Source organism: Saccharopolyspora sp. MMCC62 (assembly GCF_057736575.1).
Genome location: NZ_JBYKCM010000002.1, coordinates 230,687 through 285,905 on the forward strand (window position 1 = coordinate 230,687; position 55,219 = coordinate 285,905).

Below are 55,219 nucleotides of genomic sequence, written 5' to 3' on the forward strand. Positions count from 1 at the left end.
CGGGGAACTGCGAGCTGAGCACCTTGCCGTCGTAGGCCGCGGTCGGCGCGAACAGGCCGGTCACCGCGAGCTGCGTCTGCCGCCGCTGCACCTCGTCGGTGACTCCCGGCTGGTCGAACTTGGTGGCGCCCTGGGACAACATCGTCGTGACGTCCATCGGCTGCCACTGGGTGAGCTGGGTGCGCCGCTGCCCGTCCGGGAAGGTCACGGTGAAGCGGGGCGCGTACCCGTTGCCGGTCAGGTAGATCCGGTCGCCCGCGATCCGCAGCGGGTGGTTCACCTGCAGCGCGTACGGCTGCCAGCGGTCCGCGTCGAGGTCCGCACCGGCCTGGTACTGCATCCCGACCCGGTAGCTCGCGACCTGCCCGGTGTGCTGGTAGGTCGCGTCGAAGTCGTCGACCCGCAGGCAGAACGGGCTCAGCTGGGTCCCGTCCACGCTGAGGCCCGCGCGGAACGAGTCGTAGTTGTAGGTGCCGGAGTTGCAGAACTCGGAGCCGTCCGCGGGCACGATCACCTGGCCCTCGTAGCCGAGGATCTTGCCGCCCGCGACCGTCACCAGCAGGCCCACCAGCGCGAAGTGGAACACCAGGTTCCCGGCCTCCCGCAGGTAGCCGCGTTCGGCGCTGATCGAGCGGGTGCCGTCCTCCTCGGTGCGCTCCTCCTTGCGCCAGCCGCGCAGCCTGCGGCGGGCGGCCGCCAGCGCCTCCTCCGGCGAACCGTCCACAGTGGACGAAGCGTGGTGCGGCATCCGGGCCAGGTTCCGCGGGGTGCGCACCGGCCTGCCGCGCAGCTGCTTGTAGTACTCGTAGCAGCGCGGCAGCAGGCAGCCGATCAGCGAGATGAACAGCAGCACGTAGATCGAGGCGAACCAGACCGAGCTGAACACCTCGAACGCGCCCGCCTTGTCCAGCAGCGGCGCCAGGTCCGGGTACTCGGTGAAGTACTTGTCCACCTCGGCCGGGTTCAGCGAGCGCTGCGGGATCAACGCCCCCGGCAGCGCCGCCATCGCCAGCAGGAACAGCAGCACCAGTGCGGTGCGCATCGACGTCAGGCCGCGCCAGGTGTTGCGCAGGAACGCCAGCAGGGTGCGGATCCGGGACATCAGATCGGCGTCTCGAATCCGGCGACGGGTTCGCGCAGCACTGAGATCAGTTCTCCCCACAGCCCGGTGACGAGCAGCACGCCCACCACGACCAGCAGCGCACCACCCGCGATCTGGATGGCGCGGCCCCGGCGCCGCAACCAGTCGGTGCTGCGCACCGCCCACCGCGCGCCCAGCGCCAGCAGCACGAACGGCAGTCCGAGCCCCAGGCAGTAGGCGACGACGAGCAGCACCCCGCGCACCGCGGTGCCCGCGCCCACGTCGGTCCCGACGGCCAGCGACATCACCCCGGTCAACGTCGGGCCCAGGCACGGCGTCCAGCCGAGCCCGAACACGGCGCCGAGCAGCGGCGCACCCCACAACCCGGCGCGGGGCACGCGGTGCAACCGGACATCCCGCTGCAGCGCGGGGATCATGCCGAGGAACACCAGCCCCATCGCGACCGTCACCACGCCGCCGATGCGCTGCAGCAGCAGCTCGTTCTCGACCAGCGCGTCCGACAACCCGAGCAGCAGCAGCGTTCCGGCGCCGAAGACGACGGTGAACCCGGCGACGAACAGCAGCGCCGCACCGGCCACCCGCCAGCGGCCGCGGCGCGCCTGCCGCGCCTCCGCGGAATCCACCGGCGGCGCCTCCGCACCGACCACGCCCGCCAGGTAGGCGAGGTAGCCCGGCACCAGCGGCACCACGCACGGCGACGCGAAGCTGACCGCCCCGGCGAGCACCGCGATCGCGGCCGCGAGCAGCAGCGGTCCGGAGGCGGCGAGCTCGGTCGGGTTCACGGTTCCGAGGGTAGGGATGGCGCTAGCGTGGCTACGCACCACCCCGCATGACGCCGACCACATCGGCGCACTTCCGGCGCCCGCCGCGCCACCGCCGACGGTCGCGCGGGCGCCCGGCCGCGGCCGTTCGGGAGCCGATGGCGGACCCGTCCGCGGGCGGGGCGCCGCTCCCCGGCGCGGAGCGCGACACCGGTACCCGCGGACGGGCGATCAGCGCAAGGAGCGCAGGAAGACCTGCCACCGGCGCGGGGAGAACGACAGCACCCCGTGCCGCGGCGCCTTCGAATCGCGCACCGCCACCACCCCGGGCGCCGTCCCCACCTCCACGCAGTTGCTCTCCTCGCCGCTGTGACTGGACTTACGCCAATGCACCGTCGCGCTCACATTCCCGTTCCATCGCGCTTGCCACGTCCGCGATCAGCGCCGCGGACTCCGCTTCGTCGAGCGCCAGGACCGGCAGCCGGGCGGCGGCGTCGAGGAATGGGGCGGTGTCGGCGGGTGCTTCCAGGAACGCCCCGCGCCGCCGCTGCTCCAGGTGCACCACCGGCCGCTGCCGGGCGAACTCGAGGATCAGCTGGCTGCCGTTGAGCTCCGCGTACGCCCCGGCCGCGAACGGGATCACCCGGACCGAGACGTTCGGCCGACGCCCGATGCGCACCAGGTGGCGCAGCTGGTCGGACATCACCCGGTGCCCGCCGACGGGCCGGTGCACCACCGATTCGTCCAGGAACGCGTGCAGCCGCGCCGGTTCCTCCCTGGTGAGCACGCCCTGCCTGCCGAGGCGCAGCGCGACCCGGGACTCCAGGTCGGCGTCCCGCACGCCGCCCGCGCTGAGCACCGCCCGCGTGTAGTCCGGCGTCTGCAGCAGCCCCGGCACCAGCGCCAGCGCCACATCGGTGATCTTGGTGGCGAGCCGCTCGAAGTCGATCAGGGCGGTGAGCGCGCTGGGCATGCCCGCGTACCCGGCCTCCCACCAGCGGGCCTCGGTGGCCGCGTTCACGAGCTCGAACAGCCGCGCTCGTTCGGCGCCGGCCACGTTCAGGGTGTCCAGCAGCGCGGCGAGTTCGCCTTCGCTGGGCACCCGTTCTCCCGATTCGATTCGGCCCAAGGTCGCTCGCGACCATCCGCATCGGTGCGCGAGATGTTCCAATCGCAATCCGGCCGCTTTGCGGAGTTCGCGGATCTCAGCGCCCAGGCCCCGCGCTCGAACACTGGTCATAGCAGGAACCTATTTCCTCCGCCGAAGCCGTGCCATCGCTCGATTCGGTGAAGCGCATTGCCATTCGAGTGTCGAGGCGGGTCTCATTCTCGCAGCCGAACACCGGAGGAATGGAGTCCACGCGATGCCCGCGCAGCACGGCCTCACCTACGTGTGGCGGCCCGTCCCGGCGGGGCGGCACGCCTTCGCCGTCAGCGCGCTCGACGCCGATCCGCACTGCCCCGTGACCTCGTACTGCGGGGTGGAAGCGGTCGCGACCGAACTGCACGACCGCACCGAGCACGAGTGGGTGCGGCAGGGCACCTGCATGGACTGCTGGCGGGTGCTGACCCGGCGCAGACGCTGAGGAAGGCCGCCGGACGGCGGTGGGCGGACTAGTACCCGCGGACGCCGGTGGAACCCTTCCGGCCCAGCGGCTGCGCCGAACGGGCGCACTTCGCGCCGCCCTTCCGGACCAGCGCGCGGAACCGGCCGCCGCGAATCCGCGAACCGGCCGGAAAGCACGCCGGAATGCGGGCTCGCGGAAACCGTCACGCGGCCGGTTCGGCCGCCACCTTCTGCACTTCCGGCAGCAGTTCGCTCTTCAACATTTCCGTGAGGAAAACCGCCGCCACCCGGTGCTGCCGATCCAGAATGATCGTGGACGGCACGGCGCTGCGCGGATAGTTCTTCAACGACAACAGCGAACGCCCGGACGGATCGAAAATCGACGGATACGTCAAACTCCGGTCGCGGTGGAAATCCGCGGCGGCGGAACGGCTGTCCCGCACGTCGATCCCCAGCACCTGCACGCCCTGCGGCCCCAATTCGTCCTGCACCGCCTGCAGGTCGTCGGCCTCGGCGCGGCACGGGCCGCACCAGGAACCCCACAGGTTCACCACCACGACCTTCCCCTCGTAGTCGGGGAGGCCGATCCGCTTCCCCTCCTCCAGGAGGCTGTCGCCGCTGAGCTTCGTCAGCCGCTGCCGCTCCGCCTCCGGGTAGAAGATGCGGGTCTGCCCGCCCGGCGACACGAAGGTGAACTCGGTGCCCTGCTCCACGGCGTCCTTGCCCGCGGTGGCGCAGCCGCCGAGCAGGCCGAGCACCGCCACCGACAGCGCCGCGCGGGCCAGCAGCCGCCTCATGCTCCGGTCACCCGCGGATCGGTCTCGCCGGCGGGTTCCACGTAGGCCACCCGCACCAGCTGCTCGTCGCGGAACACCAGGCTGGTCAGCGACGCCAGCGAGCACTGCCTGCTGCGCGGGTCGTGCCACATGCGCTTGCCCTCCACGAACCGGCGCAGCGTCCAGATCGGCAGCTGGTGGGACACGCACACCGCCTCGTGGCCCTCGGCCGCGGCGCGGGCGCGCTGAGCGGCGCCCAGCATGCGGTGCGCGATCTGCACGTACGGCTCGCCCCAGGACGGTTCGAACGGGTTGCGCAGCTTCGGCCAGTGCTGCGGGGAGCGCAGCGCGCCGTCGCCGACGGACACCCGCAGGCCCTCGAACCGGTTCGCCGACTCGATCAGCCGGTCGTCGGTGTCCACGTCCAGCCCGAACCCGGCGCCGATGGGGGCGGCGGTCTCCTGCGCGCGCTGCAGCGGAGAGGCCACCACGTGCTGCACGTCCCGGCCGACGAGGAAGTCGGCGACCAGCTTCGCCTGCTCCTGACCGCGGTCGGAGAGCCGGAAGCCGGGGAGCCTGCCGTAGAGGATCCGCTCCGGGTTGTGCACCTCGCCGTGCCGCAGGAAGTGCACGATCGTCTTGGTCATGCCGCGGGCTCCTCGGCTGCCGCGGCGGCGGCCGCGGCGTGCGGGGCGGCGTCCGAGATCCGCTCGAAAGCGGCCTCGTCCATCGCCGAGTTCACGAACCACGATTCGAAGGCGCTCGGCGGCGGGTACACGCCGCGGTCCAGGAAGGCGTTGAAGAACGCCGGGAACCGCCACGCCTGCTGCGCCCGGGCCTGCTCGAAGTTCGCCACCGGCGATTCGGTGAAGAACACGCTGACCAGGTTGCCCGCGAACGACACCCGGTGCGGCACGCCCGCCTCGGTGAGCGCGGACCCGAGCAGGTCGCCGAGGCGCGCCGCGTTCCGGTCCAGCGCGGCGTAGGTCGCGTCGTCGGCGGCCCGGAGGTTCGCCAGCCCGGCGGCGACCGCCACCGGGTTCCCCGCCAGGGTTCCCGCCTGGTAGACGGGACCGGACGGGGCGAGCAGCTCCATCACGTCGGCGCGACCGCCGAACGCGGCGGCGGGCAGGCCGCCGGACATGACCTTGCCGAAGGTGTAGAGGTCGCCCGCGACCCCGTCGAGGCCGAACCAGCCCGCGGCGGACACGCGGAAGCCGGTCATCACCTCGTCCATGATCAGCAGCGCGCCCGCGTTGCGGGTGATCTCGCGCAGCGCGGCGTTGAACCCGGGCTGCGGCGCGACCGCGCCCATGTTGCCCGCGGCGGCCTCGGTGATGACGCAGGCGATCTGGTCGCCGAACTCGGCGAACGCCTCGCGCACCGCGTCGACGTCGTTGTACGGCAGCACCACGGTGTCCGCGGCCTGCGCGCCGGTCACCCCGGGGCTGGTGGGCAGGCCGAGCGTCGCCACGCCCGAACCGGCGTCGGCGAGCAGCGAATCGACGTGCCCGTGGTAGCAACCGGCGAACTTCACGATCTTGCTGCGGCCGGTGAAGCCGCGCGCCAGCCGGACCGCGCTCATCGTCGCCTCGGTGCCGGAGTTCACCAGCCGCACCCGCTCCACCGGCTCGACCCGGCGGATGATCTCGGCGGCCAGGTCGATCTCGCCTGCGCCCGGGGTGCCGAACGACAAGCCGTCCACCGCGGCCGCCCGCACCGCCTCGACGACGTCGGGGTGCGCGTGCCCGTTGATCATCGGGCCCCAGGAGGACACGAGGTCGACGTACTCGTTGCCGTCGGCGTCCCACAGGTAGGCGCCGTCGCCGCGGACCATGAACCGGGGCGTGCCGCCGACGGACCGGAAGGCCCGCACCGGCGAGTTGACGCCGCCCGGAGTCACGGTGAGCGCTCGGTCGAACAGCTCCGCCGACCTGGTCGTGGGGTGCGGACTGGTGCCGCCAGGAGTTTCGGCTGTCACTCCCCCAGTCTGACAGGCCGTGCCCCGTGACCGGGGCCACCCTCGCGGCCCCGGCCGTCCCGCACCTGCCGCGCGGCGAAGCGGGTGGCGGCGCCGGTCGCCCGGGTGATCCCTGCTCAGCGGCTCCGCCGCGGGCGCGGCGCCCGGGACGAGGGCAGGCGGTCAGTCCCGGCGGGCTCGGGAGCGGCGGACCGCCCAGGCGAGCATCAGCTGGCGGACGGCGTCCACGAGCAGGACCGCGGCGAGCGTCGGGGCGACGATGCCGAGCGCCGCCCGGTCACCGAAGATCCTGGTCGAGCGCATCGGCAGCCCGGTCGCCCCGGGCACCTCCACGACCAGCTGCGACCGGTCCCACAGCCACCAGGCGACCACGACCAGGGCGCCGGCGAGCACGAGTTCGACGGCCGCCACCACGGCCCGCCACGGCTGGGCCAGCCCGCCGCGGGGCTCGGGCGCGTCCGCGGCGTTCTCGCTGAGCATCGGCTCGTCGGCCGACCACGGTTCGGGGAGCGTCACGGCGAAAGCGTCTCACGCAGCGGGCCGGGCACGGCACCGGCTCCGGGCCGGTCAGCTCTCCGGCAGCAGCGGGCGGAGCTCGTCGAGCAGCGTGCCCGGGTCCTTCGCCCAGGCCAGCACGACCGCGTCGTCGGATAACCGCAGCGGGATCTCCCCGGTGCCCTTCGGCGGGGTGAAACCGCCGCCGAGCACCCGGGTGCCGAGCGGCGCGCCCACGTCGGTGATCGACGCGATCCGCTGCACCGGCAGGTCTTCGCGGCCGACCGTGAGCACCTCCGGCGTCAACCGGACGGCCAGCGCGCGGCGCCGGGCGTACACCCACAGCACGGTGGCGGCGGCCAGCGCACCGGCCAGCAGCAGCCACACCGGCAGGTTCACCCCGCCGGGGGTGAGCAGCTCGACGAGCAGCCCGGCCAGCGCGAACCCCGGCCCCCACAGCACCGGCCACCAGGTCGACCCGGGCTCGGCGTAGAGCACCGGGCCGCTGTCGGCATCATCCATGCTCGCCGGTCACCCACTCCGTACTGGTCGTCGTCCAACTGCACCAGGCCGCGGCGCCGCCGAGCGCCAGCACGATCAGGTCCGCGGCCGCGAACGAGCGGCTGCCGAGCACCGTCACGCACTGCACCACCAGCAGCACGCAGACCCCGATCCTGGCCCACGGCCTGCGGCCGCGGATCAGCACCCCCGCCAGCGCGTACCCGGCGGCGAACACGACGGCGATGCCGGTGTTGAGCAGCAGCAGGTGCAGCGCGGCGGCATCCGCCCGGTCCGCCGCGGCCGCGCCCGAGTCGACGAGCCGCCGCGCCAGCTCGGCCCGGTCCACCCAGGAGAACGCGGTCTGCACCAGCAGGAACGCGGCCAGCGCCGACCACAACCCGACCGCCGCGCGCACCGAGCCCGGGGGTGCGCTCACCGCGCGGCCCCGGCGGCCTGGAAGTACCGGTTCGACGCGGGCAGGTGCACCAGCACCAGGAAGGCGAGCATCGCCGCCAGCCCGACGGCGCTCTGCGCGAAGCCCGCCGCCACGATGCCCGCCGGGACCGGCACCGGACCGATGCCGGTCAGCGCGGACGAGCCGGTCACCAGCCCGCCCACCGAGTAGAACGCCCAGATCCCGGCGAACACCGTGAGCACGATCCGGGCCCAGCCGCGCCCGGCCCGCAGCTGGAAGCCGAAGGCGATCCACAGCGCGGTCAGCACGAGCATGGCCGGCAGCACCAGCAGGGAGGTGACGAGAGCGATCCCGGCCACCGGCCCGGCCGCCACCTCGGCGAGGAAGTGCCGCGTCAGCAGCGAGTTCACCGCGTACAGCACGGTGACCAGCACCGGCACGAGCACGGCGAGCCAGAACGCGGCCCGCACGGCCCCCGGCCGGTCGGGCGGTGCGGCGGGTTCCGGCGGCGGCCCGAGCGGGTGCGGGACGGCCGGCTGGTGCGCGCCCAGCGGCGGCCGGTCCTGGGAATCGTGCGATGACGTCACCCCGGAACAGTATGAATCGGACGAGATCGCTGTCCACCGGGTCCGCCGAGAACACCGGGTGATGATCAGCCGCCGCTGAAGTGGTCCCTGGTCGATCCGAGGTGCATGCACACCAGCGTCGCCACCAGCGCCACCGCCTGCGCGACTTCCAGGCCGGTCAGCAGCGGCCCGTGCGATCGGGTGCCGACCAGCGACAGCAGCGTCGACACGGCCCACACGAACGCGACGGAGGTGAGCGCCACCCTCGCCCAGCCCCGGCCGCGCCGGAGGAACAGCACGAGCAGCCCCCACACCGCGGCCAGCAGCGCGTAGAGCACGACCATCCCGGTGGCGACGCCGTAGTAGACGCCGGAGATGTCGCCGTCGTTCGGCAGGTACGAGTCGGCCTCGCCCATCGCCTGCACGATCGAGTCGTCGGTGGTGGCCAGCCGCACGCCCAGGATCACGAACGCGATCACCACGTCGGCGAGGCCGAGCAGGCAGGCGGCGGAGACCGCGCGCGGCCTCCCGACCGGCGCGGTGCCCACCCACACCTGCCCCGCGGTGCCGCCGAACGCGACGGGCCGCAGCGGCGGCGCGGTGCACGGTTCGGGCTGCGGCGCGGCACCGGGCGCGGCGGGCCGGGTGCCGGTGATCCGGCCGCCCGAGACCTCGGAGTCGGGCAGCAGGCCACCGGTCGGCGGGTGCTGCTGCGCCGCGAGCTGGTCGCCCTGGTCCTGCCGGTCCGGGTCTTGCGAGGCTGTCACGTCATCGAGCGTAGATCACGCGGAGCGCCCGGCGCCGCGAATGCACCCGGACCGGACGATCCGGGCGCCCGCTCAGCGCAGGAACGGCCCCGGAGGTGGCGGAGCCCACTGCTGCGGCGCCCGCGGCCGCCTGGTCGCCTGGAAGTACCGGTTCGTCTCCGGCAGGTACATCAGCACCAGCGCGACCAGCTCCACCGCGGTCACCAGCACGCCGAACACCACGTCGGTGGTCTCCACCCGCACCTGGGTGATCCGCAGCAGCTCGGCCCGCCCGATGCTGGACATCAGCAGCAGCGTGCCCAGCGTGCCGAAGGCGCCGAACCCGGCGAACACGGTGAGCACCACGCGCGCCCAGTTCTTGCCCTGCGTCATCCGCAGCGACAGGGACACGTACAGCGCCAGCACCGCGAGCAGGTACAGCAGGTTGAACATGATCAGCGCGTTGATCTGCTCGTCGATCTGGGTCTGCGAGAGGTCCGGCAGCGCGGCGCGCAGCTCGGTCGCGAGCGCGCGCCGGTCGCTGAGCCGCACGTACGCCCGGACCAGGCCGAGCACCGCGGCGGCGATCCACAGCCAGCGGGCGATGTTGAGCGGGGTGGGCAGCGGCGGGCGCTCGGTGGCGGCTCCGTCGCCGGGACCGCCGATGCGGTCGGGATGCTGCGGGTGCGTCACCGGATCCCCAAGCTCTCCCGGTACCACTGGGCCGCTTCGGTGGCCCAGTAGGTGAGCACCACGTCGGCACCGGCGCGGCGGATCGAGGTCAGCGTCTCCTGCACGGTCCGCTTGCGGTCCAGCCAGCCGCGGGCGACCGCGGCCTCGATCATCGCGTACTCGCCGGAGACCTGGTAGGCGGCGACCGGCACGTCGGCCAGCCCGGCCACGTCGCGCAGCACGTCCAGGTAGGACATGGCGGGCTTGACCATCACCATGTCGGCGCCCTCGGCGAGGTCCAGGTCCGCTTCGCGGAGCCCTTCGCGGCCGTTCGCCGGGTCCTGCTGGTAGGTGTTGCGGTCCCCGGTGAGCTGCGAGTCCACGGCCTCCCGGAACGGTCCGAAGAACGCGGAGGAGTACTTCGCCGAGTAGGCGAGGATCGAGGTGTCCTCGAAGCCGGTGACGTCGAGCGATTCCCGGATGACGCCGACCTGCCCGTCCATCATGCCGCTGGGGGCGATCACGTGGGCGCCCGCTTCGGCCTGCGCCACGGCCATCTCGCCGTACACCTGCAGGGTGCGGTCGTTGTCGACCTCGCCGTCCTCGTCGAGCACCCCGCAGTGGCCGTGGTCGGTGAACTCGTCCAAGCAGGTGTCGGCCATGATCACGGTCGAGTCGCCGACCTCGGCGGCCAGGTCGCGCAGCCCGGTGTTGAGGATGCCGTCCGGGTCGACGGCGCCGGAGCCGGTGGCGTCGTGCTCGGTCGGCACGCCGAACAGCATCAGCCCGCCGACTCCCGCGGCGACGGCTTCGGTCGCGGCGCGGCGCAGCGAGTCGCGGCTGTGGTGCACGACGCCCGGCATGGAGCTGATCTCGACCGGTTCGGCCAGGCCTTCCCGCACGAACATCGGCAGCACCAGGTGGCGCGGCTCCACGCTCGTCTCGGCGACCAGCCGCCGGACGGCGGGGGTGCGGCGCAGCCTGCGCGGGCGGTGCGACGGGTACATCGGCGAGCTCCCTCGTGGCGAGGAGGGGCGGCCGCGGGCGGCCACCCGCTCGGATTGATCTTCGGGCGGGCACCCGCACCGGGTGTCCGATTCCTCCCCCGCGAGCCTGCCAGGCCGGAAGACGGCGGTGGCCCGGACCCCGTGGTGAACGAGATCCGGGCCACTCGGCTCAGCTGCGGCGCGCGCGCTTCGCCTTCTTCGGCGGCGGCAGCGCACCTTCGGCGCGCAGCCTGGCGGCGTGCTCGGCGAGCGCGTCCACCAGTGCGGGGACCTGCGCCAGTTCCGGCTGCACGTCCACGCGCAGGCCGAACTCCTTGGCGGTCTCGGCCGTGTTCGGGCCGATGCAGGCCACCAGGGTCCGCGCGTGCGGCTTGCCCGCGATGCCGACCAGGTTCCGGACCGTCGACGAGGAGGTGAAGCACACCGCGTCGAACCCGCCGGTCTTGATCATCTCGCGGGTCTCGGCCGGCGGCGGCGCGGCCCGGACCGTGCGGTAGGCCGTGACGTCGTCGATCTCCCAGCCGCGCTCGCGCAGCCCGGCCGCCAGCGTCTCGGTGGCGATGTCCGCCCGCGGCAGCAGCACCCGGTCGACCGGGTCCAGGATGTCGTCGTGCGGCGGGAAGTCCTGCAGCAGGCCCTCGCTGGACTGGTCGCCCGAGGGCAGCAGCTCCGGCGTGATGCCGAACGAGCGCACCTTCTCCGCGGTGGACTCGCCCACGCAGGCGATCTTCACACCGGAGAACGCGCGGGCGTCCAGCCCGAACTCGCGGAACTTCTCCCACACCGCGCGCACCGCGTTCGTGGAGGTGAACACCACCCACTGGTAGCGGCCGTCGACGAGGCCCTTCACCGCGCGCTCCATCTGCGCGGGGCTGCGCGGCGGCTCCACCGAGATCGTCGGCACCTCGTGCGAGACGGCGCCGTGCGACCAGAGCCGCTCGCTCATCGAACCGGCCTGCTCCTTGGTGCGCGGCACCAGGATCTTCCAGCCGTACAGGGCCCGGGACTCCCACCAGGACAGGCCGGAGCGGTCGCCCGCGACCGAACCGATCGTCACGACCAGCTGGCCCTGCAGCTCACCGGCGTCCGCGGGCAGCGAGGCCAGCGTCGTGTCGATGGTGCGCTGCGAGACCGTGGTGCCGGAGGAGGTCACCGCCACCGGGGTCTGCGCGGTCAGGCCGTGCTCCATCAGCGCGGACGCGGCCTCGGCCAGGTGGCTGCCCGTGGTGTGCAGCACCAGCGCGCCGGGGGCGGCGGCCAGCGCCGCCCAGTCCACCTCGCCGCGCACGTCGACCTCGGTGTGCCCGGCGCCCAGCGCGACACCCGCGTAAGCGGGGACCGCGCTGCCCGGGGACACGCCGGGGACCACGTCGAAGGCCGCGTCGGTCTTGGCGACCTCGCGGACCTCCCGGACCACGGCGTCCACGGTCATCGGGTCACCGGCGACCAGCCGGACCACCGAGCGGCCGGTGGCGGCCTCGTTCGCCAAGTCCTGCGCTACCTCGGCGGGTTCCCCCACGGCCGGGCGCGACTCGGCGCCGTCGGCCGCGAGTGCCAGCACGTCGGCGGGCACGTCGGGGTCGGTCACCACCAGCGACGCGGTGGTGAGCAAGTACCGGGCCCGAACGGTGAGCAGTCCCGCATCCCCTGGGCCGGAGCCCACGAATGCGACCCGTCCTGGGCTCTTGCGTGTCATCAGCGCACTCTCCATCAACTACTACCGGGACCGCTGAGCAAAGCGTCCCTGGCATCGAGCAGCTCGGCGGCCAAGGCCAAGCCCAACTGCTCGGCGGCGGTCGTCTCACCAGTGGCGGAGGCGCGCACCAGGCGGTTCGCCTCGGTCGCCATGACCCCGCGGACGGACAGCCGTTGCGCCACGCGCCCGTCCTCGTCGAGGTCCTCCACCACTTCGGCCAGCGCGCCGATCGGCGCACTGCAGCCTGCCTCCAGCGCAGCCAACATGGCGCGCTCGGCGGCCACCGCGGCGCGGCTGGCCTGATCGTCCAGAACGGACTGGAGCAGGTGCTCGGTGTCCACGTCGTCGACGCGGCATTCCACAGCCAGCGCGCCCTGAGCGGGCGCGGGCAGCATCTGGAGTGGATCGAGCGATTCCGTGATCACCGCGAGCCGGCCGACTCTGGCCAGCCCGGCGCGGGCGAGCACGACGGCGTCCAGCTCACCGTCGGTCACCTTGCGCAGGCGGGTGTCCACGTTGCCGCGGATACCGCGCACCTCCAGGCCGAGGCCGAGGGCCTCCAGCTGGCTGGCGCGGCGCGGCGAACCGGTTCCCACGAGGGAGCCCGGGGGCAGTTCACCGAGCGTCAGACCGTCCCGCGCCACCAGCGCGTCCCGCGGGTCCTCGCGGACCGGGACTGCGGCCAGCGACAGCCGGGGGTCTTGTTCGGTCGGCAGATCTTTGTAGGAGTGCACGGCGACGTCGACCTCACCGTTGGCGAGGGCCTCGCGCAGCGCGGAGGTGAACACGCCCACGCCGATCTCGGCGATCGGCGCCATCGAGCGGTCGCCGGGGGTGCTCACCTCGACGAGCTGGGTCGGGTAGCCCGCGGCCTCCAGCTGCTCGGCGACCATCCCGGTCTGGGCCATCGCGAGCGCGCTGCCGCGGGTGCCGATGCGCAGCGTCTTGTTCACCGGTCTTCACCGTCCTGTTCCGCCCCGTCCTGGGCGAGGGGGTCCCGCAGCAGCGCCTGCGCCGAGTGCGCACCGGTCACCGGCACGTCCTCCGCGGAGCGGGGCGTGCGGATCGCGGTCGGCGCCTGCGGGTCCAGTTCGAAGAGTTCCCGCAGCGCTTCGGCGTAACCGGAGCCGCCGGGAACGGATGCCAGTTCCTTCACCCGGACCGTGGGTGCGTGCAGCAGCTTGTCCACGACGCGGCGCACCGTGCGGGACAGCTCGTCGCGCACCGGCCCGTCCAGCTCGGGCAGCCGCGAGTCCAGCCGCAGCAGTTCGGCGTCGACGACCTCGGCGGCGCGCTTGCGCAGCGCCGTGACCGTGGGGGTGACCTCGGCGGAGCGCTGCGAGGCGAGGTAGCCGCGCAGCTCGTCGGCGACGATCGTCGCGGCGCGGTCGGATTCGCTGCCGCCGCGCTGCGCGCTGAGCCGCGCCTGCAGGGTCTCCAGGTCGACGACGGCGACGCCGGGCAGCTCGGCGACCTCGGGCGCGGTGTCCCGCGGCAGCCCCAGGTCGCAGAACAGCAGCGGGCGGCCGGTTCCGGCCCGGTCCTGCACCGCGTCGGCGACGACGTCCTCGGTGATCACGGCACCGACGGCTCCGGTGCAGGTCACCACGAGGTCGGCGGTGGCGATCGCGGAACCCAGCCCGGTGAGCTCCACCGCGTCGGCCGGGATGCCTTCGGCGCGCAGCGACTCGGCGAGCCGGGCGCCGTTGGCGGCGGTGCGGTTGGCGATCACCACGGAGCCGATGCCCGCGCGGCGCAGCTGCGCGGCCGCCAGACCGCCCATCGAGCCGGCGCCGACCAGCAGCGCGCGCTTCCCGGCGACACCGCCCAGCACCGCTTCGGCGTCGGCGAGCGCCTCGGACACCACGGAGGCGCCCGCGGCGTCGATCTCGGTCTCGGCGTGCACCCGCTTGCCGACGCGCAGCGCCTGCTGAGCCAGCTCGTGCAGCGTGCGGCCGACGGTCCCGGCCTGGTCGGCGACGCCGTAGGCCTGCCGCAGCTGGCCGAGGATCTGCGCCTCGCCGACGACCATCGAGTCCAGCCCGGCGGCCACCGAGAACAGGTGCTCGACCGCGGCACCGGCGTAGTGCACGTAGAAGTGGTCGGCGAGTTCGGCGACCTCGGCCCCGGCCTTGCGGGCCAGCACCTCGGTCACGTCGTTCAGCCCGCCGTGGAAGGTCTCGGCGACCGCGTACACCTCGACGCGGTTGCAGGTGGAGACCAGGAAGGCCTCGCTGATGTGCGTCCGGCCGAGCAGCTCGTCGAGGACCTTGCCGACCTCGTCGGCGCCGATCGCGACCCTCTCCAGCACCCGTACCGGGGCGCTCCGGTGGGAGAGCCCGACGGTGAGCAGGTTCACGGCCGAACCACCATCCCGTCCACATCACCGCGCTCGGGCGCGGATTCGGAGTTCCCGTTCCCGTTCCCCCCGCGGCCCGGCGGGCCCGCGTCGGTGCCGGCGACCCCGGGAACCGCCACGGATTCCTGGTTCCGCCGCGCGACGTGGAACGAGAGGATCTGCATCTCCACGGCCAGGTCGACCTTGCGCACCTCGACGTGCTCGGGGACCTGCAGGACGACCGGGGCGAAGTTCAGGATGCACACCACGCCGCCCTCGACGAGGCGGTCGCAGACGTCCTGCGCCCCCTCGGTGGGCGTGGCGATGACGCCGATGGTGACCTCGCGCTCGCGGCAGACCTCGACGATGTCGCCGATGGAGCTGACCGGGATGCCGCCGACCGGCACGTCCAGCAGGTCGGGGTCGAGGTCGAACAGCGCGGCCACCGGGAAGCCCCGGTTCAGGAAACCGCCGTAGTTGGCGAGCGCGTGCCCCAGGTTCCCGATGCCGACCACGGCGACGCGGTGCTTCTTGGTGAGCCCGAGGGTCCGCTCGATCTGGCCGATCAGCACCGCCACGTCGTAGCCGACGCCGCGGGTGCCGTAGGAGCCGATGTAGGACAGGTCCTTGCGCAGCTTCGCCGAGTTCACCCCGGCGAAGGCGGCGAGCTCTTCGCTGGACACGGTGCGGGTACCGCGCTCCTCGAGGCCGGACAGCACGCGCAGGTACACCGCGAGGCGTGCGACGGCCGCTTCCGGAATGGCCCGCGCCCGCTCTCGGGCGGCGGGGACCGCGATGGATTCGGCGGGTGACCCTGACCCGGACGGGACGCCCGCCGGTTGCCCGGCCTCGTCCCGTTCGCCCTCTCCGTGGGCCGTCACTGGCTCTCCCTCGACCTGACTCGGTGCTGCTCGTCCGCCGCGCTCGCCGGTCGAGCGACGCACCGGAGTGAAAACGGGGTGCGAACCGCTGACCTCGATGACACGGCTCGAACTCCACCGTAGCCATTTGTGAAGACATGCACAAAGTTCGCCGACGATCACCGCAGCGGCCGCCGGGCCACCCCGCACCATGATGTCGGATGCGCCCCTCGCCATCCAAAACGGCTGGTCAGCGAGCTGCTATCGGTGTCGTTGCGGGGCTTTCGGGGTGGGTCGGGCCGTCTCGCGCAGCCCGTGGCCCGCCGCCCGGTGCGAAACGACACACCGGCCGCCGCCGAACGGGCGCGGGCCGGGTGCCGGTCCGGTGCACCGCCGGTCAGCGGCTGAGCGCGGCGCGGAGCCGGTCGGGCTCGACCTTCCAGTACCCGTGCTCCGCGCCGTCGACCAGGACGACCGGCACCCGGTCGCCGTACTCGGCGCGCTGCTCGGGGTCGGCGTCCACGTCCTCGGTCGTCCACGGCACGTCGAGCTCGGCGCACACCTCGCGGACGGCGGCGAGCGCCTCGTCGCACAGGTGGCACTGCTCGCGCACCAGCAGCGTCACCGCGTGCTGCCCCGATCCGGTTCCCGGCACTTCCGACCTCCTCTGGACGACCTGCTCCCCAAGGTAGCGAGGCCGGTCAGGCGGGCGGCGTGCGGAGCGTGCGGCGGGCGATCTTGCCGGTCGGCGAGTGCGGCAGCCCGGTGGCGAAGTCGACCTCGACGGGCACCTTGAACTTCGCGAGCCGGGCCGCGCAGTGCGCCCGCACCGAGGCCTCGGTGAGCTCGGCGCCGGGATCGGCGACGACGACGGCGCGGACCGCTTCGCCGCGGGACTCGTCGGGCACGCCGACGACCGCGGATTCGGCGACGCCGGGCAGTTCGGCGAGCACCGCCTCGACCTCCCGCGGGTACACGTTGAAGCCGTTCACGATGATCAGGTCGGTGGCCCGGTCCACCAGGTGCAGGTCCCCGTCGTCGTCGAAGTAGCCGACGTCGCCGGTGCGGAACCAGCCGTCCCGGTCCGGTCCGTGCGCCCCGTCCGGCCAGTAGCCGCGGAACAGGTTCGGCCCGCGCACCGAGACCCGGCCGGTGTCGCCCTCGGCCTCGTCGATCGGGGAGCCGTCGGTGTCGACCAGCCGCAGCTGCACCTCCGGCAGCGCCCGCCCCACCGAACCGGGTTTGGCCCGGCCGCCGGCGAGCGTCGTGGTCAGCACCGGCCCGGTCTCGGTGAGGCCGTAGCCCTCGAACACGTCCAGCCCGGTCGCCGAGCGGACGGCGCTCGCCACCTCGGCGCCCAGCGGAGCCGCGCCGGACGTCAGCAGCCGCACCGTGGCCATGCCCTCGCGGAGGCGCTCCGGCGGCAGCCGCAGCCATTCGCGGTACATCGGCGGCACCCCCACCACGCCGGTGACCCGGTGCCGCGCGATCGCGGCGAGGGACTCCTCGGCGTCGAAGCGCGGCAGCAGCACGGCGGTGGCGCCGACGGCGGCGACCTGCAGCATCCCCGGCCCGAGGCCGAAGGCGTGGTACATCGGCAGCGCCAGCAGCACCCGGTCGGCGGCGTTGACCGGCATCGGCCGCAGCCTGCCGCACTGCCGCACGTTCGCCAGCAGCGCCGCGTGCGGCAGCATCGCGCCGCGCGCGGGCCCGGAGGTGCCGGAGGTGTAGCAGAGCACGGCGAGGTCGGCGGGTTCCCGCGGCAGCTCCGCCGCCGCGCGCTCCTCGCCGGTCGGCGGGTCGAGCAGGGCGGTCCCGGCGAGCTCGCGGTCGGCGCCACCCACGGGAGCACCGCCACCGATGAGCAGTGCGGCCCCGCTGTCGTCGAGGACGCGGCGCAGTTCGGGCGCGGGCGCCGAGGGCGGCAGCGGCACGGCGACGGCTCCGGTGCGGAACACGGCGAACAGCGCGATGCAGAACTCGACCCCGGTGGGCAGCGCCAGCGCCACCCGGTCCCCGGGCCGCACGCCTTCCGCGCGCAGCCGCCACGCGTAGCCGGTGCAGGCGGCGTCCAGTTCGGACCAGGTCGTCCGGTTCCCGGCGAGATCGATCAGGGCCGGGTGGTCGGGTCCGCGCTCGGCCGCGGCGCGCACGAGATCGGCCAGGTTGACGTCGGGGCCCGCGGCACCGGGCGGGCCGGTGACCGGGGGCGGGCACGCTTCGGTCGACATGGGCGCACCTCCATCGCCGTACCCGCGGCATCGGCGGCCGAGGGTGTTCGACATCACTCAACCGTGCCGAGGGGCACCGGGGCAACCGCGATGAATCCGAAACCTCGCAGCGCTATCTACTTACCAGTAACAACCCGTATGCTCCGGCGGAACGACCTGGTTCCGTTCCCCAGCACCAGACCAGCACGCCCCCGGTGACCCGCGGTTCGCGCAGCACCGCGACCCGGTCACCACCACGGCAGGAGGTCGGTCGAGACAATGCTCACCAGCACGCTGCCCACCCCCGTCCATCCGGCCCCCGCCCGGCCCGCGCACCTCCCGGCACGCCCCGGCCGCCCCACCCGCGCCGAACCTCCCGCCGAGCGGCGTCCCGCGGCCGAGGCGGCCGAGCTTCGTCCCGCTGCCGAGGCACCGGTCCCCGGCGAGAGCTGGCGGCACGTGAGCGCGGCGCAGGACGGCGACCTCGACGCGTTCGGCAGGCTCTACGACGAGTACTCGCCCCTCGTGTACCGCTACGTGCTGTTCCGGGTCAGCGACCACTGCCTCGCCGAGGACATCACCAGCGAGACCTTCCTGCGGGCGCTGCGGCGCATCGCCACCGTCAGCTACCAGGGCCGCGACGTCGCCGCCTGGTTCATCACCATCGCGAAGAACCTGGTGCTCGACCACGTGAAGTCCAGCCGGAACCGGCTGGAGGTGCCCATCCCGGAGCTGCCCGACGCCCAGCACCGCCCGCCGCAGCACGGCGGCCCGGAACAGCACGTGGTCGACGCCGCCATCCAGCAGGAGCTGCTGCGGTGCGTGCGCCAGCTCAACCCGGACCAGCGCGAATGCATCCGGCTGCGGTTCCTGCAGGGCCTGTCGGTGACCGAGACCGCGCAGCGCATGCAGCGCGGCGAAGGGGCCGTCAAAGCGCTCCAGCACCGGGCCGTGCGGCGCCTCGGCCAGCTGCTGCCCGACGACCTGCGCTGACCCCCGCCGGGCCGATCGAACCGCTCAGCGCGGACCGCGCCAACGCGCCGGGCGGGAGCCTCTAAGCTGGAGGCCTTGCTGGGCCGGGTCGCCGCACCGGCGGGAACGTCCCGCTCAGCGCCCCTGGTACGCCAGGACCCGAACCCGAGCAACATCCAGCCGGAGCAAGACCGGGAGGCGCGGCGGTGCCGACAAGTCCAGGCCCAGCCGAAGGCCGAGGCCACGACGGCCGACAGCGCGGCGGCTCGGCGCGCCCCGACTCCGGCGGGGACGCCGGGGGCGACGAGGCGGCGGAGCCCCGGCTCGACCCGCCGGGCGACGGGCTGCGCGAGACCCCGTCCGCGCTGGACCCCGCCGAGGGCTCGTTCGACAGCGCGAAGGTCGCAGGCCGCGCCTCCGCCGAAGCGGCCGTCGCGGGAGCGGAACCGGGCGGGTCGCTGACCGCGCCACCGGACCTCACCGCCGCCGCCTTCTTCGACGTGGACAACACGATGATGATGGGCGCCTCGCTGTTCCACTTCGCGCGCGGCATGGCGGCGCGCAAGTTCTTCACCGCCTCCGACCTCGCCGGATTCGCCTGGCAGCAGCTGAAGTTCCGCGTCGGCGGCCGGGAGAACGCCGACGACGTGCAGGCCAGCCGGGAGCAGGCGCTGTCGTTCGTCGCCGGGCGCAAGGTCTCCGAGCTGGTGGAGCTCAGCGAGGAGATCTACGACGAGCTGATGTCCGACCGGATCTGGGCGGGCACCCGCGCGCTCGCCCAGATGCACCTCGACGCCGGGCAGCGGGTGTGGCTGGTGACGGCGACCCCGGTGGAGCTGGCGCAGATCATCGCCCGGCGGCTCGGGCTGACCGGCGCGCTGGGCACGGTGGCCGGGCACGTGGACGGCATCTACACCGGGCGGCTCGTCGGCGAGATGCTGCACGGGCGGGCGAAGGCGCACGCGGTGCGCGCGCTGGCCGCCAGCGAAGGGCTGGACCTGCGCCGCTGCACCGCGTACTCCGATTCGGCGAACGACGTGCCGATGCTGTCCGCGGTGGGCACCGCGGTGGCGGTCAACCCGGACCAGCGGCTGCGGGACATCGCCCGCTCCCGGGGCTGGGAGATCCGCGACTTCCGCACCGGGCGCAAGGCGGCCCGCATCGGCGCGCAGTCGATGCTCGGCGCGGGGGCCGTCGCGGGGGCGATCGCCGCCGGGCTCGCCTACCGCCGCCGCGACCGCTCCTGATCCCGCCGCCGAGCCGGCCTCAGCCGAGGAAGACGTTCTGCCGAGTCGCGAGCAGCCGGTAGAGGGTCTGCTGGATGATCTCGCGGACCTGGTCGCTGAGGCTGAACACGACCATCGGGTCGTCGGCGGCGCCCTCCCCGAAGGAGGCGGTCTCCACCGGCTCGCCGAACTCGATGTACCACTTCGACGGCAGCGGCACCGCGCCCAGCAGCCCGAAGTGCGGGAACAGCGGCGTCACCGGGAAGTACGGCAGCCCCAGGAGCCTGGCCAGCGGCCGGATGTCGCCGAGCTTCGGGTAGATCTCCTCGGCCCCGACGATCGAGCACGGCACGATCGGCACCCCGGTGCGCATCGCCGCCGACACGAACCCACCACGGCCGAAGCGCTGCAGCTTGTACCGGTCCCGGTACGGCTTGCCGACGCCCTTGAACCCCTCCGGCCACACGCCGACCAGCTCCCCGGCCCGCAGCAGCCGCTCGGCGTCGGGGTTGCACGCCAGGGTGTGCCCGGCCTTGCGCGCCAGCGAGCCGACCATCGGCAGCCGGAACACCAGGTCCGCGCCGAGCATCCGCAGGTGCCTGCCCGGGTCGTGGTGGTCGCGCAGCGCCACCGTGGTCATCAGCGCGTCCAGCGGCAGCGTGCCCGAGTGGTTGGCCACCACGAGCGCGCCCGAGTCGGGGACGTTCTCCAGCCCGATCGCCTCGACCCGGAACCACTTCTCGTACAGCGGCCGCAGCGGCGGCACCACCAGGTGGTCGGTGAGGTCCTCGTCGAAGCCGAACTCGTCGACCTGGTAGTCGCCGAGCAGCCTGCGGCGGGCGAAGGCCAGCGCGTCGGCGACCGCGTCCTCCCAGCCGGGCTCGCGCTCGGCGGCGTCCGAGGACGGGACGGCGTCCGGATCGGGGACGGCCTCGGACAGCGGTGCGGGTCCGGGCCGCGCACCGCCGGGACGCTGATCCGCCGGGTGCAGCGGGATCACTCGGGCGTCCGCCATCTGGCCTCCTGGTTGCTGCCGCGGTCCGGTCTCGGTCACCGCGGTCCGGTCTCGGTCACCGCAGTCTGGCGAGCAGGTCGCCGACGCTGCGCTCCCACGTCACGACCCGCTCGGGATCGATCACGGGTTGCAGGTCGCGGCCGCGCACGAAGTCGTCGAACGCCTGCTGGGTGGTCCAGCGCGGGGTGAACCCGAAGGTCTCCCGCAGCTTGGTGGTGTCCACGACGCGCCCGAAGTTCAAGAACCGCATCTGCTCCGGGGAGAAATCGACGAGCCGGGCGCCGCGGAAGAACCGGCTCACCGCGGGCACCCCGGTCCGCGGGATCGGCACCGCCACCCGCCCGGCGCGCCGGATCGCCTGGGACAGCATCAGCACCCCGTCGCCGCCCGCGTTGTACACCCCGGGCAGCGCCTGCGTCGTGGCCTTCTCCAGCACGGCCAGCGCGTCCTCGGAGTGCAGCAGCTGCATCCGGGCGTCGTAGCCGAGCACCGTCGGCACCAGCGGCAGCGCGAAGTAGCGGGTGAGGTCGGCGTCGATGCGCGGACCGATGAGGTGGGTGAACCGCAGCGTGGTGATGTCCACGTCGGGCCTGCGCCTGCCGAAACCGCGCACGTAGCCCTCGATCTCCCCGGCGTCCTTCGCGTACCCGGAGGACGGCAGGTCCTTCGGCTCCATGTCCTCGGAGAACACCGCGGGATCGCGCGGGCTGGCGCCGTAGACGGCGGTGGTCGACTTGACCACCAGCCTGCGCAGCTCCGGGGCCTTCTGGCAGGCCGCCAGCAGCTGCATGGTGCCGATGACGTTGAGCTCCTTCATCGCGGCCCGCCCCGCCGGACCGGACTGGGAGTTCACGGCCGCGTGCACCACCGTGTCCACGCCGGAACCGGCGATGACCTTGGCGATGAGCGGGTTGCGGATGTCGGCGCGCACGAACTCGGTGCGCCCCATCCGGCGGCGCAGGTCGGGCCGCGGCGGCGCGGTGTCCACGCCCAGCACGCGTTCGATGTCGGGGTTCGCGGCGAGCCGCGCGGCGAGGTGCCCGCCCAGGAAACTGCTCACACCCGTCACGAGCACGACGTTCGGCACCATGGTTCTCCCCGAGGGTTCCGGCCGGAGGGTGGTTCGCCCGCGCCCGCCCGGCCGGGGGCCGGCCGCGATCGCGGCGCACGAGCGCTGGGCTCGATGCTACCCAGCGCGGTCACCCGCTCCGGTTACGCGCGGGCAACGCCGCGACGTCCTCGTGCACCTCACCAGCGGCTCGCGAGATCGGCAACCCGGGGCGCCGCGGACCACCCGGGCGGCGGAGGTGCCAAAACGACCGCCGCCGACCCGAAACGGTCGGCGGCGGCGAAGGCGCGAGATCCGAGACTCCCGATCTCGCACCGCGTGGGCGCGGGCCGGAGTCCGGCAGATCCCTTACTTGCCCAACTTGCGACGCTGGACGCGGGTCCTGCGCAGAAGCTTGCGGTGCTTCTTCTTGGACATGCGCTTGCGGCGCTTCTTGATGACCGAGCCCATGCGGATTCCTTCGCTGTCGGCATTGGTACGAACGTCTTCTCGTGCCGGTGCTGCCCCTGGCGCACCGCCGGTGGGAGCACCGGCAGCAGGCACGATCGATCCCGCAGCCTACCCGCCCACCGGTCACCCCCTGACGGAGTGGTCCGCCAGGGCGGTCCCGAGCCCCCGGGCGGGCGCCGCCGCGCCCGGGGGACGGCGGTGCTCAGCCCGCGTTGTAGTAGGCGTTCTCCAGGTAGGAGTGCACGTCGTTCTCCGCCACGCGGAAGGAGCGCCCCACGCGTGCCGCGGGGAGCTCACCGGCGTGCACCAGCCGGTAGACGGTCATCTTCGACACCCGCATCAACCTGGCCACTTCGGCCACGGTGAGGAATTGCACGTTCCCCACCTGCGGGGGTGCTTGCTGGCTGGGTTCCGAGTTCGCAGACATGCTTCACCGAGTCCTTCGGCCCGCGCGCGCCGTCGGCTTCCCCTCCGACGGACTCCACACGCGCGTGCTCCGTCGAGAGTAGCGGGACGGTTGGGATTCCTGCGATGCGCGAACGTCCCGGATCCAGGGGTTTCCGCCGGTCAACGCCGGGGAACCGGTGGTCCTAGTCGTGCGCGCGGCCCAGTTCCACCGAACGGTCCCTGGCGGCTTCGATGGCGTCGATGAGCGCGGCCCGCACGCCGTGCTTCTCCAGCTCGCGGATGCCCGCGATGGTGGTCCCGGCGGGCGAGGTCACGGCCTCGCGCAGGATCGTCGGGTGGCCTTCGGAACCGTCGCGCAGCATCGTCGCGGCGCCCACCGCGGCCTGCACGATGAGGTCGGCGGCGGTGGCCCGCGGGATGCCGAGCAGGATGCCCGCGTCGATCATCGCCTCGACCAGGTAGAAGAAGTAGGCGGGCCCGGAACCGGACAGCGCGGTCACCGCGTCCTGCTGGGTCTCGGGGACCTGGACGACCTTGCCGACGCTGCTGAGCAGTTCTTCCACGACGGCGAGGTGCTCGTCGCCCGCGTGCGATCCGGCGGAGATGGCGCTCATCGCCTCGCCGACGACCATCGGCGTGTTCGGCATCACCCGGACCACCGGGGTGCCCGCGGCGAGCCGCCGCTCGTACAGCTTGGTGGGCAGGCCCGCGCACAGCGAGACCACCAGCGTCGCCGCGTCCGCCAGCGGCGCCACCTGGTCCAGCAGCGGCTCGATGTCCTGCGGTTTCACCGCCACGACCAGCACGTCGGCGCGGCGCACCGCGGTGTCGACGTCCACGTGCTCGATGCCGTACTGCGCGGTCAGCTGCGCGGCCCGGTCCGGGTGGCGTTCGGTGAACATCAGCTCACCCGGGTTCCGCCCCGCCTGCAGGAGCCCTGCCAGCAGCGACTCGCCGATCTTGCCCGCGCCCAGTACGGCAATCGAATTCATGCGGAACAGGGTGCCAGAACGGCCGGGAACGACCCTCCCCAGGCGCCACCTGCGCGGTTAGTGTGTCGGCAACCACGACATCGATGTTGTTGGAGCGCCGAGCGCGCGGACGAGGAGGTCCGATCCCGATGCTGAGCACGATGCACGACGGCCCGCTGTCGATCGCCAGGATCCTCGAGCACGGCAGCCGGGTACACGGTGCTTCGGAGGTGGTGACCTGGACCGGGGAGGAACCGCGCCGCCGCAGCTACGCCGAGGTCGGCAGGCGGACTGCTCAGCTCGCGCACGGGCTGCGCGCCCTGGGCGTCACCGGAGATCAGCGCGTCGCCACGTTCATGTGGAACAACGCCGAGCACCTCGAGGTGTACCTGGCCGCCCCCGCGATGGGCGCGGTGCTGCACACGCTGAACATCCGGTTGTTCCCGGAGCAGATCAGCTACATCGCCGACCACGCCGAGGACCACGTCGTCGTCGTGGACGGCAGCCTGCTGCCGCTGTTCCAGAAGGTGCTGCCCACGATGAGCACGGTGCGCCACGTCGTGGTCAGCGGCGGCGATCCGGCGGCGCTGGAAGCCCCGGACGGCGTGCAGGTGCACGGCTACGAGGAGCTGCTGCGCGGCCGCCCGGAGGTCTTCGAGTGGCCGGAGCAGGACGAGCGCGCCGCCGCGGCGATGTGCTACACGTCCGGCACCACCGGCAACCCGAAGGGCGTCGTCTACTCGCACCGCTCGATCTGGCTGCACTCGATGCAGGTGTGCATGTCGGACGGGATGGCGCTGGCGCAGGCGGACCGCGGGCTCGCGGTGGTCCCGATGTTCCACGCCATGTCCTGGGGGCTCCCGTACGCGGCGCTGATGTCCGGCGCTTCGCTGATCATGCCGGACCGGTTCCTGCAGGCGGCGCCGCTGGCCAAGATGATCTCCACGCTGCGGCCGACGATGGCGGCGGCGGTGCCGACGATCTGGCAGGGCCTGCTGCAGCACCTGGAATCGGACCCGCAGGACATCTCCTCGCTGCGCGAGGTCGTGGTGGGCGGCTCGGCGTGCCCGCCCGCGCTGATGCGGACCTTCCAGGAGCGCTACGGCGTCCCGGTGCTGCACGCGTGGGGCATGACCGAGACGTCGCCGCTGGGCAGCGTGGCCCGGCCGCCCGGCTCGGCGGTCGGCGAATCGCAGTGGCCGTACCGGGAGTCGCAGGGCCGGTTGGCGGCGGCGGTGGAGGCCCGGTTGATCGGCGACGACGGCCGGGAGCTGCCGTGGGACGGCCGGAGCGTCGGCGAGCTGGAGGTGCGCGGCCCGTGGGTCACGTCCTCGTACCACCGCGGTGAGGACGTGGAGAAGTTCCACGACGGCTGGCTGCGCACCGAGGACGTCGGCACCCTGTCCGCGGACGGCTTCCTGCGGCTCACCGACCGCGCCAAGGACGTGATCAAGTCCGGCGGCGAGTGGATCTCGACGGTGGAGCTGGAGAACCACCTGGTGGCACACCCTGCGGTGGCCGAGGCGATGGTGGTCGGCGTGCCGGACCCGAAGTGGGACGAGCGCCCGCTCGCGGCCGTGGTGCTGCACGAGGGCGCCTCGGCCGACGCGGCGGAGCTGCGCGCGTTCCTGGCCGAGCGGGTCGCGAAGTGGCAGCTGCCGGAGCACTGGACGTTCCTCGCCGAAGCGCCGAAGACCAGCGTCGGCAAGTACGACAAGAAGCGCCTCCGCAAGCAGCACGCCGACGGCTCCCTCGACCTGGAACAGGCCTGAGCCGACCGGGCGGCGGCTCGCCGGGAGCCGTCGCCCGCCGGTCGCGTCAGCCGGTCGCCGAGTCCTCGTCGCCGTCCGCGGCGGCCGCGTCGTCGAGCTGCTTCTCCTTGGCGCGCTCCGCGTTGGAGAAGGTGCCCTGCACCTGCTCCAGGTGTTCGCGGACCAGGTGGGACAGGTGCAGCGAGCGGTCGTAGGCCGGGCCCTGCACGGTGGGCTGCGCGGCCGAGCTCCACTTCTCCTGAGCGCCGCACAGCCCGCACACCTGGCCGCCGCCGGAGTGCTCGTAGTCGAGCTGGATGGGGTGGATGCGCACGGTCGGCACTGCTCGCCTCCCTGGGCTCGGCGGTGATCGCGGCGCCACCTTAACCCCGCGCGCCGCTCGATCCGGGCGAGCCGCACCGGCCCGCCCGGATCGGGAACCGCCTACCGCGCGCTGAGCGCCAGCTGCCGGGCCTGGCACACCAGGCGGCCGGTGGAGTCGATGACGAGGGTGTCCTCGTCGAACCACTGCCCGTGCACGGCCTTGGACTCCACGACCAGCCGCAGCCAGCCGTTCGCGGGCCGGGCCCGCAGCAGCGCCGTCAGCTGCACCGTCGGCGACCAGCCGAAGCGGCCCAGGTTGAACGTCACCGGCATCGTGAGGTCACCCGCGATCAGCCCGAACAGCAGGTCCGGCTGGCCCTGGTGCGGGCGCGCCCACAGCCGCAGCCGCAGCGGCTCGTCCGTGCTGCCGCGCAGGAATCCGGCGCCACGCGGGTCGAGCCGCATGTCGCACGCCTTCGCCAGCCCGCCCGGCCAGGACGCATCGGTGCTGCCCAGGTCGATCGCGTCGGCGGGCGGGTTCACCGGCATGTCCGGCAGGTCCGACCAGCTCGGCGGCTCGTCCGGCACCTGGCCGAGGGTGATGGTGGCGTCCACGCACCGCTGCCCGGCCTGCTCCAGCACGGCGCGGACGACGGTGACGGTCCGCCCCGCCTTGAGCAGCTCGGTGCGCAGCAGCACCGGGCCCACCTTCGGCGAGTTCAGGTACTGGGCGCTGACCGACAGCGGTTCCAGCTGGCCGTCACCGACGGCGGCGCGGCTGAGCAGTGCCAGCAGGTAGCCGCCGTGCGGGCGGTCGCCGACGGACCAGTCGTGGTGCAGGTCGGCGACGAAGGTGCCGTCGCCCAGCGGGCGGACGGCGAGGGTGTCGAGGAAGGGGGTGTCGTTCACGCGCGACCCGCGCAGTGCCGGCGTCGCTCCTGAGCGAGCGAGGCGCGAATCGTACTCATGCCATGATCCTACGTTCCCGCCCCGAAGTTGATCATCGGGTGGGGGCTCGGCTCAGCCCGCCCGCGGCCGCCCCGGCGCCTGCAGGTGCAACCGCGCGAACACCAGCGCCTCCGCCAGCAGCGCGGCCCGTTCCTGCTGGTTCCGCGCCTTGCGGCTGTTCACCTCCAGCACCACCGATCCGGCGAAGCCGTCCGCCGCCAGCAGCTCGCAGACCTCCGCGCACGGCTGTCCGCCGTGGCCGGGCACGAGATGTTCATCACGGGGAGCGCCGGTGCCGTCGGCCAGGTGCACGTGCGCCAGCCGGTCCTGCATCCGCTTGTACAGCTCGATCGCGTCCACGTGCGCCGCGGCCGCGTGCGACAGGTCCAGCGTGTAGCTGCCGTAGCCGACCTCGGTGGGGTCCGGCGAGGGCGTGAACGCGGACAGGCCGCTCGCCTTCCCGCCGCGCAGCCGGTTCAACCGGTTCGGCGGGCGGATCGGGAACATGTTCTCCACCGCGACCCGGATCCCGCTGGTCTCCTCCAGCCCGCCGACGAGCTCCGCGAAGCCCTCCGCGTAGCGCCGCTGCCAGCGGAACGGGGGGTGCACCACCACCGTCGAGGCACCGAGGTCCGCGGCGGCCACCACGGCCCGCCGCAGCCGCTCCTCCGGTTCCGGCGACCAGACCCGCTGCGTGATGAGCAGGCAGGGCGCGTGCACCGCCAGGATCGGCACCCCGTGCTCCCGGGACAGCCGGTGCAGCGCGGCGACGTCCTGGCTCACCGCGTCCGCCCACACCATCACCTCGACCCCGTCGAAGCCCAGTTCCGCGGCCATCTCGAACGCGGCCCGAGCGGGCTGGGGCCACACCGATGCGCTGGAGAGCCCGACCGGGATGTCGGGGTGCTGCTCGATCTCCGTGTCCGGTTGCGGTGTCATCTGCTGCCCCAGCGTCTCGCGCCCCACCGGATCCTCCACGCGGCTCGGGATCCGCGCGGCGAACCCGGTCTCACTGCCCGATCAGCAGCAGTGCGGCGGGCGACACGGTGCAGATCAGGCCGACCAGCACCGCCAGCAGGATCGTCTGCAAGTCGTCGGTGCGCAAGAACTTCCGCGCGACGAACACCAGCGCACCGGTGATCGCCAGCGCGGCGACCAGCGCCGCGATCGGGATCGCCGTCCACAGCCAGCGGAACGCGAACCACACGACACCACCGCAGACCAGGCCTGCGCCGCCCTGCAGGGCGAGCACCAGCCATTCCTTGCCGGTCGTCGGCGCCGATTCCTCCTCGTCGGCCGCGTCGGCGCGGTAGTCGTCCGCGTCGAGCCCGGCGGGCAGCGCCTCGTCGTAGTCGTCGAACTCGTCGTCGGCGTCGTAGCCGTCCCCGCGGTACCGGGTGGCTTCGGCGTCGTCGGCGTAGTCGTCGTAGCCCGCCTGCCCGGCGTAGCCGGTGCCGGAGTCGTAGTCCTCGTAGTCGTCGAAGTCGTACGGGTCGTCGGACCGCGCGGGCGCCGCGTCCGCGGGCGGGTACGCGAGCATCGCGGTGCCTTCCGCACCGGCGCTCTTGGCCTCCGCCTCCACCCGCGGCAGCTGCTCGGTGGCGCCTTCCAGCGGCACCGAGCGGGTCGCCTGGTCGTGCGGGCCTGCGGGGGCGGGCCCGGGCAGCACGGGCTGCTGCACGGTCATCTCCGCGTCGGACGGGCCCGCATCGGGCGCCTCCGGCGGCGGGGTGGCGCGCGGCGGCGCTCCGGCCGCGGCGAAGCGGCGGGCCCAGAAACCGGAGCCCTGGTCCGGATCGGCCGCCTGCTCGTCCTCCACCGGCGGAGCCGGAGCGGGCGCGGGGGCCTGCGCGGCCGGCTGCTGCGGGCGCGGCGGCGCGGGCGGTGGCCCGGCCGGGGGCGGCCCGGCGAACGGCTGCTGCGGTGCGGCGGGGGGCGGTGGCCCGGCGGGCGGTACCGCGGGCTGCGGCCCGGTGCCCTGCGGCTGCTGTGGCTGCTGTGGCTGCTGTGGCTGCTGCGGCGGCTGCGGCGGCGGAGCGGCCCGTCCCGGGGCCTGCGGAGCGCCGCCCTCGGGCCGGCCGGACTCGGCTTCCTCGACCTCCTCCGGCTTGATCGCGCGCATGGTGCCGCTGTCCGAGAGCACCCGCTGGATGATCGCCTGCGGGGCGGTCTCGCTCGGGTCCTCGGCTCGCCTGCGTCGCCTGTGCGCACTGCGCTGCGAGCCCCCGCCGTACTCGGCGAGGAGCTCGGCGACGGTGCGCTGGCTCGGGTGCTCGGACCCGCTGTCCCGACTCATCGATTCCACCGTGCCCCGTAGTGGGCTTGCCGTCCAGTTCCCCGATCCACGTCTGACCCGTTCGCGGAGGTCCGCTCCGCGTCGAACGACCCGAACTCAGCGCGGGTCCGCATCGCAGTGTGGTCCTCTCCGTTGGCGTGGTCCAGCCGCCGGAGGATGACTCCTTCCCGCAGCGCCCACGGGCAGATGTCCAGTTCCGCCACTCCCAGCGCGCGCATCACCGCCTCGGCCACGAGCGCACCGCTGATCAGCTGGTGCGAGCGCGCGCTGCTCACCCCGTCGAGCGCGGCCAGGTCGGCCGCCGACATCCGGGTGATGAACGCCAGCAGCTGCCGCAGCCCGGTCTCGGTGAGGCTGCGCGGCACGCGCGGCCCCGCGGAGGCCGGTGCGGCGCCGGTCAGCCGGGCCAGCGAGCGGAACGTCTTCGAGGTGGCGACGGCGCGGTCGGGTTTGCCGCTCTTGCGGAACCGCTTCGCCGTCGCCGCCAGCTGGTCGTCCAGCCAGTCCCGCATCTCCCCGACCTGGCGTTGCGTCGGCGGGTCCTGCGGTAACCGGGTCCGGGCCAGCCGGCCTGCGCCCAGCGGCAGCGAGGCCGCCAGGTCGGGCTGCTCGTCGACGCCGATCGCCAGCTCCAGCGAGCCGCCGCCGATGTCGAGCAGCAGCAGTCTGCCCGCCGACCAGCCGCACCAGCGGCGGGCGGCGAGGAACGTCAGCCGCGCCTCCTCCTCACCGCTGAGCACGCGCAGCTCCACCCCCGTCTCGTCCCGCACGCGGGCGAGCACTTCGGCGGAGTTGTCGGCTTCGCGGATCGCGGACGTGGAGAACGCCATCAGGTCTTCGCACCCCGCCTGCTCGGCGGCCTGCTTCACCTGCGTGACGTTGGCGACGAGCTCGTCGGCGTCCGCGTCGGCGAGACGCCCGTCGGCGCCGATCCGCTCCGCCAGCCGCAGCACGGTCTTCTCCGATGTCATCGGGGTCGGATGGGCACCACGGTGCGCGTCCACCACGAGCAGGTGGACGGTGTTGGATCCGACGTCGAGCACCCCTAGGCGCATGACCGACAACGTTACCGGCCGCAACCGCGCGCCTGAGGCGGGTGGGGGCCGGGAACCCGTCCGAACCCGGACGTGCGGGGAATTCCACCCGTTCCGCCGCGACCGCGCTCGGAGCCCGCCACCTCGCGCGGACCCGTCCCGCGCCCGCGTTCGCGCAGGTGCGGGCGCGCACCCGCCCGCGGGCCCGCGCGGCCGCCCGCCCGTTCGGCGGCGGGCGGCCGCGCGGGACGGATCACACCTCGAACTTGTAGCCCAGACCGCGGACGGTCACCAGGAACTGCGGTTCGGCGGGGTCCGGCTCCAGCTTGGAGCGCAGCCGCTTCACGTGGACGTCGAGCGTCTTGGTGTCCCCGACGTAGTCGGCGCCCCACACCCGGTCGATCAGCTGGCCGCGGGTCAGCACCCGGCCCACGTTGCGCAGCAGGTACTCCAGCAGGTCGAACTCCTTGAGCGGGAGGCTGGTCTCCGCGCCGCCGACGGTCACCACGTGCCGCTCCACGTCCATCCGCACCGGGCCGGCCTCCAGCACCTGCGGTTGCAGGTCCTCGGCCTCGCCGCCGCGGCGCAGCACCGCGCGGACCCGGGCGATGAGCTCGCGGGCCGAGTACGGCTTGGTGACGTAGTCGTCGGCGCCGAGCTCCAGCCCGACCACCTTGTCGATCTCGCTGTCCCGCGCCGTCACCATGATCACCGGGACGGCGGAGCGCTGGCGCAGCTGCTTGCACACGTCGGTGCCGCTCATGCCGGGCAGCATCAGGTCCAGCAGCACGATGTCGGCGCCGTTGCGGTCGAACTCCTCCAGCGCCTCCTGGCCGGTCATCGCGACCGCGGCGGTGAAACCCTCCTTGCGCAGCAGGAACGCCAACGGGTCTGCGAAGGACTCCTCGTCCTCCACGATCAGCACCCTGGTCACCGGACTCCTCCCGTTTCGACGGTTGCGACCCCGTCCGCACTATCGGTCTCGGGCCGGGTCGTCGCCCGGCCCCGTTCGGCCGTGCCCGATCGGGCTTCGCCACCGGGCTGGTCGGAGCCGGTGTGCTCCGCCGCCGGTGCCGCGCCCTGCTCCCCGGTGCCGAGCTCCGGGTCGGCGCCGTGCCGGGGCACCCGGAGGGTGAACGTGGAGCCGGTTCCGAGCCTGCTCCACAGCTTCACCGCGCCGCCGTGGTTGGCGGCGACGTGCTTGACGATGGCCAGCCCGAGCCCGGTCCCCCCGGTGGCCCGGGAGCGCGCCGGGTCGACCCGGAAGAACCGCTCGAACACCCGCTGCTGGTGCTGCGGGTCGATGCCGATGCCGCGGTCGGTGACCGCGATCTCCACGAAGTCGCCGACCATGCGGCGGCTGATGGACACCGGCGATCCCGGCGGCGAGTAGGCCACCGCGTTGTCGATGAGGTTGCTCAGCGCGGTCACCAGCAGCGTCCGGTCGCCGTCGAGCAGCAGCTCGCTGGGGTCGTCGACGGCGATCTCGATGCCCGCGGACTCGGCGGCGATCCGGGAGCGGCCGAGGGCCTCTTCGACGACGGCGTCGACCTCGACGGTGGTCAGCTCCGGCAGGCGTTCGGCGCCCTGCAGCCGGGACAGCGCGATGAGCTCGGAGACGAGGGTTCCGAGCCGGGTGGACTCGTGCAGGATCTTGGTGGAGAAGCGGCGCACCTCGTCGGCGTCGTCGGCCGCGTCGATCACCGCTTCGGCCAGCAGCGCGAGCGCCCCCACCGGGGTCTTGAGCTCGTGCGAGACGTTCGCGACGAAGTCCCGGCGGGTCGCTTCCAGCCGCACCGCGTCGGATTCGTCGCCGGCGTCGACGACGGTGAACCCGTCGCCGAGCGGCCGGACCTCGCCGTGCACCGCGGCGGGTCCGCGACCGCGCAGCGAGGTGCGGTTGAGCGGGGACAGGTCGACGGTCACGGGTTCGCCGGTCTCCAACGCCTGCTCCGCCGCGGCGCGGGCGCGGGCGTCGGCCCGGTTGTCCCGGACGAAGCCGAGTTCGTCGGCGCGGGGGTTGTGCAGCACCACGTCGCCGAACCTGTTGAGCACGACGATGCCGTTGTTGGTGGTGTGCACGAGACGTTGCAGGAGTTCGGCGACGGTCGGCCCGGCAGGCCTGCGCCGTTCGCGAACCCGCGCGGTCCTCGCGGCCAGGTAGCCGGCCGCCGCGCCGATCGTCAGCAAGCCGATGATCAGGGCGGTGTAGCCCAATGCGGTCACGTTGGCATCGTAAGCAGGGAGAGCCCGTGCTGGACCAGTCCGCGAGCGCGATCCGTGATACCCGCGACATGAATCGGGGCGTTCTTCACCCCTGATTCACTCGAAAGTGGAAGACGGTTCAGCTGCGCTGCGCTGCGCCACCGGTTGCGTGAACGGGGAGCGGACACGACACGGGCGACACCTTCGTCCAGGTGTCGCCCGGAACAACTGCTCGACGCGGGATCACGGCTGGTGATCGCCCCGCCGCGGAGCGCGGGACGGGGCGATCACCGCCGGGGGCTCAGCGGCCCTGGTTCGCGACCGCGGCGGCGGCCGACGCCGCGGCGTCCGGGTCCAGGTAGGTGCCGCCCGGGTTGGTCGGCCGCAGCTGCTCGTCCAGGTCGTAGCGCAGCGGGATGCCGGTCGGGATGTTCAGCCCCGCGATGTCCGCGTCGGAGATCCCGTCCAGGTGCTTCACCAGCGCGCGCAGCGAGTTGCCGTGCGCGGCCACCAGCACCGTCCGCCCGGCCCGCAGGTCCGGCACGATCGCGCTCTCCCAGTACGGCAGCAGCCGGGTCACCACGTCCTGCAGGCATTCGGTGCGCGGCATGTCGGCGCCGAGGTCCGCGTAGCGCGCGTCGCCTTCCTGGCTGAACTCGTCGCCCGGGTCGATCTCCGGCGGCGGGGTGTCGTAGGAGCGGCGCCAGAGCATGAACTGCTCCTCGCCGTACTCGTCCAGGGTCTGCTTCTTGTTCTTGCCCTGGAGCGCGCCGTAGTGCCGCTCGTTGAGCCGCCAGTCGCGGCGCACCGGAATCCAGTGCCGGTCGGCGCCGTCCAGCGCGATGTTGGCGGTGGTGATGGCGCGGCGCAGCAGCGAGGTGTGCAGCACGTCGGGCAGCACCCCGGTCTCGCGCAGCAGTTCGCCGCCGCGGCGGGCCTCGGTCGTGCCCTTCTCGGAGAGGGGGACGTCGACCCAGCCGGTGAACAGGTTCTCGGCGTTCCAGGTGCTTTCGCCGTGTCGCAGCAGTACCAGAGTCCCGATGGTCATGGCCTCAGGCTATGTCAGGGCGCGGGCGGCTCGTGCCACCGCCGCCGTCGGCGGGGACGCCCGGGCTGGCGGTCCGGGATGCCGCGGGCCCGGGCGCCGCCGCCGGGCGCGGGCCGCGCCGCGAGGTCACCCGAGAGGTCCGCCGGGGTGGCGGCACCGCGCCGCCGGGGCGTTGCCGAGGTGCTGCCGGGGCGCGTTGCCGAGGTACCGCCGAGGCACCGCGGGGACGTCGCCGAGGTGCCCCCGCAGCATCGCCGGGTGTCGCCGAGGTGCCGATGGGATCTCGCGGGGGTGTCGCCGGAGCGCTCACCGGACGTCCCGCGTCCGCTCCGGCGGTGGCGCGCGGACCACGAACGGACCGGAGCAACCGGCGTTGCGCCGAACAGGTTCATCCGCATTGCTCCGCGCCGAGCCCCGCCCTCGGCGAACGTGAGGATTTTTCGGTTGCGCCGCACAACCACCACCCCGAATTCGATCACTCAGAGCAGTGCGCCACCGTATCGAGTGATGATCTTCAGTGGCAGACAGCCGCTGGCAGTGACCCCGCAGATCGGTTGCGGTCGTCACTCGACGGTTATGGATTCACCGTAGCGTTGTGACACGAAAGTGTCGCCGCTCACATTCGAGGCCGCTATACCGCACTGAATAAGCCATGGCGTTACCTTCGGTGAGTAAGATCACTCGTATGGAGTAATGAATCGGACTTGTGGCCAGTGCGTGACTCTGCGAAGTTGACACTGCTCTCGCTGATCGGCTCCCACGCACTCCCCGATCCCGCGAGAGCGAACAGAAGAGCGTGGCCCGTCTCCCCCGTCGGACCACGCCCCGCCGGGCCTCGGGTGCCCCCCGCCCACTGGGCCCGCTGGCGGGAACTCACGCGTGGGGCGGTTCGAGCTCGCGACTCCCCCTCTCTCCCGAGCCGCCCCTCGCGTCCGCTCTCGACCCGGACGCGCTCACCGCTCCGGCGAGGTCTCCCCCGGATCATCGGCAGGTGCCAGCGGGCCGTCCCGCCGCACCAGCTGCTCGAACGGGCGCAGGTTCGCCAACGACTCGCCGCGCGACTCCCGCCAGCCCCACTCCCGGCGGATCGCGGTGCCGAACCCCAGCTCCAGCAAGGTGTTGAAGTCGCCGTCCGCGGCCTCCAGCACCTGCCCCAGCAGCCGGTCGATCTCCTCCGCCGTCACCGCGTGCAGACCGATCCGGCCCACCAGGTACACGTCCCCGGTCCCGTCGATCGTGTAGTGCACGCCGTAGAGCCGGGCGTTGCGGCGCAGCAGGAACCGGTAGACGTCCTCGTGCGCCTCGTCCGGCTGCCTGCACACGAAGGCCTCCACGACCAGCGCGTGCTCGGCGACGATCAGCCAGCAGTTCGTCTGCAGCTTCTTCGCACCGGGCAGCGTCACGAAGAACCGGCCGTCGGCCTCCCGCCGGTAGTCCAGCTCGCTCGCGTCCAGCGCGGCCGCGATGGTCTCCTCGACCGTCATGCCGTCACCTCCAGGTCGAACTGCGAGTGGAAGGCGCGCTTCGCCCGCGCGTAGGTGTCCAGCAGCGCCTCCGTGGTGTGCTCCCAGGAGAACGCCTCGGCGTGCGCGACCGTGCCCGCGGCCAGTTCCGCGCGCAGCCCGGCATCCGCCACCGAACCCAGCGCGTCCGCCCACTGCCCCGTGCGGTGCCCCGGCACGAGCAGTCCGGAACGCCCGTTCGCGACCGCGACCGGCAGACCGCCCACCGACGCCGCCACCACCGGCGTGCCGCAGGCCTGCGCCTCCAGCGCGACCAGCCCGAACGACTCGTTGTAGCTGGGCACCGCGACCACGTCCGCGGCGCGGTACACGTCGGCCAGCGCCGCACCGCCCTGCGGCGGCAGGAACCGCACCACGTCGGTGATGCCTAGCTCCCCGGCCAGCTCGTGCAGCGACTCCGGCCGGTCCAGGCCGCTGCCGGACGGTCCACCGACCACCAGCACCTCCAGCCGCGCGCGCAGCTCCGGGCGGCGCGCCAGCAGCTCGGCGGTGGCGCGCAGCAGCACGTCCGGCGCCTTCAACGGCTGGATGCGGCCCACGAACGCGAACACCAGCGCGTCCGGCCGCACCCCGAGCCGGGCGCGGGCCGCGGCCACGTCGCCCGGGGTGAAGCGGCGCAGGTCCACGCCCGGCGGGATCGTCGCCACCTCGTCGGGGGACGCGCCGTAGAGCCGCACCAGGTCCGCGGCCTCCACCTCGGTGTTGGCGACGAGCCGGTCCGCTTCGGCGACCACCTGCTCCTCGCCGAGCACCCGCACCCGCGGCTCCGGGGTGTCGCCCGCGGCGAGCGCCGCGTTCTTGACCTTCGCCAAGGTGTGCGCGGTGTGCACCAGCGGCACGCCCCAGCGCTCCCGCGCCAGCCAGCCGACCTGCCCGGACAGCCAGTAGTGCGAGTGCACCACGTCGTAGAACCCCGGCTCGTGCCGCGCCTCCGCGCGCAGCGCGCCCGCCGCGAACGCGCACAGCTGCGCGGGCAGCTCGTTCTTGTCCAGCCCCTCGAACGGCCCGGCCACCACGTGCCGCACCGTCACGCCCGGCGCCAGCTCCGCCACCGGCGGCACGTCGGAGGACGTGGCGCGGGTGAAGATCTCGACCTCGGTGCCGTGCTCGGCCAGCCGCGTCGCGGTCTGCGCGATGTAGACGTTCATCCCGCCCGCATCGCCGGTGCCCGGCTGCTCCAGCGGCGAAGTGTGCAACGAGAACACGGCGGCGCGGCGCGGCCGCATCCGGGCGGTGCCAGAGGTCATCGACTAAGCCCTATCGCAAACGTGGTGGTGGAGCGCCCTCGCCCACGGCGCCCGGTCTCGGAACGCCTTGGGTCCCGACACCGGGCCGGGGGAAAACATTCCTGGACGCCCGAGCGCAGCCCGCTGACGCTACCCCGCGCACCACGCCCACCGGCCCGGACGCGGTGCGCCCGGTGACGGTGTTCACAGCGCCGCCGGACGGCCCCGGCGCACGAAAAAGTCCCGCGCGGGGCGGTCGGAACCACCCCGCGCGGGACCCGGGAAGCGGCGGCTCAGCGCGAGCCGCGGAAGATCACAGCGCGGACTTCTGCGTCCACTGGTTCCAGTCGAGCATCCAGTCGAACACGTCGTACCGCGGCTCCATCGCAGCGACCCCGCCGCTGACCTCGATCGGGTCGCCGATCAGCGCGGTGTCGAAGTAGGCCTTCGCGTCGGCCTCGCTCAGGTTGATGCAGCCGTGCGAGGTGTTGACCTTGCCGAGGTTGGCGCGGTTCTCCTCGTTCTCGTGGATGAACTCGCCGTGGTTGGACATCCGGACGGCCCACTTCTTCTTCACGTCGGTGTAGCCGTAGCGCGGGTTGTCCATGATCTCGACCGGGTCCTTCTGCATCACGATGTAGGTCCCGTTGGGCGTGTTCAGCTCCGGATCGTGGTCCTTGCCGTAGCTCGCCGCGTAGCTGGCGACCTGCTTGCCGTCCCGCTCGACGACCATCTGGTGCGTGGCGGCGTCGGCCTTGACGATCTGCGAGCGCCCGATCTTGAACTTGGTGGTCAGGTCGGAGCGGCCGTACGCGCCGTCGCCGTAGTGCACGCCGTAGAGGTCCGCGTCCACCTCGACGTCGGTACCCGCGGGCCAGTACTCCTTCGGCCGCCAGTCCACCTGGGTGTCGGACAGCCACGCCCAGGCGCCCTCGACGGGGACCGAGGTGCGGACCTTCAGCTGCCGCTCGGCGGCGGCCTTGTCGGTGACGGCCTCGTCGAACTTGACGCTGATCGGCATCGCGATGCCGACCTCGGTGTGGTCGGTCGGGTTGACGGTGGCGCGCACCTGCTTCGCCGGGGAGATCGTGGTGAAGCTGCCCTGCACCGGGACGCTCTTGCCGTCGGTGCCGGTGGCCTCGCCGGACCAGGTGTAGGTCTTGCCGTAGCCGAGCTGCTCGCCAGAGGTCCAGCTGAGCCCGTCGTCGGACAGGTCGCCGTCGACCTCCTTGCCGTCGCCGTTGGTCAGCGCGACGTCGTCGAGCTTGCCGCCTTCGACGCTGACCTTCACCGGCGTGGCCGGGTTGACGTCGGAGCCGCCGCCGGGTTCGAGGTGCACCTTGGCCACCGGGGCCTGCGCCTGCGCGCCGCCGCCGGTTCCGCCACCGCCCGTGGACTGCGTTCCGCAGCCCGATAGCAGCAGCACGGCCACCAGTGCTCCCGCCATCGCGGTCCACAGCTGCCGTACCCGACTCACCCTGCTCAGCACTCCTCGACCCCGATCCGTTCCGACGTGGTTCTCACAACCCCAAGACGTGCGGCACCCGGAAAAGATGCCGGTCTCGAACAGTGTGTCGTGTCACAGGTTCGCCGCCGCAGGCGCCCCCGGCATGCTTGAGCCACCCTTTCGAGCGAAATGATCTCACCCGGCAGGGCTATGACCAGGCAGAACCACGATCGCCCGCCGTGATCAACCGCCATCCGGACGCTCCGCGGGCCACCCGTCCCCATTACCTCGGATCCGATGGTGGGGCAACTCACCGCACATCCGCGATCACACCGGGAGTTGGCGGTGCAGCACGCACAGCTCGACGTCCAGCTCGGCCAGCACGTCCGCGATCGGGCTCGCGAACCCGGTCATCCCGCTGCGCGTGCCCGCGAACAGCAGCCCGACCACGCGCCCGTCGTCGTTGACCACCGCCCCGCCGGCATCGCCGACCTGCAGGAAGCAGCCACCGCCCGGCGGGCAGTCGATCCGGATCTGCTCGCGCAGCACCCGCACGCCCAGCGCCGCCCCGTGATCCACCCGCACCGTCACGTCCACCGAGGTCACCACCCCGCTGGTCACGCCGCTGCCGTAGCCGCACTTGCGCACCTGCTCGCCCGGGTAGGCGGCGCACTGCCCCGTCACCGGTCCGATGCCCGGGATCATCGGCGAGTGGCCGACGCCCCGGCCGAGGGTGACCGCCGCCGCGTCCACCCGGCCGGACAGCGCGCCCCTGGCCAGATCCGCGTACACGTGACCCGTGTCCGGATCGACCATCCGGTCGCCGACCGCCCAGCCGTCGTCCAGGCAGGCCACGTCGAACGTCGTCAGCCCCATCGTCGCCACCGCGGGCGGGTGTCCCACGACCAGCGCGCCCAACGTGCCGGTGCGGCGGTAGCGGCCCGCGTACCGGGCGTCCGGCGGGGCCAGCTGCACCGAGCGGCAGGGGGCCAGCCCATCGCCACCGGTCACCGCGCCGTCGTGCGCGAAGCCGCGGCCGCGCAGCGCCACCGACTCCTCCGCGCACGTGTGCACGTGCTGGAGCAGCGGTTTCTCCTCGATCACGTCGGTGGGGATGCCGAGCACGTCCGGCGGGATCTGGGTGCCGGGCCACACCCGGTCGACCGGGCGCTTGCGGGCCACCGACACGACGATGCCCTGTTCGCCGGTGAACCGGCCCGCGGTGCGCTTCTCACCGATGTCGACCGCGGTGACGCCGGGGAGGTCCAGCAGCTGGTCCTCGACCGCGCGCTTGATCGGCCTGATGACCGCTCTGTCCCGAAGTTCCCTGATGCTGAGCATGGCGGCCCCCTCCAGCAACCATTTAACACTCAGGGTTAAGCACTAGTCACGAAGAGTCACCCTTCCGGCCGGTCGGCAGTCAGGTGATTCCGGATCCGGAACAGGCCTCCGGCCGTGCCGGACGTGGCGCAGGAGCCGCGCGGGGCTCAGAGCGAACAGTCCACCAGGACCGGCTCCGGCGCCAGCGACACGCCGAACGCCGAGCTCACTCCGTCCCGCACTTCACGCGCCAGGTGGAGCAGGTCCGCCGTGGTCGCCGCACCGCGGTTCGTCAGCGCGAGGGTGTGCTTGCCGGACAGCGCGGTGCGCCCGCCCGGACCGGCGTGGCCCTTGCCGAAGCCGGCGCGGTCGATCAGCCAGGCCGCGGACAGCTTCGTGCGCCCGTCCGACGCCGGGTACTGCGGCACCTTCTCGTCCGGCCCGACGTGGGCCGCGATCAGCTCCAGCACCCCGGGCAGGTCCTCCGCGGCCACGATCGGGTTGGTGAAGAAGGAACCCGCGCTCCACGTGTCGTGGTCGTCCGCGTCGAGCACCATGCCCTTCGCACGCCGTAAGCGCAGCACCGCTTCGCGCACCCGGGCCACGTCGACGCGCGCTCCCGGGTTCACGTCGAGTTCGCGGGCCAGCTCGGCGTACCGGATCGGGGCCGACTGCCCGCCGTCGCGCAGCAGGTAGCGGGCGCGCAGCACCACCGCGTCGTCGGTGTGCTTGAGGATGCTGCCCCGGTACACCAGCCCGAGGTCGTCGGCCAGCACCGTGCGGATCCGCCCGGTGCGCCGGTCCAGCAGGTCCACCGAGACGAGCATCTCGGAGATCTCCACGCCGTAGGCGCCGACGTTCTGCACCGGGGTCGCGCCGGTGAGCCCCGGAATCCCGGACAGGCACTCCAGGTTGCCCAGCCCCTGGTGCACCGTGTCCGCGACGACGTCGTCCCAGTTCTCACCCGCTTCGACGGTGAGCTGCACGAACCCGTCGACGATGTCGTAGCGCCGCCCGCTGGTGGCGATCCGCACCACGCGGCCGTCGAAGCCCTCGTCGGAGATCACCAGGTTGGAGCCGCCGCCGAGCACCAGCAGCCGCCGGCCCGCCGCGTCGGACTCGCGGACCGCCTCGGCCAGCTGGTCCGGGTGTTCGGCCACGACGAGCTCGGCGGCAGGCCCGCCGAGGCGCAGCGTGGTGTGGCCGGACAGGACGTGGGCCGTCGGTTCACCGGTCGGCGGCGCGCCGCCGATTCCTTCGGAGCCGGACATCGAGGGGTTCACGATTGCCAAAGGTAACCTTCCGCCCATGGCACGCCGCATCGAGCACCGCAGCACCTCCGAGTGGCCCGCGTCGCAGGTGCATGCGGCGCTCATCGACATCGACTATCTGCGGGAACGCCTCGATCAGCTCGAGGGCGGGCGCAACGAGCTCGTGCAGCACACCGCCGATGCCGACGCGGTGCGCTTCCAGGTGCGCCAGGGCGTGCCCACCGAGTCGCTGCCGCCGATCGCGCGGACCGTCGCCGGTGCGGGCGACCTGGTGATCGACCGCAGCGAGTCCTGGCGGCGCGAGCAGGACGGGCACTACGCGGGCGAGATCGCCGCCGAGGTCGCCGGCGTGCCCTGCACCATCACCGGATCGATGTGGCTGCGTGACCTGACCGGGCGAACCGGGGCGAGCGAGCTGGTCGTCGAAGGCGAGGTGCGGGTCTCCGTGCCGTTCCTCGGCGGCAAGCTCGAGGACCTCGTCGCCGAGCAGGTGCAGAAGCTGCTGGCCGCGGAGGAGCGGTTCACCACCGAGTGGCTGGCCCGCCCCCGGAGCTGACGACCTCCACCGCCCGCCCATGAACCAGCCCCGCAAGAAGGCGCCCCGCCTGGCCGCCGGCCGCGCCCGCGCGCTCGGCGTGCCGACCCGCGGCACCACCAACCCGAACCGGCTGCGCCGCGTGGACCGCTGGATCGCCGGCACCCCGTGGGTGGCCCGCGCGCTGAGCTCCGCCGCCGACCCGCTGGTGATCGACCTCGGCTACGGCGCCACCCCCATCACCACCGTCGAGTTCGCCGCCCGGCTGCGGCCGGTGCGCGCCGACGCGCGGGTGTTCGGCCTGGAGATCGACCCCGATCGGGTGGCCGCGGGCAAGGCGGTCGCCGACCCGCCCGCGCTGGAGTTCCGGCGCGGCGGCTTCGAACTCGCGGGACTCGCCGCGGGCATCGGCGGCGCGGACGGCCCCGCGCTGGTGCGGGCGCTGAACGTGCTGCGCCAGTACACCGAACCGGAAGCCTGGAAGGCGTGGGACGAGCTGCGCGGCAGACTCGCCCCGGACGGGCTGCTGGTGGAGGGCACCTGCGACGAGATCGGCCGCCGCTGCTGCTGGGTGGCGCTGGACCGCTCCGGCCCGCGCACCTTGACGCTGTCCTGCCTGCCCGCCGACCTGCAGCGCCCCTCCGACCTGGCGGAACGGCTGCCGAAGACGCTGATCCACCGCAACGTGCCCGGCGAGAAGGTGCACGCCCTGTTCACCGACCTGGACGCCTGCTGGGCCCGGGCCGCGCCGCAGGCACCGTTCGGCCCGCGCGCCCGCTGGACGGAGGCGGTGCGGCTGTTCGCCGGGCTGGGCTGGCCGGTGCGGGACCGCCCGCGGCGCTGGCGGCTGGGCGAGGTCACCGTCGACTGGGCCGCGGTGGATCCGCTGGCGGACCGCACCTCGGGGTGACATCACCCGGCCGGGCCGATCGGCGCAGTGCGATACTCCGCAACCGTGTCCGCTCGATTCGTCATCACCCTCGGCTGCCCCGACCGCACGGGCATCGTCGCGCGCATCGCCTCGTTCCTCGCCGAGCACGGCGGCTGGATCGTGGAGGCCGGCTACCACACCGACGTCGAGACCGGCTGGTTCTTCACCCGCCAGGTCGTGCGCGCCGACTCTCTCCCGTTCGGCCTCGACGAGCTGCGGGAGCGCTTCGCGCGGGTCGCCGACGAGCTGGGCAGCACGAACTGGCGGGTGAGCGACACCTCCGAGCGGCGCCGGGTGGTGCTGCTGGTGTCCCGCGAGAGCCACTGCCTGCACGACCTGCTCGGGCGCGTCGCCTCCGGTGAGCTGGACGTGGACCTGCGCGCCGTCATCGGCAACCACCCGCGGCTGCGCGCGATCACCGAGGCGCACGGCGTGCCGTTCCACCACGTCCCGTTCCCCGCCGGTTCCGACCCGGACGACAAGGGCGCCGCGTTCCAGGAGGTGCGGGCGCTGGTCGACGGCCACGACCCGCACGCCATCGTGCTCGCCCGGTTCATGCAGATCGTGCCGCCCGCGGTGTGCGAGGAGTGGGCCGGGCGCGCGCTGAACATCCACCACAGCTTCCTGCCCTCGTTCGCCGGGGCGCGGCCGTACCACCAGGCCTACGAGCGCGGGGTGAAGCTCGTCGGGGCCACCTGCCACTACGTCACGCCGGAGCTCGACGCCGGTCCGATCGTCGAGCAGGACGTGATCCGGGTGGACCACACCGACGCCGCCGCCGACATGGTCCGCAAGGGCCGCGACATCGAGAAGGTCGTGCTGGCCCGCGGGCTCCGCGCGCACCTCGAGGACCGGGTCCTGGTGCACGACAAGCGGACCGTGGTGTTCTGACCCGGCTCAGCCCACCGGGCGGGCGAGGTCGTCGAGCACTTCCGCCGCGGGAAGGCGAGCGAGCAGCCCGCCCGGCGCGATGATCTTCGAGCGGCGCAGGCCGCTGCCGACCACCACGGCCGGCGCGGCCGTCACCGCCGCGTCCACCAGCAGCGGCCAGTCCGCGGGCAGCCCGAACGGCGTGATCCCGCCGTACTCCATCCCGGTCAGCCGCACCGCCTCGTCCATCGGCGCGAACGAGGCCTTGCGCACGTCCAGCCGCCGCTTGACCACGCCGTTCACGTCGGCGCGCGTGGTGGCCAGGACCAGGCAGGCCGCGTGGCGCACCTCCCCGCCGCGCTTGCCCGCGACCACCACGCAGTTCGCCGACAGCTCCAGCGGCGAGGCGTACTCGGCGCAGAACGCGGCCGTGTCCGCGAGCTCCGGGTCGATCTCGGCGGCCCCGACGAGCTCCGCCTCCGCCGCGGACAGCGCGTCGAGGGCGCCGCGCACGGGCTCGGCCAGCAGTTCGGGACGTTCCAGCGCCGGTGCCACCACGAGGGTTCCGGCGGCGCGCGACCAGTCGACAGCCATGCGCCGACGGTACGAGTTCCCCGCCCGCCCGGAGTCGGCGAGGCGCACAACCGAGGTCGGCAGACCGCACGCCCTGGGCCGGGCCGCGCCCGGCATCACCGAGTCGGGTCCGGATTCAACGGGCCACGTCCGAGTCCGAGGATCACGTCCGAGTCCACGGGGCGTGCCCGAATCCGAGTCGCGCCCGGGTTCAGCCGGTCGCGTCGACAGCCATGTGCCGACGGTGCGAGTTCCTCGACACGCCACCGCGCACGCCCGGCGTCGGCGAGGCGCACACCCGAGGCCCGCAGGCCGCACGCCCTGGACCGGCCCGCGCCCGGGATCAACCCGTCACGCCACCGGGATCAACGAGCCGGGCCCGGGGTCAACGGGCCGCGGCCGGGTCCGAGGGTCGCGCCCGAATCCGACGAGTCGCGGCCGGGTTCGACGAGTCACGCGCAGGTTCGTCGGGTCACGCCCAGGTTCGACGAGCCTCAGCCAGGTTCAGCGAGTCGCCCGGGTTCCACGAGTCGGGTCCGGGCCCGAAGGGCCGTCCGAGGGGCACGCCCGAATCCACGGACCGCGCCCGAGTTCGACGAGCCGCAGCCAGGTTCAGCGAGTCGCGGCCAGGTTCAGCGAGTCACCCGGGTTCAGCCGGTCGCGGCGAGGAAGTCGGCGAGGAGCGCCCGCAGCTCCTTGCGGTGGGTGAACAGCGGGGCCACCGACGGCAGCAGCTCCAGCCGCGCCCCCGGGATCGCGGTGGCGACCGACCGCGCGGCCGCCACCGGATGCAGCGGATCGTCCGTGCCGGTCAGCACCAGCACGTCCGAGCGCACCGCCCGCAGGACCGCGACGTCGTCGAGCACCGCGCGGTCGCCGAGCGCGTGCAGCGCAGGGCCCAGCCGCAGCAGCGCCGCGGTGCGGGCCGCCAGGTGCTCTCCCAGCTGCGCGCCGGGCGGGAATTCGGCGGCCACCCGCTCGCGCAGTGCCGCCCCGCCGTCGGACTCGGCGGCCGCGACCGCCTCCGCCAACCGCTCCAAGGCCCACGCCGACGAGACCTCGCGCCCGCCGTCCAGCACCGCGGGCAGCAGCAGCGCGAGCCGTTCGAACCGGGCCGGGTGCTCCGCGGCCGCGCGCGTCAGCGCGCCGGTGCCCAGCGAGACGCCCACCGCGCGGGTCGCGCCGACCGCGTCCGCCGCGGCCAGCACGTCCGCCGCCAGCACGCCGTAGTCCCAATAGCCGTCGGGCGCGTCCGCCGCGTCGCCGTGACCGGCGAAGGTGAGCACCACGCGGGTGCCCGGCAACCCGGAGGCCGGAATCCGCGCCTCGCCCGGAGTCGCACCGAGGCCGTGCGTCACCAGCGTCACCGGCTCACCTCGGCCGTGCGCCCGCCAGCGCGCGCCCGAGGGCAGCACGCCTTCGGTGGCACGCAGGTCGCCGCCGATCACCAGGAGCTGCCGCCCTGCACCTCGACGACCTTCGGGCGCACGTCCAGCAGGTACACCAGCACCGCGACCAGCCCGGCCAGCCAGATGATCGTGATGGGGCCGTTCGTGCACAGCACCAGCACCAGGAGCCCGGCGCCGGTGATGCCGAGCCACGCCGCCTTGGACAGCTTGCCCACCGCGGTGAACGCGTCCGAGCGCTGCAGCACCGCGTGCCCGAAGGCGTACAACCCGACCGGCAGCCCGGCCAGCCAGATCAACCTCAAGAGCACGAGCTGTGGGATGAGCGCGGCCGGAGCGTCGAATGACAAGTCCACCGCTCCACCCTACGTGTGCGCGGGGCCCCGGAGCAGCCCTCCGGGGTCCCGCGCTTCGCGTCGCGTCAGTCGTCGGACTTGCCGGTCGCCTTCGGCTTCGCGGTGCTCTTCGCGCCGCCGGAGTTCTTCGGCGCGCTCTTGGCGGCGGCGGTCCGGTTGGCGGTCTTGCGGCCGGTGCTGCGGGTCGTGGCGGCCGCGTCGGAACCGGCCTCCTCGACGGTGTCGGCGACGTCGGCCGCGGTCTCGCGGACCTGCTCCGCGGCCCGGGTGGTGGCCTGCTCGGTGGTCTCGGCGGCCTTCTCGCTCCAGGAGCGGGTGGTGCGGGTGACCTTGCCGAGCACGTCGTCGGCGAGCAGCCGCGCGTCTCCGACGGCGCTGTCCACCCGGCCCTGCACCTGCTCCAGCTGGCTCCAGGCCTGCTTGACCTGCGGCTGGGTCTGGAGGCGTTCGAAGGTCGTCTCGCCGCGGTCGGCGAGGTAGCCGTAGAGCTGCGCGGCGGAGCGGGTGTAGGCGTCGACGAGCTTGCGCAGCTCGGCCGGGTCGAAGCGCTCCTTGAGGTCGTTCGGCAGGTCGTTCACGCCGTTGCGGGCGGACTCGGCGCCTTCGCCGAGCCGGGTGCGCAGCTTGGTCAGCGCGTCGGCGATGGTCTGCGCGGCGAGGTCGCCCGCGCCCAGCGCGGCCAGCAGCGGGGTGCGGGCCTGCTCGGCGGCGTCGCCGCGGGTCTTGGTGTCGTTCTCGGAAGTCGGCATGGTGCTCACTCCTCAGCTGCTTCGGGGATGTCGGTGCGGTCGGGCGCGCCGGCGGCGTCGTCGTGCTCGCGCCGGAACGAGGCGTAGATGTCGAGCAGGACCTGCTTCTGCCGTTCGCCCAGGTCGGGGTCGGCGAGGATCGCGTCCACCACCGGGCCGCCCTCGCGCTGCTCCAGGATTCCGGCCTGCACGTAGAGCGCTTCGGCGGAGATGCGCAGCGCCTTGGCGATCTGCTGCAGGATCTCCGCGCTCGGCTTGCGCAGGCCCCGTTCGATCTGGCTGAGGTACGGGTTGGAGACGCCTGCGCTCTTGGCGAGTTCGCGCAGCGAGATCTGGGCGTTGCTGCGTTGCGCCCTGATGTAACCGCCGAGGTCGCTCACCGCCTGGTTCACGGCCTTGTTGACGGTCTTGTCCACCCGCTCCATCGATCCCGCTCCCTCCGGACGGGTTCCACGCTAACCACGAGTGCTAACTTTTGCAAGCACATAGCTTGCACCCTCCGGGTGAGTCCTGGAGCACCCTCAACCCGCGCACACGCAGAACGGATGCCCGTCCGGATCGGCGTACACCCGGAACGGCGAGTCCTGCTGGTCCGGCGGCTGCGGCAACGGCCGGGCACCGGCCCGCACCGCCCGCTCGTGCCCCTCGTCCAAGGTCGTCACCCGCACGTCGACGTGCATCATCTGCGGCCGCGCGTGGTCCGGCCAGGTCGGCGGCACGTGGTCCGGGTCCCGCTGGAACGCCAGCGCCGGCCCGCCTGCCGGGTCCGCCAGCTCCACCCAGTCCTCGCTCGACTCGGCTTCGTCGACCTCCCAGCCCAGCAAGCGCCGGTAGAACTCGGCGAGCGCGCGCGGATCGGGCGTGTCGATGGCGAACGCGCAGATCGACAGCGGGGCCTCGGACATGGGTACGACCTTTCGCTCGACGGGGGACGTCAACGGGATCGGGGAACGGCGAGTCCGGCTCGACCACCGGGTGCGGGCGCGGCCACCGGCTCGGCCACCGGGCCGCGAACCGCCTCGGCGCGCGGCCGGACCTCGGCATCCTCCGCCCGCCCGAGGCCGCGCGCACGGCCTCCCGGCCGTTTTCGCTGCACTGCCACCCCGCCGGACGTCATGGCTCCCCCAACCAGTGTTCACCTGTTAGTGGTTAGTAACCGACATCGGAATTATGGGAGTTATCGACGCACGCTGCAACCGGCTAATCGAATACGATGGTGTTCGTGAACAGCAGAGCCGTCGCCGACCGAGTCCCTGCGAACCTCTCCGCGGACCTGGACGCCGAACGCGACGTCGAGCTGGTGCTGGCCTTCCTCAACACCTCCGACGCCGAAGCGGACACCGACGTCCTCGACTCCGCGGACCGATGGCGGGCGTGGTCCGCCGGACGCGGCCTGGGCGAAGCCGGAGATCGAGATTCCGCGCGGCGCATCCGGGACGCGATGCGCGGTGCGGTGTCCTGCGACCGATCCGCCCCCCGCGCCGATCCCGACGTGATCACCTGGCCCGTGCCGGTCGTCGTCCAGGACGGCGTGCCGGTGCTGGGCGGGCCGGACGCGCTGGGCAAGGTGCTCGCCGCGGCCGTGCACCTGGTGCACACCGGCCACTGGAACCGGATCAAGATCTGCCCGGCCGAGGACTGCCTGTGGGCGTTCTACGACCGGTCGCGCAACAAGTCCCGCACCTGGTGCTCGATGCGGGTGTGCGGGAACCGGGAGAAGGCGCGCTCCTGGCGCGAGCGGCACGCGACCGCGGGGTGACCGCGGGCCGTCGCGCGCTCGGCCCGGCGGCCACCTGCTGCCTGCCGGTGGTCGGGAACGTCAGAGCAGCAGCTGGGACAGGGTGTAGATCACCAGACCGGCCAGCGCGCCCACGACGGTGCCGTTGATCCGGATGAACTGGAGGTCGCGCCCCACCTGGAGCTCGATCTTCCGCGAGGTCTCCTCGGCGTCCCAGCGCTCCACGGTGTCGGTGATCAGCGTGGTGATCTCGGTGCGGTAGTGCGACACCACGTACACGGCGGCGCTCTCCAGCCAGCCGTCCACCTTGCCGCGCAGCTCCGGCTCGGTGGCCAGCCTGCGGCCGAGGCCGCGCAGGCCGTCGCGCACCCGCAGCCGCAGCTCGCTGGACGGGTCCTCGGCCGCGTCCAGCAGCATCTTCTTCGCGGTGCTCCAGGCGGAGGCGACCAGGTTCTGCACCTCCGGGTGCTCGATGACCTGCTGCTTGATCTGCTCGGCCCGCTCCATCGTCTTCGGGTCGTGCTGCAGGTCGTGCGCGAAGTCCACCAGGAACCGGTCCACGGCCTTGCGCATCTGGTGGTCCGGGTCGGTCTTGACCGCCCACGCGAACGACAGCACCTCGGTGTAGATCTTGTCCGCGACCATGCCGTCGAAGAAGCGCGGCGACCAGGACGGGGCGCGCTGGCTCACCACGCGCAGCACCGTCGCGTGGTTGTCGCGCGCCCAGTCGTAGGCGCGGTCGCAGATCAGGTCCACCAGCTTGTGGTGGGTGCCGTCGGCGAAGACCTGGGACAGGATGCGGCCCAGCGGCGGGCCCCACTGCTGCTCCAGGACCTTCCGCAGCACCGACTGCTCCAGCACTGCCTGCACGTCGTCGTCGCGCAGCACCTGCACGGCACCGCGCACCGCGGTCGCCAGCTCGGAGGTGACCCGCTCGGCGTGCGCGTCGTCGTCCAGCCAGGTCCCGACCCGGGCACCGATCTCCGCCCGCCCCAGCTTGTCCCGCACCACCGGTTCGGACAGGAAGTTGTCGCCGACGAACGCGCCGAGGTTCTGGCCGAGCGCGTCCTTGCGGGTCGGGATGATCGCGGTGTGCGGGATCGGCAGCCCCAGCGGCCTGCGGAACAGGGCGGTCACCGCGAACCAGTCCGCCAGCGCACCGACCATGCCCGCTTCGGCGGCCGCGCGGACGTAGCCGACCCAGGCCGCGGCACCGGCGTTCTCCTGCCAGCGGGCGAGCACGAAGATCGCGGTCGCGAGGAGCAGGAGCCCGCCCGCGACGGCCTTCATCCGCCGCAACGCGCGCTTCTTGACCTGGTCCGCATCCGCCGCCGAAGTCTGTGCCATCACTCGATTCTTGCAGCTGCCCGCACCGGCTCCGTTCGCTGAGCGCCGGAAATCGCCCGTGGTGACCGATCTCGCCCGACCGTTCACGCCGTGCGAGCGCCGTGCGCCTCGCGGTCCCGGCACGTGGGATCGCGGAGCCGTCCCGAGCAGTAGAGTGCCAGGCGTGCGATCTCCCGCTCTCACCTCCCGGTTGCGCCCCTTCACCTCGACGATCTTCGCGGAGATCACCGAGCTGGCCCGCGAGCACGGGGCCGTGAACCTCGGTCAGGGCTTCCCGGACACCGACGGACCGGCGGGAATGCTGCGGGTGGCGCAGCAGGCGATCGCCGACGGCGTCAACCAGTACCCGCCCGGTGCCGGCGAGCCGGACCTGCGGGCGGCGATCTCGGAGCACCGGAAGGCGCGCTACGGGATCGAGCACGACCCGGACGGCGAAGTGCTGGTGACCGTCGGCGCCACCGAGGCGATCACCGCTTCGATGCTGGCGCTGCTCGAGCCCGGCGACGAAGTCGTGCTCATCGAGCCCTACTACGACTCGTACCCGGTGGCGGTGGCGATGGCCGGGGCGGTGCGCCGCACGGTCGGCCTCCGCCAGGGCCCGGACCACCGGTTCGAACTCGACCTGGAGGCGCTGCGCGCCGCGGTCGGGCCGCGCACCCGGGCGCTGGTGGTGAACTCGCCGCACAACCCGACGGGATCGGTGCTCACCGATGTCGAACTGGCGGCGATCGCCCAGGTCTGCCGCGACCACGACCTGATCGCGATCACCGACGAGGTCTACGAGCACCTGCTCTACGACGGCCGGGTGCACACCCCGCTGGCGACGCTGCCGGGGATGGCCGAGCGGACGGTGACGATCTCCAGCGTGGGCAAGAGCTTCAGCGCCACCGGCTGGAAGATCGGCTGGGCGTGCGGTCCCGCGGAGCTGATCGGGGCGGTCCGCGCGGCGAAGCAGTTCCTCACCTTCGTCGGCGGCGCGCCGTTCCAGCCCGCGGTGGCGCACGCGCTGCGCCACGAGCTGGACTGGGTCGAGCAGCTGCGCGACGGCCTGCAGCGCAAGCGGGACCGGCTGGCCGAGGGGCTCACCGCCGCCGGGCTGGACGTGCTCGCGTCGGAAGGCACCTACTTCATCTGCGCCGACGTGCGCCCGCTCGGGTTCACCGACGGCGCCGAGCTGTGCCGGGCGCTGCCGGAACGGGTCGGGGTCGCGGCGATCCCGGTGCAGGTGTTCTGCGACGACCCGGAGCCCGTGCGGCACCTGGTGCGCTTCGCGTTCTGCAAGCGGGACGAGGTGCTGGACGAGGGAATCCGGCGGTTGCACGGCCTGGCCGGCTGATCCCGCTGCGCTCCGCGCCACGTCAACCACCGTGGCCCAGGCAGAGGAAACCGGCTTCGCCGTGCGCGGCCTGGGCGGCGGCGAGCGCCTCCGCCGGGCCGATCCCGCGGCGCAGCGACGAGTGCAGCGACAGCATCACCTGCGCGGTGCGCTCGTCCGGCACCGGTACCACGCTGGCGATCACCGTCGCCGTGCCGCGCCCGAGCAGCGCCGCGGCCAGCCCGGTGAGCTGCCCGGCTCCGGCGGGCACCGAGCGCCCCGCTTCGCACGCGGAGAGCACCACCGTCCGCGGACCGCGCCGCAACCGGTCCAGGTCGTAGCCGTACATCGGGCCGCCCGCGAGTTCCAGGCAGGACAGCAGCGGCTGGTCGTCCCGGAACCGGCCGTGCGCGGCGATGTGCGCGATCGGTGCGCCGTCGACGGCGGCCAGCACCCGTTCCGCGTCGGCACCCGCCCCGGTCAGCAGTCGTCCACCACCGGCCCGGTGCAGCGCCACGACCTCGCTTTCGGCGTGTTCCAGCCCTGGTCCGGCCACCCACACCGGGTCCGCTGAGGCGCACTCGCGCGCCGCGTCGACCCGGCCGCGCAGCCACGCCCGCAGCGACGGGGCGACGGTGACCCCGCGTCCGCGGCAGAGCGGGAGCGCGGCCCACGGCACCGCGTGCAGCGCGCCGGTGGGCACCACCACCAGCCGTCGCCCGGGTGGCAGTGCGCCCGCCATCGGCCGCAGCAGCAGCCGTTGCACGACGGCTGCCGACTCGGCGGCGCTCGCCGCGTACAGGGCCTCCGCACGCGGATCACCGGACTCCGCCTGCCGCGCGAGGAGGTACCGCAGCCGCTGCGTCTCGTGCACCGCGTCCAGTTCGGTGCCGAGCTCGTGCAGCCGGGCCCTCCCGTCGACGACGGAGATCGCGTGCAGTGCGCCCTCGTGCTCGAACAAGATCCAGAGGACGTCGCGGCCCAGCGCCGCGAGCACTTCGGCGGACCCGGCGGGCTGCGCCGCGTCGATCGTCCCGCCGTCGACGAGCAGCGCCCGATCCCGCACCTGCCGCTCCATCGCGTCGATCTCGGACAGCGCGGAGCGCAACCGGGAACCGTCGGCCCCGGCCGCACCGGACACCGCGGCGCGCAACCGCACCAGGGCCGAACCGAGCTCCGGATCGGTGGGCGGGCGGACCGAGCGGCGGTGCGCCGCGCCCAGCCGGTGCCGCTCGACCCAGCGCAGCACCAGGCGCGGATCACCCGAGCGCAGCGCGGCACCGACCGCGACCGCACCGAGCTCCTCGGCCAGTCCGAACGCCTCGGTCCGCGGTTCCCAGGCGGCGATCCCGCTCGCGTAGCTCGCCACCGCGCGCAGCCCGCGGCGGCAGGCTTCGAACAACCGGCCGTCGTCCCCGGCGTCCGCCGCGCGCAGCGCTTCCGCCAGCCAGCCCACCGTCAGCTGCCGGGTGGACCCGGGCCCGCCACCGCGGCCGGTCGCGGCGAGCTCCAGCAGAGCGCGCGCCGTGCTGCGCCTGCCCGCGCGCGCCGCCTCCCGGCCTGCGACGAGCCACAGCTCGGCGGCGGCCGTCGTCCAGCCGTGCTCGGCGCAGGCGTGTCCGGCGCGCCTCGCCGCGGCCAGCGCGTAGCGGGACACCTGCCCGACCCGCAGCCGCGCCTGCCACTCCACCGCCACGGCCAGCGCGGCCCAGGAGTGCCGCCGCTGCGAGCGGAACAACCTGGCCGCGCAGCGCGCCGGGCGCACCGCGGCCGCCGGATCTCCCGCGCGCAGCGCGCACCCGGCCAGAGCCAGCCAGGTGTCCCCGAGCCGCGCCGCCCGGCCCAGCCGCTGCAGCCGGGACGCGGCGCGGTGCAGTTCCTCCCGCGCCTGGTCGTGCAGGCCCGCTTCGGCCAGCGCTTCGGCCCGGTCGACGCGGATCTCCGGGTGCCCGGCGGGATCGGCACCGGCGGCGCGCGCCTCGTCGAACAGCCGCAGCGCCCGCGGCAGGTCCCCGGCGCGCAACGCCACGCAGCCCCGGTTGTGCCTGCACAGCGCGGCGCGCTGCCCGCGCCCGGCGGCGCGGAACCGCTGCTCGGCCGCGACCAGGTCGGCTTCCGCCTCGCTGAGCCGGTTGCGGTACAGGTGCGCGAGCCCGCGCGCCACGTGCGCGTTCGCCGCCCACTGGTGGTCGTCGTGCTCGGCCAGTCCCGGCAACGCCGCGGAGAGCACCGCGACCGCCTCGTCCTGCCGGTCCTGCTGGAACAGCAGCACACCCCGCAAGCAGCTCGCCCGCACCGCGTCCTGGCCCGTGAGCTGTTCGGCGGCGGCCTCCAAGTGCCGCCACGCGCCCTCCGGATCGCCCCGGTCCAGCTCCACCCACGCGGCGGTCAGCAGGACCTGCGCGGCCCGCTCGGGCAGCCGTTCCCGCCGGGCCGCGGCCAGTGCGACCCGCGCGTGCTGGCGGGCCTCCGCCGACCGGCCGCGCTCCACCGCGACCAGCGCGCGGATGTGCCTGGCCAGCACCCGCAGCTCCGGATCACCGGACCTGGCGAGCCAGCGGTCCGCAGCCCGCGCCGCCCCCTCCGGATCCGCGCAGACCCGGTCCCGCCACCGCACCGCCGCCGAGATCCGCTCCGCACCCGGCGCCAGGGCCGTCCCGGCGCTCAACAGATCAGCCAATCCGCGACGGCGGGCGCGGCACCCGCCGACCGGAACACGACGCCCAGCGGCCCGGCGGGCACGTCCGCCACGCGGAACGCGCCTGCCTCGTCGAGCTCGGCGACGCATTCCCCGCCGGCGTGCCGGAACAGCACGTCGCCCGCCGGCCGCCGCTGCCCGGCCCGGCTGATCACCAGGCCCGCGGCCCGGAACAGGCCCGGCACCGTCTGCACCAGGTCGAGCTCCACGATCCGCCCCGGCATCAGGAAGGTCAGCACCCGCGGTTCGGCCGGTTCGGCGGTGGCGCTGCCGGACCGGACGGCGGCGGCCGCGTCGGCCGAGTCCCCGACCAGCTCCAGCGACGCCGCGCCCGAGCGGGAGCGCGCCAGACCCGCGGCCGCGTACCCGGCATCCCGCACCCGCCCCGGCGCCGGATCGCGGAGTTCGAACAGATCGCGCAGCACCCGCAGCTCGGCGGGCATTCGCGGGCTCATCCGGCGGCCTCCTCGGTGTTCCCGCCGTTCGCCAGCCGCTCCCGCAGCGCGGCGAGGCAACGCCCCTTCTTCGGGCCGATGCTGCCGCGGGGCATGCCCAGCGCCTGGCCGACCTGCGCGTAGCTCGCGTCCGGAGCCACCGCCACGACCCGCAGCAACTGCTGGCAGCGGCGGGAGAGCTGGGCGAACGCCAGCCACATCCGGGAGGCCGCCATCGAGTGCAGCGCGCTGCTCTCCGGACCCGCACCGGGGTCCGGCAGGTCCAGCATCCCGGTGTCCCAGCCGACCGGGGATTCCCGGCGCCGGGCCTTCGACAGCCGGATCGCCTCCCGCCGGGCCGTCGTGGCCAGCCATCCCGGCAGCGCGCGCGGATCCCGCAGGCTGCCGAGGTTCTCCGCCAACGACAGCCACGTCACCTGGCACACGTCCTCCGCGTCAGTGCCGTTCGCGGAGTACGCCCTGGCCGCCGCCCACACGACCGAGGCGTGGCGGTCGACGAGCTCCCGCCAGGCCGCGGCCTCACCGGTCGCGGCGCGGGCCAGCAGCCGGGCGGTGTCGTCGGATTCGGAGACCTCGTGCACGGCGTGCATCGCGCTCCCTCCCCTCAAGATCGATGTCCCGAGTAAGAGGAACGAACCCCCCGCGCAGATTCACCGAACGCCGATTACCCCCCGAACGGGTAACGCGCCACCGCCGCCCGGGCAGCCCCGTCCGCATCGGCGCCGCCCCGGACCGCGCTCGCCGCGGCGGCCGCGACCTGCGGTGCGGCGAAGGACGTCCCGCTCCAGCTCGCGTAGCCGTAGCTCCGCCCGCACGTCCTCGGCAGCAGCCGCACGTGGCTGCTCACCACGTCCACCCCCGGCGCGCACGCGTCCACCCAGTCCCCCGAGCCGGAGAACTCCGCCGGGGCACCGCCGGGCCCGCTCGCCGCGACGCCCAGCACCTCCGGCAGCGCCGCGGGCCAGAACGGCCGGTCGGAGCCGTGGTTCCCGGCCGCGGCCACCACCACCGCGCCGTCGAACCGGGCGAGCTCGGCCACCAGCGCGGGCGGGCACCGGTCGCCCGCGGTGTGGCACCCGGCCGTCAGCAGCACCACGTCCACCCGCTCCCCGCGCGCCGCGGCGTCCCGGCGCAGCGCGCGCAGCCCGGCGGCGACGGTGAGGTCGTCGGTGAACCCGAGCGAGGACAGCACCCGGTGCGCCCGGATCACGACCCCCGGCGCGTGCCGCAGCAGCACCCCGGAGACGAAGGTGCCGTGCCCGGCCTGCCGGTCCTGCTCGGTGTCGTCGTCCGCGTCGAGCACCTCCGGCACCGGGTCGAACCAGTCGCGGCCCGCGAACCACGGGTGCGGATCGCAGCCGGTGTCGAGCACGCCGACCACCACGTCCCACCGTTCCCGGGCCGGTTCCGGGACGGGAGGCGCGGGCTCGGCGTCCGAGCCGGTACCGAACAGCACCGGGGCGCCGAACATCGTGGCGGAACCGACGTGCACGTGGTTGGCGCTGACCTCGGTGAACTCGTCGGCGATGGTCACGCAGTGGTCCCGTTCGGCGGCGCGGAGCCGCACCCGGGCGAGCTCCAGCTCCTCGTCGTGGTCGACGCCGTCCACCCAGCGGCGCAGCCGGGACAGCACCGGATCCAGCGAGCCGCGCGCGGCGATCAGCTCGCCGCGCCGCACCAGGCATTCGCCGGGGCCGCCGGGATCGTGCACCAAGAGGTCGTTGCCGTAGCGCGCCCAGCCTTCGCCGAGCTCTGCGACCGTCCACCGGGTGCCCGATATCGAATCCACAGGGGACACTGTGCGATCGGTCACCACGATCGTCCACTTGAGGCATACCGTCGGGTGAAATTCCCCGGCATCCCGGTGGCATCGAGCCAACAGCGTTCGCCGCAACCGGTGGTAGGACACCGCCTGTCCGGGTGGTTGATACCGAGAAGGGCTGCCGCTCATCCTATGGCGAGGGGAGCATTGACCCCTCGCGTTCGGCAGGAGCGAACCGACAGGCGGTGGTGAGGGTGACCGGGAGCTGCGCGCAGCGCGGACACTGG

General features: G+C 73.6%; 59 protein-coding genes (2 of these 59 cut by a window edge). 10 read left to right on the forward strand and 49 right to left on the reverse strand.

Translation table 11 applies throughout. The features are described from left to right. From resB to AC29IT_RS05235, 4 genes are all read right to left on the reverse strand, one after another. Nucleotides 1–1,102 carry the 5' portion of a cytochrome c biogenesis protein ResB gene (resB, locus tag AC29IT_RS05220; protein ID WP_358432424.1) on the reverse strand. 512 nt of this gene lie to the left of the window's left edge, so 1,102 of the gene's 1,614 nt are visible here — the first part of the coding sequence; its start codon is at nt 1,100–1,102; the stop codon falls past the left edge of the window. Beyond that, nucleotides 1,102–1,884 (reverse strand): cytochrome c biogenesis CcdA family protein, encoded by a 783-nt coding sequence (locus tag AC29IT_RS05225; RefSeq protein ID WP_224956977.1) that lies wholly within the window; start codon nt 1,882–1,884, stop codon nt 1,102–1,104. Before AC29IT_RS05225 ends, resB begins: the two co-directional genes overlap by 1 nt. 210 nt (nt 1,885–2,094) lie before the next feature. After that, a complete protein-coding gene (locus tag AC29IT_RS05230; protein WP_488218019.1) occupies nt 2,095–2,211 on the reverse strand; it encodes a DUF397 domain-containing protein in 117 nt (38 codons plus the stop codon). 31 nt (nt 2,212–2,242) lie between these two features. Next, nucleotides 2,243–3,103, reverse strand: coding sequence for a helix-turn-helix domain-containing protein (locus AC29IT_RS05235; RefSeq protein ID WP_358432418.1), 861 nt, complete (start codon nt 3,101–3,103; stop codon nt 2,243–2,245). A gap of 124 nt (nt 3,104–3,227) precedes the next feature. Here AC29IT_RS05235 and AC29IT_RS05240 point away from each other — a divergent pair, with 124 nt between their 5' ends. Beyond that, nucleotides 3,228–3,449, forward strand: coding sequence for a hypothetical protein (locus AC29IT_RS05240; RefSeq protein WP_358432416.1), 222 nt, complete (start codon nt 3,228–3,230; stop codon nt 3,447–3,449). 184 nt (nt 3,450–3,633) lie between these two features. Here the strand turns inward: AC29IT_RS05240 and AC29IT_RS05245 are convergent, their stop codons facing one another. The 16 genes from AC29IT_RS05245 to AC29IT_RS05320 all read right to left on the reverse strand — a co-directional run bounded on the left by AC29IT_RS05245 (nt 3,634) and on the right by AC29IT_RS05320 (nt 17,714). After that, the gene (locus tag AC29IT_RS05245) at nt 3,634–4,227 is read right to left on the reverse strand and encodes a TlpA family protein disulfide reductase (RefSeq protein WP_358432414.1); all 594 of its coding nucleotides are present in this window, start codon (nt 4,225–4,227) and stop codon (nt 3,634–3,636) included. Further along, nucleotides 4,224–4,853 (reverse strand): histidine phosphatase family protein, encoded by a 630-nt coding sequence (locus AC29IT_RS05250; protein ID WP_358432412.1) that lies wholly within the window; start codon nt 4,851–4,853, stop codon nt 4,224–4,226. The genes AC29IT_RS05245 and AC29IT_RS05250 overlap by 4 nt, the downstream gene beginning before the upstream one ends. Next, nucleotides 4,850–6,187: a glutamate-1-semialdehyde 2,1-aminomutase gene (gene hemL / locus AC29IT_RS05255; protein ID WP_358432410.1), complete on the reverse strand. Its 1,338-nt coding sequence runs from the start codon at nt 6,185–6,187 to the stop codon at nt 4,850–4,852. The genes AC29IT_RS05250 and hemL overlap by 4 nt, the downstream gene beginning before the upstream one ends. A 162-nt stretch (nt 6,188–6,349) precedes the next feature. Next, on the reverse strand, nt 6,350–6,703 hold the full coding sequence (locus tag AC29IT_RS05260) for a hypothetical protein (RefSeq protein WP_358432408.1): 354 nt from the start codon (nt 6,701–6,703) through the stop codon (nt 6,350–6,352). A 51-nt stretch (nt 6,704–6,754) separates the two neighbouring features. Next, entirely contained in the window at nt 6,755–7,204 is a 450-nt protein-coding gene (locus tag AC29IT_RS05265) for a DUF3093 family protein (protein WP_358432406.1), read from the reverse strand. After that, the gene (locus AC29IT_RS05270; RefSeq protein ID WP_358432404.1) at nt 7,197–7,619 is read right to left on the reverse strand and encodes a hypothetical protein; all 423 of its coding nucleotides are present in this window, start codon (nt 7,617–7,619) and stop codon (nt 7,197–7,199) included. The genes AC29IT_RS05265 and AC29IT_RS05270 overlap by 8 nt, the downstream gene beginning before the upstream one ends. Further along, nucleotides 7,616–8,185: a hypothetical protein gene (locus AC29IT_RS05275; protein ID WP_358432402.1), complete on the reverse strand. Its 570-nt coding sequence runs from the start codon at nt 8,183–8,185 to the stop codon at nt 7,616–7,618. The genes AC29IT_RS05270 and AC29IT_RS05275 overlap by 4 nt, the downstream gene beginning before the upstream one ends. Before the next feature lie 65 nt (nt 8,186–8,250). Further along, entirely contained in the window at nt 8,251–8,931 is a 681-nt protein-coding gene (locus tag AC29IT_RS05280) for a hypothetical protein (protein WP_358432400.1), read from the reverse strand. A gap of 72 nt (nt 8,932–9,003) precedes the next feature. After that, nucleotides 9,004–9,603, reverse strand: a complete 600-nt coding sequence (locus AC29IT_RS05285) for a hypothetical protein (protein ID WP_488218020.1) — start codon at nt 9,601–9,603, stop codon at nt 9,004–9,006. Continuing rightward, on the reverse strand, nt 9,600–10,589 hold the full coding sequence (gene hemB, locus AC29IT_RS05290) for a porphobilinogen synthase (protein WP_358432396.1): 990 nt from the start codon (nt 10,587–10,589) through the stop codon (nt 9,600–9,602). The genes AC29IT_RS05285 and hemB overlap by 4 nt, the downstream gene beginning before the upstream one ends. 169 nt (nt 10,590–10,758) lie before the next feature. Then, nucleotides 10,759–12,285: a bifunctional uroporphyrinogen-III C-methyltransferase/uroporphyrinogen-III synthase gene (locus AC29IT_RS05295; protein WP_358432394.1), complete on the reverse strand. Its 1,527-nt coding sequence runs from the start codon at nt 12,283–12,285 to the stop codon at nt 10,759–10,761. Nucleotides 12,286–12,299: 14 nt separating this feature from the next. Then, nucleotides 12,300–13,238, reverse strand: a complete 939-nt coding sequence (gene hemC / locus AC29IT_RS05300) for a hydroxymethylbilane synthase (RefSeq protein WP_358432392.1) — start codon at nt 13,236–13,238, stop codon at nt 12,300–12,302. Then, nucleotides 13,235–14,644 carry a glutamyl-tRNA reductase gene (locus tag AC29IT_RS05305; RefSeq protein WP_488218021.1) on the reverse strand — a complete coding sequence of 470 codons (1,410 nt, stop codon included), beginning with the start codon at nt 14,642–14,644 and terminating at the stop codon, nt 13,235–13,237. The genes hemC and AC29IT_RS05305 overlap by 4 nt, the downstream gene beginning before the upstream one ends. Then, on the reverse strand, nt 14,641–15,504 hold the full coding sequence (locus tag AC29IT_RS05310; protein ID WP_488218022.1) for a redox-sensing transcriptional repressor Rex: 864 nt from the start codon (nt 15,502–15,504) through the stop codon (nt 14,641–14,643). The genes AC29IT_RS05305 and AC29IT_RS05310 overlap by 4 nt, the downstream gene beginning before the upstream one ends. 376 nt (nt 15,505–15,880) lie before the next feature. After that, nucleotides 15,881–16,138: a glutaredoxin family protein gene (locus AC29IT_RS05315; protein ID WP_358432388.1), complete on the reverse strand. Its 258-nt coding sequence runs from the start codon at nt 16,136–16,138 to the stop codon at nt 15,881–15,883. 46 nt (nt 16,139–16,184) lie between these two features. Then, nucleotides 16,185–17,714, reverse strand: a complete 1,530-nt coding sequence (locus AC29IT_RS05320) for an AMP-binding protein (RefSeq protein WP_488218023.1) — start codon at nt 17,712–17,714, stop codon at nt 16,185–16,187. A gap of 258 nt (nt 17,715–17,972) precedes the next feature. Between AC29IT_RS05320 and AC29IT_RS05325 the strand changes: the two genes are divergently transcribed. Together AC29IT_RS05325 and AC29IT_RS05330 are read left to right on the forward strand one after the other, a co-directional pair. Next, on the forward strand, nt 17,973–18,686 hold the full coding sequence (locus AC29IT_RS05325) for a sigma-70 family RNA polymerase sigma factor (RefSeq protein WP_488218024.1): 714 nt from the start codon (nt 17,973–17,975) through the stop codon (nt 18,684–18,686). Between the two features lie 323 nt (nt 18,687–19,009). After that, entirely contained in the window at nt 19,010–19,912 is a 903-nt protein-coding gene (locus AC29IT_RS05330; RefSeq protein ID WP_488218247.1) for an HAD family hydrolase, read from the forward strand. Between the two features lie 19 nt (nt 19,913–19,931). Here the strand turns inward: AC29IT_RS05330 and AC29IT_RS05335 are convergent, their stop codons facing one another. The 5 genes from AC29IT_RS05335 to proC form a co-directional block, all read right to left on the reverse strand. Further along, nucleotides 19,932–20,906 carry a lysophospholipid acyltransferase family protein gene (locus AC29IT_RS05335; protein WP_358432382.1) on the reverse strand — a complete coding sequence of 325 codons (975 nt, stop codon included), beginning with the start codon at nt 20,904–20,906 and terminating at the stop codon, nt 19,932–19,934. A gap of 55 nt (nt 20,907–20,961) precedes the next feature. After that, nucleotides 20,962–21,996, reverse strand: coding sequence for an NAD-dependent epimerase/dehydratase family protein (locus tag AC29IT_RS05340; RefSeq protein WP_358432380.1), 1,035 nt, complete (start codon nt 21,994–21,996; stop codon nt 20,962–20,964). 327 nt (nt 21,997–22,323) lie between these two features. After that, nucleotides 22,324–22,425, reverse strand: coding sequence for a 30S ribosomal protein bS22 (locus AC29IT_RS05345; RefSeq protein ID WP_003402602.1), 102 nt, complete (start codon nt 22,423–22,425; stop codon nt 22,324–22,326). 202 nt (nt 22,426–22,627) lie between these two features. Further along, nucleotides 22,628–22,852 carry a helix-turn-helix domain-containing protein gene (locus AC29IT_RS05350; RefSeq protein WP_224962037.1) on the reverse strand — a complete coding sequence of 75 codons (225 nt, stop codon included), beginning with the start codon at nt 22,850–22,852 and terminating at the stop codon, nt 22,628–22,630. A 163-nt stretch (nt 22,853–23,015) separates the two neighbouring features. Then, a complete protein-coding gene (proC, locus tag AC29IT_RS05355; protein ID WP_488218025.1) occupies nt 23,016–23,825 on the reverse strand; it encodes a pyrroline-5-carboxylate reductase in 810 nt (269 codons plus the stop codon). A gap of 128 nt (nt 23,826–23,953) precedes the next feature. On the opposite strand from proC, the gene AC29IT_RS05360 reads away from it, so the two are divergent. Further along, entirely contained in the window at nt 23,954–25,576 is a 1,623-nt protein-coding gene (locus AC29IT_RS05360) for a long-chain fatty acid--CoA ligase (RefSeq protein ID WP_488218026.1), read from the forward strand. Between the two features lie 46 nt (nt 25,577–25,622). Here AC29IT_RS05360 and AC29IT_RS05365 read toward each other — a convergent pair whose 3' ends face one another. The 13 genes from AC29IT_RS05365 to AC29IT_RS05425 all read right to left on the reverse strand — a co-directional run bounded on the left by AC29IT_RS05365 (nt 25,623) and on the right by AC29IT_RS05425 (nt 40,197). Next, nucleotides 25,623–25,898 carry a hypothetical protein gene (locus AC29IT_RS05365; protein ID WP_358432375.1) on the reverse strand — a complete coding sequence of 92 codons (276 nt, stop codon included), beginning with the start codon at nt 25,896–25,898 and terminating at the stop codon, nt 25,623–25,625. A 101-nt stretch (nt 25,899–25,999) separates the two neighbouring features. Beyond that, entirely contained in the window at nt 26,000–26,788 is a 789-nt protein-coding gene (locus tag AC29IT_RS05370) for a thioesterase family protein (RefSeq protein ID WP_358432373.1), read from the reverse strand. 111 nt (nt 26,789–26,899) lie between these two features. Continuing rightward, nucleotides 26,900–27,766 (reverse strand): sugar phosphate isomerase/epimerase family protein, encoded by an 867-nt coding sequence (locus tag AC29IT_RS05375; RefSeq protein ID WP_358432711.1) that lies wholly within the window; start codon nt 27,764–27,766, stop codon nt 26,900–26,902. A gap of 70 nt (nt 27,767–27,836) precedes the next feature. After that, nucleotides 27,837–29,123: a hypothetical protein gene (locus tag AC29IT_RS05380; protein WP_488218027.1), complete on the reverse strand. Its 1,287-nt coding sequence runs from the start codon at nt 29,121–29,123 to the stop codon at nt 27,837–27,839. Further along, nucleotides 29,120–30,178: a Ppx/GppA family phosphatase gene (locus tag AC29IT_RS05385; protein WP_358432369.1), complete on the reverse strand. Its 1,059-nt coding sequence runs from the start codon at nt 30,176–30,178 to the stop codon at nt 29,120–29,122. The genes AC29IT_RS05380 and AC29IT_RS05385 overlap by 4 nt, the downstream gene beginning before the upstream one ends. Nucleotides 30,179–30,410: 232 nt before the next feature. After that, nucleotides 30,411–31,091, reverse strand: coding sequence for a response regulator (locus AC29IT_RS05390; protein ID WP_358432367.1), 681 nt, complete (start codon nt 31,089–31,091; stop codon nt 30,411–30,413). Next, nucleotides 31,088–32,383, reverse strand: a complete 1,296-nt coding sequence (locus AC29IT_RS05395; RefSeq protein ID WP_358432365.1) for a sensor histidine kinase — start codon at nt 32,381–32,383, stop codon at nt 31,088–31,090. Before AC29IT_RS05395 ends, AC29IT_RS05390 begins: the two co-directional genes overlap by 4 nt. Before the next feature lie 280 nt (nt 32,384–32,663). Next, entirely contained in the window at nt 32,664–33,410 is a 747-nt protein-coding gene (locus AC29IT_RS05400; RefSeq protein WP_358432363.1) for a phosphoglyceromutase, read from the reverse strand. Nucleotides 33,411–34,363: 953 nt separating this feature from the next. Then, the gene (locus AC29IT_RS05405) at nt 34,364–34,894 is read right to left on the reverse strand and encodes a type III secretion system chaperone family protein (RefSeq protein WP_488218028.1); all 531 of its coding nucleotides are present in this window, start codon (nt 34,892–34,894) and stop codon (nt 34,364–34,366) included. Further along, nucleotides 34,891–36,180 (reverse strand): D-inositol-3-phosphate glycosyltransferase, encoded by a 1,290-nt coding sequence (mshA, locus tag AC29IT_RS05410; protein ID WP_488218029.1) that lies wholly within the window; start codon nt 36,178–36,180, stop codon nt 34,891–34,893. The genes AC29IT_RS05405 and mshA overlap by 4 nt, the downstream gene beginning before the upstream one ends. A gap of 292 nt (nt 36,181–36,472) precedes the next feature. After that, a complete protein-coding gene (locus AC29IT_RS05415) occupies nt 36,473–37,606 on the reverse strand; it encodes a L,D-transpeptidase (protein ID WP_488218248.1) in 1,134 nt (377 codons plus the stop codon). 327 nt (nt 37,607–37,933) lie between these two features. Next, complete coding sequence (locus AC29IT_RS05420; protein WP_488218030.1) at nt 37,934–38,947, reverse strand: chymotrypsin family serine protease; 1,014 nt, start codon at nt 38,945–38,947, stop codon at nt 37,934–37,936. Nucleotides 38,948–39,093: 146 nt separating this feature from the next. Beyond that, on the reverse strand, nt 39,094–40,197 hold the full coding sequence (locus AC29IT_RS05425) for a UDP-N-acetylmuramate dehydrogenase (RefSeq protein ID WP_358432709.1): 1,104 nt from the start codon (nt 40,195–40,197) through the stop codon (nt 39,094–39,096). A gap of 37 nt (nt 40,198–40,234) precedes the next feature. On the opposite strand from AC29IT_RS05425, the gene AC29IT_RS05430 reads away from it, so the two are divergent. Genes AC29IT_RS05430 through purU form a run of 3 tightly spaced genes read left to right on the forward strand, consistent with a single transcriptional unit; the run spans nt 40,235 to nt 42,554 of the window. Continuing rightward, nucleotides 40,235–40,753, forward strand: a complete 519-nt coding sequence (locus AC29IT_RS05430) for a DUF2505 domain-containing protein (RefSeq protein ID WP_358432353.1) — start codon at nt 40,235–40,237, stop codon at nt 40,751–40,753. 19 nt (nt 40,754–40,772) lie between these two features. After that, on the forward strand, nt 40,773–41,642 hold the full coding sequence (locus AC29IT_RS05435) for a class I SAM-dependent methyltransferase (RefSeq protein WP_488218031.1): 870 nt from the start codon (nt 40,773–40,775) through the stop codon (nt 41,640–41,642). 45 nt (nt 41,643–41,687) lie between these two features. Next, nucleotides 41,688–42,554, forward strand: a complete 867-nt coding sequence (gene purU, locus AC29IT_RS05440; protein ID WP_358432349.1) for a formyltetrahydrofolate deformylase — start codon at nt 41,688–41,690, stop codon at nt 42,552–42,554. A 6-nt stretch (nt 42,555–42,560) separates the two neighbouring features. Here purU and AC29IT_RS05445 read toward each other — a convergent pair whose 3' ends face one another. The 6 genes from AC29IT_RS05445 to AC29IT_RS05470 form a co-directional block, all read right to left on the reverse strand. Beyond that, nucleotides 42,561–43,127, reverse strand: coding sequence for a YbaK/EbsC family protein (locus AC29IT_RS05445; protein ID WP_488218032.1), 567 nt, complete (start codon nt 43,125–43,127; stop codon nt 42,561–42,563). A gap of 629 nt (nt 43,128–43,756) precedes the next feature. After that, nucleotides 43,757–44,554, reverse strand: a complete 798-nt coding sequence (locus AC29IT_RS05450; RefSeq protein WP_488218033.1) for an alpha/beta fold hydrolase — start codon at nt 44,552–44,554, stop codon at nt 43,757–43,759. Beyond that, complete coding sequence (locus AC29IT_RS05455; RefSeq protein ID WP_488218249.1) at nt 44,551–44,835, reverse strand: DUF2516 family protein; 285 nt, start codon at nt 44,833–44,835, stop codon at nt 44,551–44,553. Before AC29IT_RS05455 ends, AC29IT_RS05450 begins: the two co-directional genes overlap by 4 nt. A gap of 98 nt (nt 44,836–44,933) precedes the next feature. Then, the gene (locus AC29IT_RS05460) at nt 44,934–45,617 is read right to left on the reverse strand and encodes a hypothetical protein (RefSeq protein WP_488218034.1); all 684 of its coding nucleotides are present in this window, start codon (nt 45,615–45,617) and stop codon (nt 44,934–44,936) included. Nucleotides 45,618–45,622: 5 nt separating this feature from the next. Further along, entirely contained in the window at nt 45,623–46,042 is a 420-nt protein-coding gene (locus AC29IT_RS05465; protein ID WP_358432341.1) for a helix-turn-helix domain-containing protein, read from the reverse strand. A gap of 96 nt (nt 46,043–46,138) precedes the next feature. Further along, the gene (locus tag AC29IT_RS05470; RefSeq protein ID WP_488218035.1) at nt 46,139–46,522 is read right to left on the reverse strand and encodes a VOC family protein; all 384 of its coding nucleotides are present in this window, start codon (nt 46,520–46,522) and stop codon (nt 46,139–46,141) included. 308 nt (nt 46,523–46,830) lie between these two features. On the opposite strand from AC29IT_RS05470, the gene AC29IT_RS05475 reads away from it, so the two are divergent. Further along, complete coding sequence (locus tag AC29IT_RS05475; RefSeq protein ID WP_358432337.1) at nt 46,831–47,376, forward strand: CGNR zinc finger domain-containing protein; 546 nt, start codon at nt 46,831–46,833, stop codon at nt 47,374–47,376. A gap of 60 nt (nt 47,377–47,436) precedes the next feature. Here the strand turns inward: AC29IT_RS05475 and AC29IT_RS05480 are convergent, their stop codons facing one another. Then, the gene (locus AC29IT_RS05480; RefSeq protein WP_488218036.1) at nt 47,437–48,702 is read right to left on the reverse strand and encodes a DUF445 domain-containing protein; all 1,266 of its coding nucleotides are present in this window, start codon (nt 48,700–48,702) and stop codon (nt 47,437–47,439) included. A 163-nt stretch (nt 48,703–48,865) separates the two neighbouring features. Here AC29IT_RS05480 and AC29IT_RS05485 point away from each other — a divergent pair, with 163 nt between their 5' ends. After that, nucleotides 48,866–50,038, forward strand: a complete 1,173-nt coding sequence (locus AC29IT_RS05485; protein ID WP_488218037.1) for a pyridoxal phosphate-dependent aminotransferase — start codon at nt 48,866–48,868, stop codon at nt 50,036–50,038. A 22-nt stretch (nt 50,039–50,060) separates the two neighbouring features. Here AC29IT_RS05485 and AC29IT_RS05490 read toward each other — a convergent pair whose 3' ends face one another. The 4 genes from AC29IT_RS05490 to AC29IT_RS05505 all read right to left on the reverse strand — a co-directional run bounded on the left by AC29IT_RS05490 (nt 50,061) and on the right by AC29IT_RS05505 (nt 54,959). Further along, complete coding sequence (locus AC29IT_RS05490; protein WP_358432331.1) at nt 50,061–52,685, reverse strand: CHAT domain-containing protein; 2,625 nt, start codon at nt 52,683–52,685, stop codon at nt 50,061–50,063. Then, nucleotides 52,682–53,170: a hypothetical protein gene (locus AC29IT_RS05495; protein WP_358432329.1), complete on the reverse strand. Its 489-nt coding sequence runs from the start codon at nt 53,168–53,170 to the stop codon at nt 52,682–52,684. The genes AC29IT_RS05490 and AC29IT_RS05495 overlap by 4 nt, the downstream gene beginning before the upstream one ends. Then, nucleotides 53,167–53,760, reverse strand: a complete 594-nt coding sequence (locus AC29IT_RS05500; protein WP_358432327.1) for an RNA polymerase sigma factor — start codon at nt 53,758–53,760, stop codon at nt 53,167–53,169. Before AC29IT_RS05500 ends, AC29IT_RS05495 begins: the two co-directional genes overlap by 4 nt. Before the next feature lie 74 nt (nt 53,761–53,834). Then, nucleotides 53,835–54,959 (reverse strand): S8 family peptidase, encoded by a 1,125-nt coding sequence (locus AC29IT_RS05505; RefSeq protein WP_488218038.1) that lies wholly within the window; start codon nt 54,957–54,959, stop codon nt 53,835–53,837. A gap of 227 nt (nt 54,960–55,186) precedes the next feature. On the opposite strand from AC29IT_RS05505, the gene AC29IT_RS05510 reads away from it, so the two are divergent. After that, on the forward strand, nt 55,187–55,219 hold the start of the coding sequence (locus AC29IT_RS05510) for a hypothetical protein (RefSeq protein WP_488218039.1). Its footprint extends 777 nt past the window's final position; 33 of the gene's 810 nt are visible here — the first part of the coding sequence; its start codon is at nt 55,187–55,189; its stop codon lies off the right edge, out of view.

Excerpts from the sequence above, each read along its gene's own strand:
- AC29IT_RS05400 (WP_358432363.1), bottom strand. The coding sequence starts at position 33,410 with ATGACCATCGGGACTCTGGTACTGCTGCGACACGGCGAAAGCACCTGG.
- AC29IT_RS05375 (WP_358432711.1), bottom strand. The coding sequence starts at position 27,766 with ATGACACCGCAACCGGACACGGAGATCGAGCAGCACCCCGACATCCCG.
- AC29IT_RS05435 (WP_488218031.1), top strand. The coding sequence starts at position 40,773 with ATGAACCAGCCCCGCAAGAAGGCGCCCCGCCTGGCCGCCGGCCGCGCC.
- AC29IT_RS05445 (WP_488218032.1), bottom strand. The coding sequence starts at position 43,127 with ATGGCTGTCGACTGGTCGCGCGCCGCCGGAACCCTCGTGGTGGCACCG.
- AC29IT_RS05245 (WP_358432414.1), bottom strand. The coding sequence starts at position 4,227 with ATGAGGCGGCTGCTGGCCCGCGCGGCGCTGTCGGTGGCGGTGCTCGGC.
- AC29IT_RS05380 (WP_488218027.1), bottom strand. The coding sequence starts at position 29,123 with ATGAGTCGGGACAGCGGGTCCGAGCACCCGAGCCAGCGCACCGTCGCC.
- AC29IT_RS05430 (WP_358432353.1), top strand. The coding sequence starts at position 40,235 with ATGGCACGCCGCATCGAGCACCGCAGCACCTCCGAGTGGCCCGCGTCG.
- AC29IT_RS05415 (WP_488218248.1), bottom strand. The coding sequence starts at position 37,606 with ATGGCGGGAGCACTGGTGGCCGTGCTGCTGCTATCGGGCTGCGGAACG.
- AC29IT_RS05340 (WP_358432380.1), bottom strand. The coding sequence starts at position 21,996 with ATGGTGCCGAACGTCGTGCTCGTGACGGGTGTGAGCAGTTTCCTGGGC.
- AC29IT_RS05495 (WP_358432329.1), bottom strand. The coding sequence starts at position 53,170 with ATGAGCCCGCGAATGCCCGCCGAGCTGCGGGTGCTGCGCGATCTGTTC.
- AC29IT_RS05385 (WP_358432369.1), bottom strand. The coding sequence starts at position 30,178 with ATGCGCCTAGGGGTGCTCGACGTCGGATCCAACACCGTCCACCTGCTC.
- AC29IT_RS05460 (WP_488218034.1), bottom strand. The coding sequence starts at position 45,617 with ATGCCGACTTCCGAGAACGACACCAAGACCCGCGGCGACGCCGCCGAG.
- AC29IT_RS05235 (WP_358432418.1), bottom strand. The coding sequence starts at position 3,103 with ATGACCAGTGTTCGAGCGCGGGGCCTGGGCGCTGAGATCCGCGAACTC.
- AC29IT_RS05345 (WP_003402602.1), bottom strand. The coding sequence starts at position 22,425 with ATGGGCTCGGTCATCAAGAAGCGCCGCAAGCGCATGTCCAAGAAGAAG.
- AC29IT_RS05420 (WP_488218030.1), bottom strand. The coding sequence starts at position 38,947 with ATGCTCAGCATCAGGGAACTTCGGGACAGAGCGGTCATCAGGCCGATC.
- mshA (WP_488218029.1), bottom strand. The coding sequence starts at position 36,180 with ATGACCTCTGGCACCGCCCGGATGCGGCCGCGCCGCGCCGCCGTGTTC.
- AC29IT_RS05465 (WP_358432341.1), bottom strand. The coding sequence starts at position 46,042 with ATGGAGCGGGTGGACAAGACCGTCAACAAGGCCGTGAACCAGGCGGTG.
- AC29IT_RS05360 (WP_488218026.1), top strand. The coding sequence starts at position 23,954 with ATGCTGAGCACGATGCACGACGGCCCGCTGTCGATCGCCAGGATCCTC.
- AC29IT_RS05425 (WP_358432709.1), bottom strand. The coding sequence starts at position 40,197 with ATGTCCGGCTCCGAAGGAATCGGCGGCGCGCCGCCGACCGGTGAACCG.
- AC29IT_RS05295 (WP_358432394.1), bottom strand. The coding sequence starts at position 12,285 with ATGACACGCAAGAGCCCAGGACGGGTCGCATTCGTGGGCTCCGGCCCA.
- AC29IT_RS05405 (WP_488218028.1), bottom strand. The coding sequence starts at position 34,894 with ATGACGGTCGAGGAGACCATCGCGGCCGCGCTGGACGCGAGCGAGCTG.
- AC29IT_RS05265 (WP_358432406.1), bottom strand. The coding sequence starts at position 7,204 with ATGGATGATGCCGACAGCGGCCCGGTGCTCTACGCCGAGCCCGGGTCG.
- AC29IT_RS05320 (WP_488218023.1), bottom strand. The coding sequence starts at position 17,714 with ATGTCGACCGAAGCGTGCCCGCCCCCGGTCACCGGCCCGCCCGGTGCC.
- hemB (WP_358432396.1), bottom strand. The coding sequence starts at position 10,589 with ATGTACCCGTCGCACCGCCCGCGCAGGCTGCGCCGCACCCCCGCCGTC.
- AC29IT_RS05480 (WP_488218036.1), bottom strand. The coding sequence starts at position 48,702 with ATGGCACAGACTTCGGCGGCGGATGCGGACCAGGTCAAGAAGCGCGCG.
- AC29IT_RS05250 (WP_358432412.1), bottom strand. The coding sequence starts at position 4,853 with ATGACCAAGACGATCGTGCACTTCCTGCGGCACGGCGAGGTGCACAAC.
- AC29IT_RS05350 (WP_224962037.1), bottom strand. The coding sequence starts at position 22,852 with ATGTCTGCGAACTCGGAACCCAGCCAGCAAGCACCCCCGCAGGTGGGG.
- AC29IT_RS05475 (WP_358432337.1), top strand. The coding sequence starts at position 46,831 with ATGGTGTTCGTGAACAGCAGAGCCGTCGCCGACCGAGTCCCTGCGAAC.
- proC (WP_488218025.1), bottom strand. The coding sequence starts at position 23,825 with ATGAATTCGATTGCCGTACTGGGCGCGGGCAAGATCGGCGAGTCGCTG.
- AC29IT_RS05470 (WP_488218035.1), bottom strand. The coding sequence starts at position 46,522 with ATGTCCGAGGCCCCGCTGTCGATCTGCGCGTTCGCCATCGACACGCCC.
- AC29IT_RS05325 (WP_488218024.1), top strand. The coding sequence starts at position 17,973 with ATGCTCACCAGCACGCTGCCCACCCCCGTCCATCCGGCCCCCGCCCGG.
- AC29IT_RS05335 (WP_358432382.1), bottom strand. The coding sequence starts at position 20,906 with ATGGCGGACGCCCGAGTGATCCCGCTGCACCCGGCGGATCAGCGTCCC.
- AC29IT_RS05240 (WP_358432416.1), top strand. The coding sequence starts at position 3,228 with ATGCCCGCGCAGCACGGCCTCACCTACGTGTGGCGGCCCGTCCCGGCG.
- AC29IT_RS05500 (WP_358432327.1), bottom strand. The coding sequence starts at position 53,760 with ATGCACGCCGTGCACGAGGTCTCCGAATCCGACGACACCGCCCGGCTG.